Source organism: Mycobacterium sp. NS-7484, assembly GCF_001953975.1.
In the GTDB taxonomy this organism is placed as follows: domain Bacteria; phylum Actinomycetota; class Actinomycetes; order Mycobacteriales; family Mycobacteriaceae; genus Mycobacterium.
This window is the reverse complement of the sequence record NZ_MBEJ01000094.1, coordinates 1-57,671: the sequence shown is the minus strand read 5'-3', so window position 1 is coordinate 57,671 and position 57,671 is coordinate 1. Positions and strand designations below refer to the sequence as shown.

The window sequence follows — 57,671 nt, the reverse complement described above, 5'->3', positions numbered from 1 at the left end:
GGCCTTGCCGTCGAGGCTCTGCGCGGCGCCCTGCGTCATCGGGTCGCCCCAGAAATCCTGGACGTGCTCCACATGGGTGGTGTCGGCTTTCAACTGACGAACCATGTCGTCGTAATAGCCGTGGGCGTCGTCACCAAGGGGTTGTTCGCCCTCCAGGACGATCATTGCGACCGCACCGGAACCGGCTTCGCCGAAGAGCTGGCCCATGCGCTGCATCGCCTCGAACGACGGTGCAGCGGTGGGATCCATCGCCACGGCGTGTTCTTTCTCCACCTGCTCGAGCGACGGAACGGCGACACTCAAGAGCACCGTGATCGCCAGCCAGCCAAGGATGATCGGTACGGACAGCACGCGGACCAGATGCGCGATGACCGGCCGGTGCCTGGCGATCGGCAACGGCTCCGTCACCGGTTCACTGTCGGTGCTCATGCGGCCTTCAGCTGACAGAAGGTGAATGCGCTCACGCCGGACCGGACTTTCTCATCCTTCACCTCGTCGCCGACGAGGATGCGGCACCCGATGGACTCCGTGTTGCCCTGTGCGGTGACGTTTCCCATCGCCGTCGCATCCGAAATCGGGAACTCCACCGACCAGGGCAGCAGCGCGTCCCGGATGAGTTGCGGCTCGGCATCGGCATCGAAGTAGCTGATGGTCGCGACGGTCCCGGGTGGGCCGAACACCTCGTACACCAGATGCTTGGGATCGTGCGGGCGCTTCTCCTCTCGCTCGGTGCTGGTGTATGTAGGACGGCTCTGACTGCCGAAGACATCGTGCAACCGCGACACCGTGAATCCACCTGCGACAGCGACCACCACGAGCACCAGCGGAATCCACAGCCGCTTCAGAATCCTGAAAATCGCGAGTCCTCCGCCTGTCTCCGTGCCCGGCACCACGACGGGCGCACAAATATGCATCTACAGATCGGATGCGAACTCGGCGAGATGCCCAGTCTGGGACGCGGTGACATTCCAAGCTCGACCACGTGCACACCCGCGCGGACGCGAGGTGCGCAATGGTGAGCACGACCCGATCCCGAAGAGTAAAACACGCCGATGCGTCAATAAAGGCGCAAACGACGGACTTGGTCCGAATCGCCTTGACGCCTTGATATTCACCCGGATGCGGTGCGTGCTGGCATACCCGCCACCGCACATGCCGAGTACTGAGGAGGGCCCACGAGCGACGGTGGTGAAACCGGGCAGACGCCGACCAAACATCGGCAGATGGTTGGTGAATTCGGTGAATGGACCACGAATCGGGCCATTGCTGCACACCGGTCGACACCGTGCCGCGATGCACAATGAATCTAACTGACCTTCACAAATGCGGGCCGCACCGTCGTCGACACGTCGCTCGGCGCGTTGCGCGGTGTTTGCCGTCCGCAAGGAGCCCGGCCTGACGTCACTGCACCTCGATATCCGGTGCCACGTCGGACACCGGCTACGGCAGGAACCGGGCGATCTGCGGCGAGGGCAGTCGGTGTGCGGCCCGCGCCTGGCGGAAGCCGGCCACGCCGCCCACCGCGGTCAACAACACCATGCCGCCCAATCCGGGCAGCACGGCGAAGAGAAGATCGGAAGTACTGGCGGTGCGCAGATAATCCGCGTATCCCGGACGGAAGGACTCCGGGACCGCCGGAGCCGTAAGGAACTGGGCGGCAGGGGGTTCCGATCTGGGCGCGGGCGCCATCGGGGCCGGCGGTGTAGCCGCCGGGGGCGCGACGGGTGCGGGTGCGGTGATGACCGGCGCGGGTGGAGCGACCACCGGCGCCGGGGCGGCCGGCGCCGCGGGAACGGCGGGTGACAACGGCGCCGGCGCCTTCGGCGGGGCCGCACGAATGACTATTTTCCGACTGCTCGGCGCGGTGGGCACCGGAGCGAGGTTGGGTGCCCTGCCGATGTTGCCGTTGCGGGGAATCCCGGCGGCCCCGCCCCCACGGGAGGTGAGGACACCTCCCCCGGCCACGCCCGCCGACAGAACCTCACCCACGGACACGACGGCGGTCGGAGCCTGCGCGGAGGTGGCCGCACGAGCCTCCGGCGCAGAGGCTTCGGAGGCACCCACCTTGGCCGACGCTCCCGAAGCCTCGGAAGCCCCGGACGTCCCGGACGTCCCGGACGATGCCGGTGGCCCACCGATACGGCCGTTGCGCTGCGCACCGACCCGGGCCCCGCGATCGGATTTTTTCTTCTTTTGCTTGTGGTCGAAGATGTGCAGCACGTCGAAGTCGATGCCGAACAGATCGGCGGAGGCCACTGCGGTGCCGGCCATTCCAGGCCCGGCCACCATGGCTCCGCACGCGATTGCACAGCCGGCAGCGGTGGTACGCATCCATGACCGGTCCACGACGGGATCCCCCCGGAAGAGATCAGCGGCTCGGCGGCCGCATTCACTAGAACAGGTTCCTATTGTGGCATACGGGTTGCGGCGTACGGGTCGTCGGGTGTTTGCTGGCGGACCCGCTCGGCAGCGTCCGCGCAAATTCGGCCAACCGCGCTGCCTGCGGCGATACGCTTTCATCCGTGGTGGTCGAGGTCCGCCGGTCGGTGTGCATGCCCGAGATGGCGCTGAACAACCGCGTACCGGCCCGCACTCGGCACTACGCCGAGAGCGTGTCGAGCCGACTGCGGGTGTTGAACATCGCGGCCTGGATCGCTGCGGCCGTGTCGGGGGGTTTCGGAATCTTCCAACTTGTGCTCGGCGGGCCGATGTGGCGGTTCGGCTTCGTCAACCTCGCGACCGCCGCGTTGTTCCTGTTGGTGCCACTGCTGTACCGATTCGGCGAATTGATCGCGCCGCTCGCCTTCTTTCTGGTGGCCTTCACGTCGGTGTCGGTCATGTGTTTTGCGGTCGGGACCGGCTCGGGGCTGCAGTTCTACTTCGTCGTCGCCGCATCGCTGGTGGTGCTGGTGTTGGGTATCGAGCGGATCGCGTTGGCGGCGACGCTGGCAGCCGTGGCCGTGGCGGCCACGATCACGTTGGAGATGCTGACGCCGCGCGACCGCGGCCTCGGACCGCCATGGGCCATGACCGCCGGCTTCGTCCTGTCCGCCGTGTCCGCTGCCGTGATGGTGTTTGCCACGGTGTGGGTGGCGATGCGTGAGGTGGCCCGGGCCGAGCATGCGATGGAAGCCGAATATCAACGGTCCGAGCAATTGCTGGCCAACATCCTGCCGACCACGATCGCCCAGCGACTCAAGGACCCGTCGCGCACCATCATCGCCGACAAGTACGACGACGCCTCGATCCTGTTCGCCGACATTGCCGGCTATACCGAGCGGGCCAGCGACATCTCGCCGACCGATCTGGTGCGCTTCCTGGACCGGCTGTACACCGATCTGGATGCGCTGGTGGACCGCCACGGTCTGGAGAAGGTCAAAACGAGCGGTGATTCCTACATGGTGGTGGCCGGGGTGCCCAGACCGCGCGCCGACCACATCGAGGCGCTGGCATGTCTGGCGCTCGATCTGGCCGACGCCGTGGCTGATCTCAAGGATCCCCGGGGAAGGGCGGTGCCGCTGCGGATCGGTCTGGCCGCCGGGCCCGTGGTCGCCGGAGTGGTCGGTGCCCGGAAGTTCTTCTACGACGTGTGGGGTGACGCGGTCAACGTCGCCTCACGCATGGAGACCACCGATATCGCCGGCCGAATCCAGGTGCCCCAGAACGTGTATGACCGCATCAACCACGCGTTCGTGCTCGAAGAACGCGGCGACGTGGAGATCAAGGGCAAGGGGCTCATGCACACCTGGTACCTGGTCGGGCGTCGCGACGACGAGGCGGTACGCGACCGGCTGGAGGCCACTGGCCCGCCACGTACCGCCTCGACCGTGCCACCGGCGACCGGTTAGACCTTGCGGTTCTCCGACTTGATCAGCCACGCCAGCTTCTCCAGTCCGTCGATCAGCTGGTGCAGGATGTCGGCAGTACTGGGGTCGTGCGCATCGACGGGATCGTGTACCTGACGCAGGGTGCCGACAGTCGCATAGATCCGGGTGGCGATGAGATCGACGACCTCATCGGTGCTTCGTTCGTAGCCGGGGAACTGTGGAAGCGTGGTGGTCGCTGCGACGGTGTCTGTGCGTCCGTCGGGAACGGCGTCCAGCGCGCGCATCCGTTCGGCGATGGTGTCCGCACCCTCCCGGGCGAAATCGACGACTTCATCGAGCTGCAGGTGCAGATCGCGGAAGTTGGTGCCGACGACGTTCCAGTGGGCCTGTTTACCCTGGAGACCCAATTCGATCAGGTCGACGAGCACTTGCTGCAGGGCTGCGCTGAGCTCGGGAGCGGCCTGGTAGCCCTGGATATCAGTTTCGGTTCGACGTGTACTCATGCCATGGACAACCCGATATTTTCTGGAATCATTCCAAAATAGACGGGGTCGTGTTCGCGCTCACATCAGAGCGTGCGATGCCCTGGTCCTGCTGGTTGAGCAGACGGGCGTAACCCGCTCCCATGCCCAACAGCGCCAATCCGACCACGATGAATACCGCCACCCGGAACATCCCGTCGAGCGTGCCCAGGTCGAAGAGGAACAACTTGGCCGTCGCGGCCGCGACCAGCGTCATACCGCCACCGATCAACAGCGATCGGTGCGCTTTGGGTTGACGTGCGGCGTATCCGAGTAGTCCGGCCGCTGCCGCGATCCAACAGATGGTTGCCGCCATGTGGCCACCGAAGAACCCGGCCTGAACCCCGCCGATCGCCACACCGGCGGTCACGGTGAACACCGTCACCGCGTACCCCGCCACCACCGCGGCCACCGCCCACACCAGCCGGATGACCTCACGGTCGATCAGCTCGCCACTCGAAAATGCCCATCCGATCGCGGCCGCGGCCGCGATCGCCAGCAGGCTGCTCACCAACACCGAAACCATCACTCCCCCTAGCAATTCGGTGGCGTCGACCAGCATCTCGGGCCCGGCCGAATCCAGGAAGATGGCACCGCCCACAACGGCCATTCCAACAGCAATCCACCGCGTCACACCACCATGGCGCCCGCCGACCGCAATCACCGTTGCCATGGCCAGCACCACCGGGCCCGACACCTCGCCGTCGAAGGCCACCAGCACCGCCACCAGGGCGGCAACCGCGGCCAGGACCGTCCACACCTGCCGAACCGTCGCACTCACGCCGGGCACGCGGTCGCCCAGCGCCACAATGGCCACCAGGGCCGCCGCCAACGCGGCCACCATCAGCGCCGCGATCACCCGGTCCACAGCGGCCGAGACACAGAGCAGTGGCAGTACTCCACCGGCCGTCCACACCGCCGTGGCCGCCGGTCTGGTGGTCCAGCGCAACGTCAGCAGCCCGCTGCCCAACGCGAGCACCGCCGCAACCGCACACGCCAGCGCGAGCATCAGATCGTGGTGACCGCCGATCGTGGTCGCCACCAAGGCGATCAGCAGTGGCCCGGTGGCCGCGACCGTCCGCGCGGCGTACAACCACAGCCAATCCCGGCCCACTTGGACCGGCAGCGCGGCCGCCGACAAGGCCAGCATGAATCCGATGAGCAACAGCGTCACCCCGTCCGTGATGGCGGGAGCCAACGCGATCAGCGGCACCAGCACCAACATGCCGAGATTCTGGGCGTTCCACCGGCGCGCCAGCATCAGGCCCACGCCACCGACCGCCGCGGCCAAGGCCAGCCCGATCGGCGCGGGCGCCCAATGGTAGATCGACGTCACCGCGATGACGTCCATGTAGGCAGCAGCAATCCCCGTGGCAGCCAAGGCGATTGCCCCGGTTCGGCCATCCGGTCGGCGGTGCAGCGCCCATCCGGCTCCCACCAGCACGGCAGCCAGCACCGCGCCTGCGGCCACCCGGAACTCAGGGCGCAGGATGCCCGCCTGAGCGGCCAACACCAGCAACAACACCACACCCGTGAGCGTCACGGTCACGCCGGCCGCCGCGAGCGCCTTGCCGATCCAGCCCTCGGAACGCTCGGGAGGCGGCGCGGGTGTCTGCGATCGCACCGTCGCAGCGCGGACCGGTTTGGGCGGCGGAGCGGGCGGCGGGGTGGGCGCCGGAGCCCGATCGAGCATCCGACCCAACTCCCCCAGATCGGTGGCGACCCGGTTCAGGTATGCCGAGATCGCGGCGAGATCCGACGACATGCGGGCGATCACCACGCGATTTGGTTCGCTCATGCCCTCATCCTGGCAACAGAATCCGTCGCCGTGATGAGTAGGACTACTCGTCGAGTCCGTGTTCGATGGCGTAGCGCGCCAGCTCGACTCGATTGGCGACCTGCAACTTGCGGAACGTCGCCTGGACATGGTTCTCCACCGTGCGGTGGCTCAGCGAAAGCCGGGTGGCGATCTGCTTGGCCGTCAACCCTTTTGCCACATACCGCAGCACCTCGGTTTCACGTTCGGTCAGGCTCGGTGTGGCCGGACCGTCGTCCGGCCGTTGGGCGATGCGTCGGTACTCGCCGAGGACCAGCCCGGCCAGCCCCGGGGTGAACACGGCACGCCCTTCGGCGGTGGCACGTACCGCCGCGGTCAACTCCGCCTTGGACGCACTCTTCACCAGATAGCCGGTGGCCCCGGCCTTGACCGCCTCCAGGACATCGTCGCGCTCGTCGGAGGCCGACAACACCAGAACCCGTGACGACGGTGAGACGGTGAGCACCTCCGCGGTGGCGGTCGCACCGCTGCCGTCGGACAGGCTCATGTCCATCACCACGACATCCGGCCGCACCACCTCGGCTCGCCGGCGCGCGGCGGCCGCGCCCTCGGCGGTGGCGACGACCTCGAATCCGTCGTCGGCCAGATCGCGCGCCACCGCGTCGCGCCAGATCGGATGGTCGTCGACCACCATCACGGTCAGGGCACCTTCGGTCATCACTGTCCCTTCTCGACGACAGCACGATCGGCGGCCGACCGCGGTAGCGTCAGTTCCCATTCCGTACCGCAGCCCGGGGCGGTACTGAGCTGCGCCTGTCCACCCAACCACTCCATCCGGCCGACAATGGATTTCGCGATGCCGACGTGTCCTTCGCGGACCGCCTCGTCCAACCGTCCATCGGCGATGCCGACACCGTCGTCGCGGATGCTCACCGTCACGGAATCACCAAGATCTTCCAGCAGCACGAAGATCCGGGCGTCCGGCCCGGCGTGGGCGACCGCGTTGTCCAGGGCGTTGCCCGCGGCGGCGAACAACTCCTGGGCGACGGCATGGGCGAGCAGCACCGGTTCTGCGGGCAGGCTGACCGCAATCCGATCCGATGCGCGGGACCGCAAGAGCGCCCCGATGTCGGTGGCCGAACCGGATTCGGCGTCTGGGTCGGGCGCACTGACCAGCCGGCGCAGGGCACGTTCCTGCTCGGCGGCCAGCTCGGCCAATTGCGCTGTCTCCCCGCCGATCTCGCGGCCCTTGCGGGCAACGAGCGCGAGCACCTGGATGGCTCCGTCGTGTACCCGCCGCGACAACCGTTCGCGTTCTTCCAACGAGGCGGCCAAGCGTGCCGCGCGCTGTAACTCGGCATGTGCCCGGCGGGCGGTCTGGGCCGCCATCCCGACCGCCAGACCCACCGCCAATTCAATGACGATGGTCGCGTTACGGCCCAGATTGATGCTGATGTAACCCTTCAACGCGGCCGCCGCCGCCATCACAGCCAGTCCGGCCGACATCCCCCCGACCGGGCCGAACTGCAGCGCCGCCGAAATCGTCGCATTGGTGGCCCACAACGTGGTCGGCCAGGACTGGTTGTCGGCGATCCAATGGTCGGCCGCCACCAATTCGGTGGACAGCATGAGCACCAGCGCGACGACGACCTCGGCGATCACCCACGATGCACGTCGGCCGAAGCCCTGCAGGTAAGCCACCGCGCAGGCGATGCTCCACAGGATCAAGACCGCGCACAGCACCCCGGCCAGGATCGGGCGCGCCAGATCGTCGTTGATCGCGATCTGGAATCCGAGGGCGTACAGGCAACTCAACAGCCGAAAGATCTGCGCGGCACGCCACAGCGGCGTGACCGGGTCCGGGCTTCTCGGCATTTGCTCAGGCTAACTCGGTCCCCGCGCCACGGGCCGCTGCGGATTCGACGCCCACTCAGACCACGATCCCGGATACAGCGCCGCGTCGACTCCGGTGGCAGCCAGGGCCGCCACTGCCAGTGCCGCGGTGACGCCTGAGCCGCAGTACGCGCCGACAGCGGCGCTTCCCGTCACGCCCCGATCTGCCAACAGGGCGTGCAGTCGGGCCTCGGGAACAAGCGTGCCGTCCTCGGACAGCAATTGGGTACTGGGCAGGTTGACCGCTCCGGGGATGTGGCCGGCCACCGGGTCGACGGGTTCGAGATCGCCGCGGAACCGTTCCGGTGCGCGCGCATCCAGCAGCACGTCGACATCGGCGGCGACCTGTTGGGCCGTCAGGGTGCCCAGCGCCCCGTCGTACAGGTCGTCATGGCGGACCTCGACGTCACCGGTCTCAGGGGTCACCTCGCCCGCCTGCAGGGTGCCGCCTGCCGCCGTCCACGCCGGCAGGCCGCCGTCGAGGATGCGGACACCGTCGATCCCGGCTGCGGTGAGCACCCACCAGGCCCGGGCCGAGCCGGCACGGTTCCAGTCGTCGTAGACCACGGTGGGCACGCCGGTGCGCACTCCCCAGCGGCGGGCCGCGGCCTGCAGGTCGGCCCCGGATGGCAGCGGATGCCGGCCGCGGCCGGTGACGCGGTAATCGGTGAGGTCGTCGTCGAGGGAGACGTAGACCGCGCCGGGCAGATGACCGTTGAGATACGCCGGTCGTCCGTCCGGCTCGGCGAGGGTCCAGCGGACGTCGAGCAGCGTGACGGGACCGCCTGACTCGAGACGATCACGAAGTTCGTCCGCCGTGACGAAGACGTCGGCGCGCACACGGGTCACGTTCCCGACGCTACATCACCTTCGACAGAAACTCTTTTGTCCGTTCATGTTTGGGGTTGCTCATCACCTCGCGCGGCGAGCCGGACTCCACCACCACGCCGCCGTCCATGAACACCAGTTTGTCGGCGACTTCACGGGCGAAACCCATCTCGTGGGTCACCACCACCATGGTCATCCCCTCACCGGCGAGCTTCTTGATGACTGCCAGCACCTCACCGACGAGCTCGGGATCCAAGGCCGACGTCGGCTCGTCGAACAGCATCAGCTTGGGGTTCATCGCCAGCGCTCTGGCGATGGCGACCCGTTGCTGTTGACCACCCGACAGCTGTGCGGGATAGGCGTCGGCCTTGGCCGCCAACCCCACCTGGTCCAGCAGATCTCTGGCCCGCGCCAGGGCAGCGTCCTTCTTCACCTTCTTGACCTGGATGGGCGCCTCGATGATGTTCTCGAGCGCCGTGCGGTGCGGGAACAGATTGAAGTGCTGGAACACCATGCCAATGTCGCGGCGTTGTCGAGCCGCTTCGCGCGGCGCCATCTCGTGGAGCTTGCCCCCGCGTTCGTGATAGCCGACGAGCTCCCCGTCCACGTACAGCCGGCCGGCGTTGACCTGCTCAAGGTGATTGATGCAGCGCAGGAAGGTCGACTTGCCCGAGCCCGACGGGCCCACCATGCACAACACCTCGCCCCTGCCGACCTCGAGGGTGACCCCTTTGAGGACGTGCAGGGCACCGAAGTTCTTGCACACGCGCTCGGCCCGCACCATCGGTTCGGCGGCGCTCACGGCGTCTCTCCCATCTGCGCCCTGGCCAGGGCTTCCAACTGTTTGGATGTCAACTTGCGCGACGCTCCGCGGGCGTAATACCGCTCGAGGTAGTACTGACCGACCATCAGGACACTGGTGATCGCCAGGTACCAGGTGGACGCCACCAGGAGCAACGGTACCGGCTGAAACAGTGCCACGCCGATATCCTTTGAGCGGCCGTACAACTCGAAGCTGTAGGGAACCGCGGTGACGAGCGACGTGGTCTTGAGCATGCTGATGAACTCATTGCCCGTCGGTGGGATGATCACCCGCATCGCCTGCGGAAGCACCGTGCGCCGCATGGTTTTCCCCCACGACATGCCCAGTGCGACCGAGGCTTCCGTCTGCCCCTCGGGCACCGAATTGATGCCGCCCCGGATGATCTCGGCCATATAGGCCGCCTCGTTGAGGCCCAGGCCGAGCACCGCCAGCCAGAACACGTTCGGATCGGACAGGCTGAACTCGAACAACCGCGGACCGAAGGGCACGCCGAGTTGAATGTTCTGGTAGATCACCGGGACCAGGCCCCAGAGCACCAATTGGACATAGATCGGGGTGCCACGGAAGATCCACAGATACGTCCACGACACGGCCTTGAGCACCGGATTGGGCGACAGCCGCATCACGGCGAGGAGCACGCCGAGGACAAGCGCCAGGACCATCGAATAGATGGTCAATTGCAGTGTGTTCCAGGCAGCTTGCGAGATGCGTTCATCGAACAGGTACTTGACGTAGGTGTCCCACCCGTAGGCCTCGTTGGTGGCCGCACCGTAGACGAAGAGGGCGAGCAGGATCAGGATGACCACTGCCGCCACCCACCGCCACGGATGTCGCAGCGGCACAGCGTCGATGGCAGGTGGCGGCGATCCGTCGGTCATCGACAACTCAGCTGACTGCGCCGTTGACGACCGGTTTGTCGATCATCCCGTTCTCTGCGCCCCAGTTCGCGGCGATCTGTTTGTAGGCGCCACTGTCGATGAGATGCTCAAGAGCCTGCTTGAGGGATTGTGCCAGCGGCGAATTCTTTTGCACTGCCCAGCCATAGGGTGCGGAGTCGAAGATCTCCCCCGCCGCCTCGAGCTTGCCCTCGCTCTGCTTGATCGCAAAGGTGGTCACCGGCGAGTCGGCGGACATGGCGTCCGCCTGGCCCAACATGACCGCGTTGGTGGCCGCGGTCTGATCATCGAACTTGACGACGTTGATCGCGGGCTTACCCGCTTCGGCACACTTCTGGTTGCGGGCCGGCATCTCCTCGGTGTCCTGCACCGTAGCGGTCTGCACCGCGATCTTCTTGCCGCACGCGTCATCCGGGTTGATGCCGGCGCCGACCTTCTGGGCCCACGCCGAACCGGCCTTGAAGTAGGTGACGAAGTCGACCTGCTGTTCGCGTTCCTTGGAATCGGTGAACGAGGACATCCCGACGTTGTAGTTGCCGCCCTGGACGGACGGGATGATCTTGTCGAACAACGAGGCCCGGTACTCCGGAGTGAGTCCCAGTGTCGCGGCGATGGCGTTCATCAGATCGACGTCGAAACCGATGATCTTGCCGCTGGGGTCCTTGTATTCGTTCGGCGGGTACGACGGGTCGGTACCGACGATGAGCTTGCCGCTCGACTTGATCGGCTCGGGCACCGAGCCGGCAATCGAATCGACCTTTTCCACTTTCGCGGCGGTGGTCGCGGTGGCCGGTCCGCTGGAATCGGTGTTGGTGGCACAACCCGACATCGCGAGTGCCCCGCTCGCCGCGAGCACCAACGCAGAACGCCAAATCCTGCTCCGCCGGGGTCGACATCCAACTGTCACGGTTGCCTCTCTTCTCTGTCTGCGGCTGCGGTCCGTCGCTTCCGAATCCGAGACGTTAACGGCCCGCGGCCCGGTGTGCAGCGCCGGTAACGGAACATTAACGACCACGCTTCAGCGCCACAGCCGTACCGTGAAATCCGTGTTCAGGGCCGCACAGTGTGCCACACTTCGGGCATGGAAACCACCGCTGCCCCAAGCCTGTTGCCTCATCTGTGGAAGACGGCATTGGTCACCGGCATCCTCGCCATCATCCTGGGTGTTCTTGTCTTCATCCGCCCGGGAGCGGCAATCTTCGTCACGGCCATATTTTTCGGCGCCTACCTGCTGATCACCGGTATCTCGCAGCTCGTCCTGGCCTTCAGCCTCCGCTCGTCGGTCGGCGGCCGGGTTTTGCTGTTCGTCGGTGGCGCTGCAGCGCTCGTGCTGGCCGTGCTGTGCTTCGTCAACCTGGAGAACTCGGTACAGCTGCTGGCGATCTGGATCGGCGTCGGCTTCATCTTCCGCGGTGTCGCGACGGCGATGTCCGCCATCGGCGACAGCTCCCTGCCGGGACGCATCTGGGAGATCATCGTTGGTGTGGTCAGCGTCATCGCGGGCATCATCATGTTCGTTGCCCCGCTGGAAGGTCTGGTCGCGCTCACCCAGGTCACCGGCATCATCCTGGTCGTCGTGGGTGTGCTGGAGGTGATCTCGGCCTTCGGAATCCGCAGCGACGCCAAGAAGCTCGACGCGGCCGTCTCACCTCAGGCGCCCACCGTGACGTAACACACCGTCGGGGCGAGCGATCGGTGTCCAAATCTCTACTACACTCCGTCGTAGATTGATCTGAGACCTCGAAAGTAGGGCCAGATGGACGCTTTGGACGTGTCACGGTGGCAGTTCGGGATCACCACCGTCTACCACTTCATCTTCGTTCCGCTGACGATCGGGCTGTCGCCACTGATCGCCGTCATGCAGACCGCCTGGATGGTGACCGGAAACGACCACTGGTATCGACTGACCCGGTTCTTCGGCAAGCTCTTCCTGATCAACTTCGCCATCGGTGTGGCGACGGGCATCGTGCAGGAATTCCAGTTCGGGATGAACTGGAGCGAATACTCCCGATTCGTCGGCGACATCTTCGGGGCGCCTTTGGCGTTCGAGGGCCTGGTCGCCTTCTTCGTCGAGTCCACGTTCATCGGCTTGTGGATCTTCGGCTGGACGCGGTTGCCCCGTGCGGTTCATCTGTTCTGCATCTGGATGGTGGCCCTCGCGGTGAACGCGTCGGCCTACTTCATCGTCGCGGCCAACTCGTTCATGCAGCATCCGGTCGGAGCCCGCTACAACCCCGAGTCCGGACGCGCCGAACTGGTCGATTTCGGCGCCCTACTGTCCAACAACACCGCCATCTGGGCGGTGCTGCATGTCATCGGCGGAGCGCTGCTGACCGCGGGCACGTTCGTCGCTGCGGTCAGTGCCTGGCTGATGGTGCGGGACCGGCGCAAGGCGGTCCGGGCCGAGTCCGCGTCCGGGAACGGGTCCGGGTCCGGGTCCGGGTCCGAGGATGCGACGGCGGCCGAGACCGCCAACGACTCCGCCGGGATGTACCGGCCGGCAACGATCCTGGGCAGCCTGGTGGCATTGGCGGCCGTGGTGGTGCTGTTCTTCACCGGCGATGTCCAGGGCAAACTGATGTTTGTCCAGCAGCCGATGAAGATGGCCTCGGCCGAATCGCTGTGTGATACCCAGACCGATCCCAATTTCTCGATCCTGACCGTCGGCACACACAACAACTGTGCAAGCGTGACCCACGTCATCGAGGTTCCCTACGTCCTCCCCTTCCTCGCCGAGGGCAAGTTCAGTGGCGTGACCCTCGCGGGCGTCAACGACCTCCAGCGGGATTTCGAATCGCGCTTCGGCCCAGGCGACTACCGGCCGAACCTGTTCGTCACCTATTGGTCGTTCCGGGCCATGATCGGTCTCATGCTGGTGCCGCTGGCGTTCGCGCTGGTAGCCCTCTGGCTCACCCGGGGGCGCCGGCTCCCCGACCAGAAATGGTTCGGCATCTTCGCCCTGGTCACGTTGCCGACGCCATTTTTGGCGAACTCGGCCGGCTGGGTGTTTACGGAAATGGGACGCCAGCCCTGGGTGGTGGTTCCCAATCCCACCGGTGACCAGATGGTGCGGTTGACCGTGCAACAAGGCGTTTCCGATCACGCCGCCGGCACGGTGTTCTTCTCGCTCGCGGTTTTCACCCTGCTCTACGGCGTGCTCGCGGTCATCTGGTTCTGGTTGATGCGCCGCTACGTGGTCGAAGGTCCGCTGGAACACGACTCCGAGCCGGCGCCGCCCAAACCGCCCGGCGAGGAGGATTCAGCCCCCTTGTCTTTCGCATACTGAGAGGACTGATCGCAGATGGGACTGCAAGAACTTTGGTTCCTGCTCATCGCCGTACTGTTCCTCGGCTTCGTGGTGCTGGAGGGCTTCGACTTCGGCGTTGGCATGCTGATGGCCCCGCTGGCCAGTGCCGGCGACGGTGATCCGGAAAACCGTAGACGCGCCGTGCTGAACACGATCGGACCGGTGTGGGACGCCAACGAGGTGTGGCTGATCACCGCCGGCGCGGCCATGTTCGCGGCCTTCCCCAACTGGTATGCCACCTTGTTCTCGGCGCTGTACCTGCCTCTGCTGGCGATTCTGTTCGGGATGATCCTGCGGATCGTGGGAATCGAGTGGCGCGGCAAGGTCGATGACACCAAGTGGCGTTACTGGGCCGACTTCGGCATCGCCGTCGGATCGTGGCTGCCGGCCATCCTCTGGGGCGTTGCTTTCGCAATCCTGGTGCAGGGCTTGCCGATTGACGCCGAGCATCGCGTTCATACCTCGATCGGCGACGTGCTGAACGCCTATACCTTGCTCGGCGGCCTGGCCACCGCGTCGTTGTTCGCGTTCTACGGTTCGGTTTTCATCGCGCTGAAGACCTCTGGAACCGTACGTGACGACGCCTTCCGGTTCGCGAGGATCCTGACTCTGCCGGTGATCCTGCTGGCCGGCGGCTTCGGGTTGTGGACGCAGCTCGCCCACGGCAAACCATGGACCTGGGCGGCGCTGGGAACCGCCGTCGTCGCGATGCTGATCGCGGTGGCGCTCATGTGGTCGCGATCGCGCGAGGGTTGGGCGTTCGTGGCCACCGTGGTGGTGGTGGCTGCCGTCGTGGTCCTGTTGTTCGGTTCGATGTACCCGCATCTGTTGCCGTCGACGCTGAACCCGGATTGGGGCGTGACCATCTACAACGGTTCGTCGACGCCGTACACCCTCAAGATCATGAGCTGGGCATCGTTGACGCTGCTGCCGTTGGTCCTGGTGTACCAAGGCTGGACGTACTGGGTGTTCCGCAAGCGCATCTCGGCGGATCGGATTCCGGCCTCCATCGGATTGTCACGGCGGTCGGTCTGAACCTCTGGCGAGCACTGGGCATCCGCGGCGCCGCGGGGTCCACTGGCACGTTGCGGCGCTACCTGCTGGCGGCCGTGGCCTGCGGCGTGACCATCAGCGCCAGCACCATCGCGGCGGCCGTGGTGCTGGCCCACATCGTCGCCGGGATCATCGTCGAGCCGGGCTCAGCTACCCACCATGGTGGCGCCCTGGTGGTGCTGTCCGCGCTCTGGATCGTGCGCGCTGTCGCGCACTGGCTCCAAGGGCGACTCTCACAACGCGGCACGACGGCGGTGATCGGCGAGTTGTCCGGTGAGGTGCTGCGATCGGTGACTTCCTCTGCCCCAAGGGAATTGGCATCCCGCCGGGACAGTGCGGCGGCCGTCGTCACCCACGGCCTGGACGGCCTACGCCCCTACTTCACCGGTTATCTGCCCGCCGTGGTGCAGGCCGCGGTGCTCACCCCAGTGGCCGTGCTCGTAATGGCCTGCTACGACCTGCAGGCGGCGCTGATCGTGATCATCGCGCTACCGTTGATCCCGCTGTTCATGGTGTTGATCGGGCTCGTCACAGCTGACCGTTCGGCGGCCGCGCTCACCGCCATGGCCACGATGCAGGGCCGGTTACTCGACCTCGTGGCCGGTATCCCGACGCTTCGCGCGCTCGACCGGGCCGCTGGGTCGGTTCGGCGCATCACCGAACTGGCTGCTGCACATCGACGTTCGGCGATGGCCACCCTTCGCATCGCATTCCTGTCCTCACTCGTGCTGGAACTGCTGGCCACCCTGGGAGTCGCCCTGGTGGCGGTCAGCGTCGGCGTGCGACTGGTCTACGGCGAGGTCACACTGACCGCGGGACTGACCGCCCTACTGCTGGCTCCCGAGGTCTTCTGGCCCCTGCGCCGCGTGGGCGCGGCATTTCACGCCGCACAAGACGGGAAGACAGCCGCCGAACAGGCGTTCCGGCTGTGCGATGCGCACATCCCGGCCGAAGGCGGCGTCCAGCTGTCACCTTCCGCACCGACGCTCGAATTGAGCGCTCAGGGTCCGGCCATCGAACCCGGTCGTGTGACGGTGTTGACCGGACCCAACGGGGCGGGTAAATCCACTGCGCTACAAATGATTCTCGGCTTGACCGAGCGCGGGGCGGACTCCGTGCGGGTCGACGGGGTGGCCGTCGGTGACCTGGACCTGTCGGCGTGGTGGCGCACCGTCGCCTGGCTGCCGCACCGGCCCGTGCTGATCCCGGGTACCGTCCGGGAAAACCTGGAATTGCTCGGCCCCATCGCCGATCTCGAGGGAGCCTGCCGCGACGCTGGTTTCGACAGCGTCATCGCCGATCTTCCCGAAGGGCTCGACACCAGGATCGGCCGGGCCGGCGTCGGTCTGTCCCTCGGGCAGCGACAACGCCTCGGCTTGGCTCGTGCCCTCGGGTCACCGGCGCAGGTGCTGCTGCTCGACGAACCCACGGCACATCTCGACGCGGCCCTCGAGCAGCGGGTCTTACAGGCCGTCGTCGCCCGCGCCCGGGCCGGCGCCACCGTTGTGGTGGTCGGTCACCGGGACCCGGTACTGAACATCGGCGACCAGGTGATCACGATCGGTGGTGCACGTGTTCCGTCGTGATCCGTTGCTGCGCCTGACATTGGACCTGCTGCGGCCCCGTTTGAGCCGACTGATCGTGGCCAGTGTGCTCGGAGTGCTGTCGCTGGGCAGCGCATTGGCGTTGGCCGGCGTCTCGGCATGGTTGATCACCCGGGCCTGGCAGATGCCGCCGATCCTCGACCTTTCGGTGGCCGTGGTCGCGGTGCGGGCCCTGGGCATCTCGCGGGGCGTGCTCGGTTACTGTCAGCGCCTGGCCGCACACGACACCGCGCTGCGGGCAGCGGTGAACGCCCGCACGGGACTGTACCGCCGGCTGGCCGACGGCCCCGACGACCAGGCGATGCGGCTGCCCAGTGGCGAACTGGTGGCCCGGGTCGGCAGTTCCGTCGACGAACTGGCCGACGTCCTGGTGCGCTCCGTACTGCCGATCGTGGTCGCCGGTGTGCTCAGCACCGCGGCCGTCGTCGTCATCGCGATCATCTCGCCGAGCGCCGCCGCGGTACTGGCGCTGTGTCTGCTGGTAGCGGGCGTGGTGGCCCCGGCGATCACCGCACGGGCGGCGACAGCCGCCGAAACCGTTGCCGTGCAACACCGAAGTGACCGCGACGCCGCGGCGATGCTGGCCCTGGAGCACGCGCCCGAACTGCGGGTGAGTGGGCGGCTGGACCAGGTGATCGGCACGTGGGAACGCCACCACAGGAACTGGGGCACGGCCGTCGACCACGCGGCCGCCCCCGCAGCGCTGGCCGCGGCCATGCCCAGCATCGCCATCGGTGCCAGTGTGCTGGGCGCCGTCGTGGCAGGTATGACGCTGGCCACCACCACCGCGCCCACCACCCTGGCCGTCCTGATGTTGTTGCCGTTGTCGGCATTCGAGGCGACTACCGCGCTTCCCGATGCCGCCGTCGGGCTCACCAAGTCACGCATCGCGGCCAGGCGCCTGCTGGAGCTGACTGCGACCGACGACCGGGTACGCCGTCGGCCGGTGGCGCCCGAGGTCGAACTCCCCGCCGGAAGACGGTTGGCCGTGATCGGGCCCAGCGGTTCGGGGAAGACCACGCTGTTGATGTCGATGGCCGAGAAGCTGAACGAGACGCCCGGTCGGGCAGCGTTTTTCGCCGAGGACGCGCACATCTTCGAAACCACGGTCCGGGACAATCTCCTCGTCGTCCGCGGTGACATACCCGACTCCGAGTTGCTGTCCGCGATCGAGAAGGTGGGCCTCGCCGATTGGCTGGCCGGCCTGCCCGGTGGCCTGTCAACCGTGCTCGAGGGCGGCCACGCCGCCCTATCGGCCGGGCAACGACGCCGGCTGCTGCTGGCCCGGGTCTTGATCTCGGATTTCCCGGTCATACTGCTCGACGAGCCCACCGAGAACCTGGATGCGGCTGACGGCCGGCGGATTCTCATCGAAATCCTCACGCCGGGTGCATGGTTCGCGCCCGAGCGGACCGTCGTCGTCGCCACCCACCACCTACCGGCCACGCTCGACTGCCCCGTCGTCCACTGTCCACAACCGCGCACCGCCGCCGGCAGGTAGCCTCGCAGGCATGACCGACGAGCGAGCCACCCCGCCCGGGTCTGACGAGCCACCGCCCAGTGGGCCGGCCCCGACGCCGGCGTACCCGTACGGAGCGCCCCCGGGGCCCTACCCCGCGGGTTATCCGTCCCCGGTCCCATACGGCGCCTATCCGATGCCGCCGGGCCCTCGGAGGCCGGCCAACGGGCTCGGGATTGCCGCACTCATCGTCGCGGTGATCGCCCTGGTGCTGGTGTGGTCGGTCATCGGTGGTCTGATGTTCGGTATCACCGCGGTGATCCTCGGATTCCTCGGTCGCGGCCGCTGCCGGCGCGGAGAAGCCACCAACAGCGGGGTGGCCGTCTCCGGAATCGTTCTCGGCGCCATCGCCTGCGTGCTGTCGCTGGTGTTCGTCGGTATCTGGGTGTACTTCGGGCAACGATGGTTCGACGAGGTCGGAGGTAGCGACTACATCGAGTGCCTCCAGCAGGCCGGTGAGGACACCCAGGCCCAGCAGATGTGCGAAGACGAGTTCGAGCGGCGGGTCGAGGACACCTTCGGCGTCACGCCGACCCCGACCCGCTGAGCCCGCTCATGACGTGGCGGGGCCCGGAAAATACTTGACGATTCCCTCCTGCACCACCGTCGCCAACAGGCGCCCCGACACGTCGAAGAAATGCCCGGTGCTCAGACCGCGAGACTCTGCGGCCACGGGGGAGGTCGTCGAGTACAACACCCATTCGTCGAATTTGATCGGCCGGTGAAACCACACCGAGTGATTCATCGTCACCGCGAAGATCCGGTCGTGTCCCCACGACAACCCGTGGGTGGTGATGATCGGGTCGAGGATCGTGGTGTCCGACGAATACACCAGCGCCGCACCGTGCAGCACCGGATCGCTGGGCATGACGCCTTCGGTCTTGAGCCAGACCCGGTTGTGGTCGAGCTTGCCGCCCTTGTCCCGCATGATCCAGGCGGGATCGTTGGTGTAGCGCCATTCGATCGGCCGCAGCGCCTCGACGAACAGCGGCACGGTCTTCTCGTAGCCGCGCAGCAGCTCGTCGATCTTGGGCAGCGTGTCCGGATGCGGAACCTCGGGCGCCGGGACGCTGTGTTCCAACCCGCGGCCGGCGTTCATGTAGGAGATCATCACGGTGGTCAGCAGGTTGCCGTCCTGCATCACATCCACCCGGCGGTTGGCGAACCGGCGCTCGTCACGCAGCCGCACGATGTGGAATTCCAGATCCTTCTCCGGGTCACCGCCGGCGATGAAATGGGCGTTCAGCGCGCTCGGCGCGAGCTTGTGCTCCAACGTGCGGCCACCGGCGACGAACGCCTGGGCGACCATCTGCCCACCGAAGGTGCGGACCGGGTTCTTGCTCGGATGCGAGCCGATGAACAGATCGTCGTCGATGCGGTTGAGGTCGAGAACAGCCAGCAGCTCCTCGAAATCCGAAGGTGTCACAGGAGCCCTTTCGAGATGTCGGCCGTCGACGGATAAAGACCCCTCCGGACCGCTACACGTCATCCTCGCCGATGCGGTGCACGTGGATCAGATTCGTGGAGCCTACTGTGCCCGGCGGAGCGCCCGCGACGATGACCACGAGTTCACCGCGCTTGTAGCGGCCGAGGTCCAGCAGCGACTTGTCGACCTGCCGGATCATGTCGTCGGTGCCCCTCATCTGGGGCACGATGAACGTCTCGGTGCCCCAGGTCAGGGCCAGCTGGCTGCGCACCTCGGGCAGTGCGGTGAAGGCCAGCACCGGAAGCGGGGTGTGCAACCGGGCCAGGCGGCGCACCGTGTCCCCGGACTGGGTGAACGCCACCAGTGCCTTGGCGTCGAGACGCTCACCGATGTCGCGGGCCGCGTAGGAGATCACGCCGCGCTTCGTACGGGGAGTGTGGGTCAACGGCGGCACACTCACCGAGTTGTCCTCGACCGCCTTGATGATGCGGGCCATCGTCTTGACGGCCTCCAGCGGATACTTGCCGACCGAGGTCTCCCCCGACAGCATCACCGCATCCGCCCCGTCGAGAACGGCGTTGGCGACGTCGGAGGCTTCCGCGCGGGTGGGACGCGAACTGTCGATCATCGACTCCAGCATCTGGGTGGCGACGATGACGGGTTTGGCGTTCTCCCTTGCCATTTGGATGGCACGCTTTTGGACCAGCGGCACTTCCTCCAGCGGCAGCTCGACCCCGAGATCGCCACGGGCCACCATGATCGCATCGAAGGCCAGCACGATCGCCTCGAGATTCTCGACTGCCTCGGGCTTCTCCAGCTTCGCGATCACCGGCACGCGACGGCCCACCCGGTCCATCACCTCGTGCACGAGTTCGATGTCGGCCGGTGACCGCACGAAGGACAACGCGACCAGGTCCACACCGAGACGGAGCGCGAACTCCAGATCCTCGACATCCTTCTCCGACAGCGCCGGTGCCGTCACGTTCATGCCGGGCAGTGACATGCCCTTGTTGTTGCTGACCGGACCGCCCTCGGTGACCGTGCAGACCACGTCGTTGCCGTCGATCTGCTCGACCACCAGGCCGACGTTGCCGTCGTCGACCAGCACCCGGTCCCCGACCCGGGCATCCTCGGCCAGCCGCTTGTAGGTGGTCGATACCCGATCGTGGTTGCCTTCGCACTCGTCGACGGTGATCCGCACGGTTTCACCGGTGGCCCAATACGTCGGCCCCTCGGCAAAGCGACCCAGCCGAATCTTGGGACCCTGCAGATCCGCGAGGACGCCGACGGCGTGGCCGGTGGCATCCGATGCCGCGCGGACGCGCTTGTAGGCGGCCTCGTGGTCGGTGTAGTCGCCATGGCTGAAATTCAGCCTGGCCACGTCCATGCCTGCCTCGACCAGGGCCCGCACGGTGTCATCCGTGCTGGTCGCCGGGCCAAGCGTACAAACGATCTTTCCGCGTCTGCTCACGTCATGTCAGCATAGTCGTTGATCGATTCAGACGACTGACAGAGGCAGTGCGTTGGGCCGAACCGGCGTGGGCAGATCCGACTCGCCCATGAGGTAAGCGTCCACCGCGTGGGCCGCGCTGCGGCCCTCCGCAATGGCCCACACCACCAGCGAGGCGCCACGGTGCGCGTCGCCGCAGACGAAGACTCCCGGCGCGTCGGTCTGCCAGTCCGAACCGCACGACACGGTGCCACGGGGGCTCAGCGTCAGGTTGAGCCCGTCGAGCAGCGCCATGTGCTCGACCCCTTCGAACCCGATGGCCAGCAAAGCCAGGTCGCACGGGATCTGCAGCGATTCGCCCACCGGGGTGATCTCGCGGCGCCCCAGGGCATCGCGGGTCACCCGGACCTCGGCGATCTCGATGGCGTGCACATGACCGCTGTCGTCGCCGATGAACCGTTGCACGGCCACCTCGAATCGGCGAGCCCCGCCCTCGGCGTGCGCCGGCGAGGTACGCAGCACCAGCGGCCACGTCGGCCACGGCGACAGGGTGTCATCGCGGGTCTCCGGCGGCTCGGCGTTGTAGTCCAGCTGGGTCACCGAGGCCGCGCCCTGACGGTGCGCCGTTCCCAAGCAGTCGGCACCGGTGTCACCGCCGCCGATGATGACCACATGCTTGCCCGCTGCCGAGATCGGTGACATCCCGTCGCCCTCGCACTCCCGGTTGGCCGGCACCAAGTGCTCCATGGCCAGATGCACACCGTCGAGTTCCCGCCCGGGCACCGGGTTGTCACGTCCGCGCAGGGCACCGACGGCGAGAACCACCGCCTGGTGGCGCTGACGCAGCTGCTCGACGGTGAGGTCGACCCCCACCTCGCATTCGGTGACAAACCGAGTGCCCTCGGCCCGCATCTGGGCCAGCCGCTGATTGAGGACCGACTTCTCGAGCTTGTACTCGGGGATGCCGTACCGCAGCAGACCGCCGATGCGGTTGTCGCGTTCGTAAACGGTGACCTCGTGGCCGGCCCGGGTGAGTTGTTGTGCCGCAGCCAAACCCGCCGGACCCGAACCGACCACCGCCACACTCTTCCCGGTGGAGATCGCCGCCGGCTGCGGTTCGACGCTGCCGTTCAACCAGGCGTGGTCGGCGATGGTCTGTTCGATGCGCTTGATCGTGACGCTGCCGCCGGTCTGGTCCTCGGCGATGGACAGCACGCAGGCTGCCTCACATGGCGCCGGACACAGCCGTCCGGTGAACTCGGGAAAATTGTTGGTGGCGTGGAGTCGATCGCTGGCGGCATCCCAGCGACCGCGTCGCACGAGATCGTTCCACTCCGGGATCAGGTTGCCCAACGGGCAGCCCGCCTTGCCGGAGTGGCAGAACGGGATACCGCAGTCCATACAGCGACGTGCCTGTTGCGAGACTTCGCCGGCCCGCTCGTTGGGATCTTCACGCTCGTACACCTCGCGCCAGTCCCCCACCCGTTCCTCGACCGGCCGCTTGGCCGCCTCGATCTTGGGCACACGAAGAAATCCGGTCGGATCAGCCACGGCTGGCCTCCATGATCGCGCTGTCCACATCGCGTCCCTCGGCCTTGGCCGTCCGGGTCGCCTGCAACACTCGCTGGTAGTCGGTGGGCATTACTTTGGTGAATTGGGCACTGCGCCTTGGCCAGTCGGCCAGGATGGACGACGCCAGTGTGCTGCCGGTGTGACGGGCGTGGCGGGACACCACATCGTGGAGCCAGGTGAGATCCTCGGCTTCGAGCTGCTGCAGTTGCACCATCTCGGTGTTCACCCGGGCCGGGTCGAGCCCGAGCACGTAGGCGATGCCGCCGGACATTCCGGCAGCCAGGTTGCGACCGGTTTTGCCCAGGATCACCACCCGGCCACCGGTCATGTACTCACACGCGTGATCGCCGACGCCTTCGACGACGGCCAACGCACCCGAGTTGCGGGCGCAGAACCGCTCGCCGACCCGGCCCCGCAGAAACACCTCGCCGGAGGTGGCGCCGTAGAGCAGGGTGTTACCGGCGACGACGTTGTCCTCGGGCAGGAACAGCACATCATCGGGCGGACGCACGATCACCCGGCCACCGGAGAGCCCCTTGCCCACATAGTCGTTGGCGTCACCGACCAGATCGAGCGTGATACCGGGCGGCAGGAAGGCGCCGATGGACTGCCCGGCCGAGCCGGTGAGTGCGACGTGAATGGTGTTGTCGGGCAACCCACCTGCACCGTAGCGCCGGGTCACCTCGGAGCCCAGCAAGGTGCCGACCGTGCGGTTGACGTTGCGGATTGGCAGCTCCAGGCGAACCGGATGGGCGTCCTCGAGCGCACCCTCGGCCAGTTGGATCAGGGTGCGGTCCAGGGCCTGATCCAGCCCGTGGTCCTGGTCGCGGACTCGGCGACGCTGGGTGATGTTGCCGTGGGCGTCGGTCATCACGGCGAAGAGCGGGCTGAGATCCAGACCGCGGCTCTTCCAGTGCGCCACACCAGGTTCGGTGTCGAGCACCTCCGCGTGGCCGACGGCCTCGTCGATGCTGCGGAACCCAAGCTCGGCGAGGTGGCGACGAATGTCCTCGGCGATGAACGTGAAGAAATTCTCCACGAACTCGGGCTTGCCGTTGAACCGCGCACGCAACTCCGGGTTCTGGGTGGCCACCCCGACCGGGCAGGTGTCGAGGTGGCAGACCCGCATCATGATGCAGCCCGACACCACCAACGGTGCGGTGGCGAAACCGAACTCCTCGGCACCGAGCAACGCGGCCACCATGACGTCGCGAGCGGTGCGCAGGCCGCCGTCGCACTGCACAGTGATCCGGTCACGTAACCCGTTGAGCACCAACGTCTGCTGGGTGTCGGCCAAGCCGATCTCCCACGGCGCCCCGGCATGCTTGAGTGAGGTCAACGGCGCGGCACCGGTGCCGCCGTCGTATCCCGAGATCAGCACCACGTCGGCGTGCGCCTTGGACACCCCGGCCGCGACCGTGCCGACCCCGACGCTGCTGACCAACTTGACGTGGATGCGGGCGTCGGCGTTGGCGTTCTTCAGATCGTGGATCAGCTGAGCGAGATCCTCGATCGAGTAGATGTCGTGATGCGGGGGCGGTGAGATCAGGCCCACCCCGGGGGTGGAGTGCCGGGTTTTGGCGATGTTCGGATACACCTTGTAGCCCGGAAGCTGCCCGCCCTCACCAGGTTTGGCTCCTTGCGCCATCTTGATCTGGATATCGGTTGCGTTGACGAGGTAGTCGCTCGTGACGCCGAAGCGGCCTGAGGCCACCTGTTTGACGGCGCTGCGCCGACGCGGGTCGTAGAGCCGGTCGGTGTCCTCTCCCCCTTCGCCGCTGTTGGACCGGCCGCCGAGGTTGTTCATGGCGATGGCCATGGTCTCGTGTGCCTCCGCCGAGATGGAGCCATAGCTCATCGCCCCGGTGTTGAAGCGGGACACGATGGCCTCGACGGGTTCGACCTCCTCCAGCGGTACCGGAGGCCGCAGGCCTTTCTTGAACTCGAAGAGGCCACGCAGCGCGCCACCTTCCCGGGACAGCCTGTCGACCTCCTCGGAGTATTTGGCGAAGATGTCGCGTCGCCCGGTGCGCGTCGAATGCTGAAGCAGGAACACCACTTCCGGGGTGAATAGGTGCAGTTCGCCTTCCCTCCGGAACGCGTACTCGCCACCGACCTCCAAACGGCGGTGTACCCGCTCGGTGGGGTTCTCGGGGTAGGCCCGCCGATGCCGCATCTTGACCTCTTCGGCCAGCGTGTCCAGCCCGACGCCACCGAGTTGGCTGGTGGTGCCCGCGAAATATTCGTCGATCACGTCATGGCTCAGGCCGATGGCCTCGAACGCCTGTGCAGCGGTGTAGGACGCGACCGTGGAGATACCCATCTTGCTCATCACCTTGACCACCCCCTTGCCGAGGGCGTTCACGTAATTGCGTACCGCGGTGGCGGTTTCGATTCCGGTGAGTTCGCCCTCGCGGATCAGATCCTCGATGGACTCGAACGCCAGGTACGGGTTGACCGCGGCGGCACCGAAGCCGATGAGCATCGCGATGTGATGGACCTCGCGGGCATCACCGCTTTCGGCCACCAGCGCGACCTTTGTGCGCTCCTTGGTCCGAACCAGATGGTGGTGCACCGCCGACACGGCCAGCAGCGACGGGATCGGCGCTCGGGTGTGGTCGGAGTCCCGGTCCGAGATCACCAGTGTTCGGGCACCTTTGGCGATCGCCTCGGTGGCACGCAGCCGTAGATCGTCAACCGCTTCGGCCAGCCCTTCCCCACCGCGCTCGACATCGTAGAGGGCCCGCAGCACGGTGGTCCGCAGCCCCGGATGCTCGCCGTCGTCATTGATGTGGACAATCTTGCCCAATTCGTCGTTGTCGAGAACCGGTCGGCGAAGCACGATCTGGCGACACGACGCAGCCGTGGGTTCCAGCAGGTTTTCCTCGGGGCCCATCACCCGGGCCATGGAGGTCACCACCTCCTCGCGGATGGCGTCCAGCGGCGGGTTGGTCACCTGGGCGAACAGTTCGACGAAGTAGTCGTAGAGCAACCGCGAACGTTTGGACAGCACCGCCGCCGGAGTATCGGTACCCATCGAACCGAGCGGCTCGGCGCCCGAGGCGGCCATCGGTGTCAGCAGGATTCGCAGTTCCTCTTCGGTGTAACCGAAGGCGATCTGGCGACGCACCACCGAGTCGTGGTTCGGCTGGAACCGGGTCCGCTCGGGCAGCGTGCCGAGATCCAGCAGGCCGGCGTGCAGCCACTCGCCGTAGGGTTCGGCCGCGGCCAATTGTTCCTTGATCTCGTCATCTCCGACGATGCGGCCGGCGGCGGTATCGACCAGGAACATCTTGCCGGGCTGCAGCCGCCCCTTGGCGACGATGTCGCCGGATGGCACGTCGAGTACACCGCTCTCACTGGCCAGGATGATGCGGTCATCAACCGTGCGCCACCACCGGCCCGGCCGTAAACCGTTGCGGTCCAATACCGCACCGACCACGGTGCCGTCCGTGAAGGTCACGCAGGCGGGTCCGTCCCACGGTTCCATCAACGAGGCGTGGAATTTCCAGAACGCGCGCTCGGCCGCGTCCATGGTGGTGGCGTTCTCCCAAGCCTCGGGGATCATCATCAGCACAGCGTGGGGCAGGCTGCGCCCGCCAAGGTGCAGAAGCTCGAGCACCTCGTCGAACGACGCGGAGTCAGAGGCCCCCGGGGTGCAGATCGGTGACAACCGGCTCAGATCACCGGGGATCTGAGCGCTGGCAAGCAACGCTTCGCGGGCATGCATTCGGTTGCGGTTGCCACGGACCGTGTTGATCTCTCCGTTGTGGGCGACGAACCGGAACGGGTGCGCCAACGGCCAGGACGGGAAAGTGTTGGTGGAAAACCGACTGTGAACGATCGCAATGGCACTCATACAACGCTCGTCGCGCAGATCCGGAAAGTACTGCGGCAGCTGCATTGTCGTGAGCATGCCCTTGTACACGATGGTCCGGCTGGACAACGAGGCGAAGTAGACCGCGTCCGGCCCCGTGGCCTGCTCGCCCCGCTTGCGAAGCGAGTAGACCAAGCGGTCGAGTTCGATGCCGCTCCTTCGGACGCCCTCGACTTCCGGCGACGTGACGAACAGCTGCGCCATGTGCGGCATACAACCCAGCGCAGTCAGACCGACCTGGGCGCCGTCCGCGTCGACAGGGACCGTGCGCCAGCCCAGCACCTCGAGGCCTTCCTCGGTGGCCAACTGCTCAATTCGCGCATAGGCAGCACGGCGTGCGTCCTCATCCTGCGGCAGGAAGCAGATACCCGCGGCGAAGGTGTTGCTGCCATCGACGGCCGGCTCAGGCAACGCAAAATCGACCACCTCCCGCAACAGTCCGACAGGCAGCTGCAGCAAGATGCCGGCGCCGTCACCACTGTTCGGTTCGGCCCCGGCGGCGCCGCGGTGATCGAGATGCGCGAGGGCGGTCAGTCCATCGGTCACGATGGCATGGGAACGGCGACCTTGAATATCGGTGATCATGGCCACACCGCAAGAATCGGCCTCATTGGCGGGGTTATAGAGCCCCTGCGCATCTGGCAATGCCGAAAACAGCATTGGATCGCACCTCCGCACGTCCGGAACATCCTGGTCCCGGGACTGCACCGGCCCGAATTTTCAGTGTATCAGCGCAGGTCGGCTACTACGGAGTGCTCAACGTCGGCACCAACGGGAAGCTCGGCAGGTTTCGCACCACGGTCCAGGCCAGCAGCGCCACCGCGATCGTCACGACCGCCGGCACCGGAAAGAGGGTTTCCCCCCGCCGCCATCGCACCAACAGCCACACCGCCAGCATGGGCAGACCGACCAATGCGAACACGTTGTCGACGACGGCCGCACCAAGGTCGCCGTGCAATACGTCATGCGTCATCCGCAGGCCACCACAAGCCGGACAATCCCAGCCGGTGAGCGCTTTGAACACGCAACCGGGAAACAGAAATCCGGGACGATGCGGGTCGGCGATACCGATGTAGGTCAGTGCACCGACGCCCAATGCACCTCCGGCCCACAGCCCGTACCGGCCGGCCGTTCCGCTAGGACGGCTAGGTTCCATCGCGCAACGGACGCCCGAGTGGATCGCGCACCTTGTCGGTCAGAATCAGGACGGCATCGATGATTCCCCAGATGAACGCACCGATGCCGCAGGTGACCAGCCCCACGATCAACTGGGCGACACCGAACCCGGTCTGGCCGATGTAGATGCGTCCGATGCCGACCAGACCGAACAGACCGAGCAACTGCAACAAGCCGGCAATCACCTTGGACTTGTCGGAGAACGGCTCGCCGGTGATCGGGTGACGACCGTACGGCGCGCTCGGATCCCCGTAGGCGGGCGCATATGGCGGATACCCGGGCGGCGGGAAACCGGGCGGCGACGGATATCCCGGCGGTGGCGGAAAATCTGCCGACGACGGGGTGTCCGACGAGTTCGTGGACTCGGACGGATCAGTCATACAGCCAGGATGCCAGAGACCCGATTCTGACCGACGACGGAATAAAGCTGCGAAGCCGGCGTCTTGCGTCCAGCTTCGGGCGGGTCTCACGTGTGGGGACGCCGCGTTGGCCCGATCCGTTGTGCGCGCGATTCGGTGTGATGAGCGCGTCGGGGCTGAGCCGTAAAGGACTCCTGGCGCCGTACCGACTCATTCAGGTCACATCAGTCACAAATTTCGGGGCAGTAGCCGATGTGCCCGCCTATCAGCGACTTCTCAGCGACAAACGCCACACCAGTGGCAATGCGCCTCATCTAACCCATTGTCGCTCGGCGATTTTGACACTCCTACACCACGTGCCTCATGGACATCATCTGTCCATTGCCCGCATGCTAGCGACACCGTCGCTGGCAGCTGGACAAGTCAGTTTTCGTGACACGTGAGCTTGATGAGGCTTGAGAGGCGCAAGTATTCATTGGACGTGTGACCAACGATGCCTCTGGTGCCTATGCGGCGATTGTCGCTGAAAAGTCGCTTGTAGTCGGGCAAGTCGGCAGGTGTTCTGACGCCACGCGCGCGGGCGGGAAACGCTGCTTTGGGATCCGCTCAGCGGTTCCGACGCAACCAGCGACGAAGACGGCCTTTCCGCTCCGCACCGGAAAGCTGATCGAGCGCTTGCGTCGACGTCGACGGGGCACTGGCAGCATCAGATTCCGACTCGGCTTCGGCGGGATTTTCGTCCTCCGCCGCCTCAGCGCCGCCAACATCGTCCGACTCACCGACCGACTCGGGGGCAGCAGAGTCCCCGTCGGTGGTGTCCTGGGCGGTCGGCTGCTCGGCTTCGTCGTCGTTGTCCGTTGCTACGGCAGGCTCGATGACATTCGCGTCATCATCGGCAACAGACTCGTCAGCAGCGTCGTCGATTACTGTCTGGTCCCCAGCTTCTACGTCCTCGACGGAATCGGCTTCTGCCTCGACCGATTCATCCTCGGAGGGCACTTCAACGTTCTCCGCGGGGTCAGCCTCTGACGTGTCTGACTTGTCCTCGGTGTCCGTTTCAGCCGACCCGTCGGCACCTGCATCGGCAGCGGACGTGGTCTCAGCTTCCGCGTCGGCCTCGGCTTCGGGCTCGCCCGCTTCGTCAGCGGGCTCTCCGCCCTCATCGGCGTTCTGTTCTTCGACGGCCTCTGCGGCTTCGTCCTCTGCCTCGTCTGACTCGTCGCCGGCTTCGGCGTCAGCCGACTCGTCAGCACCTTCGTCGACCGCGTCCTCCCCAGCAGCGGCCGGCTCGTCGGGCTCCCCGGTCTCGGCGGCCTGTTCCTCAGCGGCGTCTACAGACTCAGCCTCCGGCTCGACTGCTTCGTCCTCTGCCTCGTCCGATTCGCCGACGGCTTCGGCGTCAGCCGACTCGTCAGCACCTTCGTCGACCGCGTCCTGGCCAGCAGCGGCCGGCTCGTCCGATTCGCCGACGGCTTCGGCCTCGGCCTCGACCGCTTCGTCAGCGGGCTCATCGACGCCGTCCTGATCGTCGGGCTCCCCGTCCTTCGGGGCGGGCTGTTCCTCAGCGGTCTCGTCTTCGACGGCCTCTGCGGCTTCTTCCTCTGCCTCGTCTGACTCGTCGCCGGCTTCGGCTTCAGTTCCGGGCTCGCCGGCCTCATCAGCAGGCTCTGCGGACTCGTCCTCGTCGGGCTCGGTCGAGATCGCCTTCAGTTCGATCGCGGCGGCGGCTTCGGCCCCGTCGTCTTCACTGGCACCGACCTCGTCAGGATGCATGTGGTCGGCATCCTCGGCGTTCTCGTCGTCATCGTCCTGGCCGGCGACCGTCGCAGCGGCCACGACACCTGTGGTGGCCGCCGCGGCAACGAGCTCCTTGCCGAGCTCATCCACCGCCGCTTCGGCCTCTTCGTCTTCATCACGCTTACCCGCCAAGGTCGCCGGGTCTTCCCGACCCTTGGTGGCAAGCATGATGTAGATGATTGCGCCGATGAAAACGAACGTCGAGGTGAAGGTATTGACCCGGATCCCGGCGAATTCGGTGGCCGGGTCACTGCGCATCAGTTCGACGAGGAAACGGCCCGCACAGTAGCCGGCCACGTAGAGCGCGAACAGCCGTCCGTGGCCGAGATTGAACCTACGGTCAGCCCAGATCAGCAGAGCGAAAACCAGGAGGTTCCACAGCAATTCGTAAAGGAATGTGGGATGGACCACCCGCAGCACCTCACCGGTGGAAACCCCGTTGAGATAGTCGACGTTGCCGGCTGCATTGACGCGCTGATAGATCTCCAGGCCCCACGGCAGCGTGGTGTCTCCGCCGTAGAGCTCCTGGTTGAAGTAGTTGCCGAGCCGGCCGATGGCCTGGGCCAGGATGATACCAGGTGCAATCGCATCGCCGAAGGCAGGCAGCGGGATACCGCGGGTTCGGCAGCCGATCCAGGCTCCGACACCGCCCAACGCGACGGCGCCCCAGATACCCAAACCGCCTTCCCATACCTGGAATGCCGCGCCGAGTCCCTTGCCGCCGGGACCGAAGTAGGTCGGCCAGTCCGTCAGGACGTGATAGAGCCGGCCGCCGACGAGTCCGAAAGGCACCGCCCACAAGGCGATGTCATAGATGACGCCGGCTTCACCGCCCCGCGCTTGCCAACGTCGGTCGCCGATGATCAGCGCGGCGACGATGCCGACGATGATGCACAGCGCGTATGCGCGGATCGGCACCGGGCCCAGATGCCAGACGCCCTGTGACGGGCTGGGCAAATACGCGAGCACGGTAGTGGTCAAGCTGAGATCCTCTGCCTAACGCCGTTGGCCAGTTCCTCGGTGAGGCGACGCACCGCATCCAGTCCGTCGCTGAGGGCCGACACCAGAGCCGACCCGACGATCACGCCGTCGGCGTATGCACCGATCTCGGCTGCCTGCTGTCCCGACCGCACACCGAGTCCAACCCCGACCGGGATGTCGGACACTTCTTTGACGCGGCGCACCAGTTCTGGCGCCGCGTTCGAGACAACGTCACGGGCCCCGGTCACGCCCATGGTGGAGGCGGCGTAGATGAAACCGCGCGACGCCTTCACCGTGGCCGCGAGCCGCTCCGGCGTCGAGGACGGGGCGACGAGGAAGATCCGGTCGAGGCCGTGAGCCTCGGACGCCGCGATCCAATCGTCGGCCTCCTCGGGGATCAGATCGGGTGTGATCAAACCGTAGCCACCGGCCGAGGCCAGATCGCGGGCGAATGCGTCAACACCCTTGCGCAACACCGGGTTCCAGTAGGTCATCACCACCGCGCGACCGCCGGCATTGCTGATCGCCTCGACCGCGGTCAGGGTGTCACGCACCCGTACCCCGCCGGCCAGCGCAGCCTCAGCGGCAGCGGCGATGGTCGGTCCGTCCATCCCGGGGTCCGAGTACGGCACGCCGACTTCCACCAGGTCGCAACCGGATTCGACCATTGCCGTCATCGCGGCGATCGACGTCTGCACATCGGGAAAACCCGTCGGCAAGTAGCCGATCAGTGCGGCGCGGCCTTCGGCCCGGCAGCCGTCGAACAACTCTGCAAGCCGGCTCATTCGGCGCTCCCCTCGTCGAGCAGTCCGAACCACTTGGCCGCCGTCGCGACGTCTTTGTCACCGCGTCCGGACAAGTTGACCACGATGATCGAGCCGCTGCCGAGTTCTTTGCCGAGTTTGAGTGCTCCGGCCACCGCGTGGGCCGATTCGATCGCCGGAATGATTCCCTCGCAGCGACACAGCAGGGAGAAGGCGTCCATGGCCTCGGTGTCGGTGACCGGGCGGTACTCCGCGCGGCCGGTGTCCTTGAGGAAGGCATGTTCCGGGCCGACACCCGGGTAGTCCAATCCTGCTGAGATGGAATGCGATTCGATCGTCTGACCGTCCTCGTCCTGCAGCAGATAGGAGAACGATCCCTGGAAGGCACCCGGCGAGCCACCGGCGAAGGTTGCGGCGTGGCGCCCGGTCTCGACACCGTCACCTGCGGCCTCGAAACCGACCAACCGCACCGCGGGATCGTCGATGAAGGCGTGGAAGACGCCGATGGCATTCGAGCCGCCACCGACACATGCGGTCACCGCGTCCGGGAGCCGGCCGGCCTGGTCGAGAACCTGTGCCCGTGCCTCCATGCCGATGATGCGCTGGAAATCGCGCACCATGAGGGGGAACGGATGCGGGCCCGCCGCCGTCCCGAAGCAGTAATAGGTGTTGTCGGCGTTGGTGACCCAGTCGCGGAACGCCTCGTTGATCGCGTCCTTGAGCGTCTTGGACCCGGCTTCGACCGAGACCACCGTGGACCCGAGCAACCGCATCCGCGCGACGTTGAGCGCCTGGCGGGCGGTGTCCACGGCGCCCATGTAGATGATGCATTCGAGGCCGAGCAGCGCACACGCGGTCGCGGTGGCCACGCCGTGCTGACCGGCGCCGGTCTCGGCGATGACGCGGGTTTTACCCATCTGGCGGGCCAGCAGGGCCTGCCCGAGGACGTTGTTGATCTTGTGCGAACCGGTGTGGTTCAGGTCTTCCCGTTTGAGGAAAAGCCGCGCGCCGCCGGCATGCTCGGACAGCCGGGTCGCCTCGTACAGCGGAGAGGGCCTGCCGCTGTAGTGCCGCTGCAACCGGTCGAGCTCATCGAGGAACGTCTGATCACCACGGGACTTCTCGTATGCCGCAGTGACTTCCTCGATCACCGCCATCAGCGCCTCGGGAACCAATCGGCCACCGTAGGCACCGAAGTGACCCCGAGCGTCGGGATCGTGAACGGTGGGCTCGGCAACGCCTGCGCTGGACCGGGGCAACTCAGGCCCCGAGAGATCCGCCATCAAAATGCCTTTTCGTGCAAGCGGCTCACTGTCTGGTTCAGCGAGCCGGTTTCGGGCAGGACGGGTGTGTGCCGGCGGTAACCAGGTCGGCGACCGCGGTGCGGGGATCGCCGCTGGTGACCAGCCCCTCACCGACCAACACAGCATCAGCACCCGCGCCGGCGTACGCCAGCAGATCAGCGGTTCCACGGACGCCGGACTCCGCGACCCGGATGACATTGCTCGGCAAGCCAGGAGCGATACGGCCGAAGCAGTTGCGGTCGACGTTCAGCGTCTTGAGGTCGCGGGCATTGACGCCGATCACGGTGGCCCCGGCGCTCAGCGCGCGGTCGGCCTCCTCCTCGGTGTGCACCTCAACAAGTGCCGTCATGCCAAGGGATTCCGTGCGCTCCAGCAGTGATTCGAGCACCGATTGCTCCAACGCGGCCACAATCAGCAACAACATGTCGGCGCCGTGCGCTCGCGCCTCGTGGATCTGGTAGGGCTTGACGATAAAGTCCTTGCGCAGCACCGGAATTGACACCGCGGCCCGCACCGCGTCCAGGTCGGCCAGGGAGCCGTTGAACCTGCGCTGCTCGGTGAGCACGCTGATCACCCGCGCGCCGCCGGCCTCGTACGCCTGTGCCAACTCGGCCGGGTCGGCGATATTGGCCAATTCACCCCGCGACGGGCTGGCCCGCTTCACCTCTGCGATGACGGCAATTCCCGGTTCCCGCAACGCCGCCATCACGTTGAGCGGAGGGGGTGCGTCCTGGGCCCGCGCCTTGATGTCAGCCAGGCTGATCACGGCCTCGCGGGCGGCTACGTCGGCGCGGACTCCCTCGATGATGGAGTCGAGCACTGTGGCCGAACTCATCGCCCGTCGGTTCCTTTCTGGTGCCTCCGGGCCGGTCCCGGTTGCCCTCCCTCGAAGGGTAGCCGTCGCCACTCCTTCAGCTTTCACCGGCCCTTATTGTCTCGAATCGCTGCCGTCGCCGGTCGGATCTTGTCCTTCGTCGAGCGCGTCCCACAGCATTCGCTCCGACATCGGCTCGTCACTGTCATCGCGCTTGACCGCATCGCGCCGTGCGGCCGGCGTGGCGTAGCGCCCCGCAACCCCACGCTTGGCGCTGTTGGCGGACCGCATCAGCAACACCGCACCTGCCAGCGCGCACACCGCGGCGACCAGGGTCAGCACCGCGCCGCCATAGGAACGGGTTGTCCCGGTGAGCTCAGCGACCGGGACGAAGGCCAGGTCAGCGGCTCGAACCGCGACATCTTTGACCACCCACAAGCTGATTGCCAGGTACCCCATGCCGGCACTGGCCACGGCGATCAGCAGGGCCAGCAACCGCAGGGGCCAGCCGCGCACGGCCAGCGCGGCGACGGCTGCCGCCAGCACCAGCAACGCCAGCGGAATCAGCGCCGTCGACCACGACGCGCCCGTCAGCGTGGACGTTTTGGGTTGGCCGAGGCCGTCAAACGAGCGCACTTCGACCCAGGTCATCCGAGACGCCACCCACAGCACCACGGCTGACACGACGAAGAGTCCCTGCGCCGCCCGCGTCACGGTTCGGCCAATGTGTCGGCGGCAGCAATGGCGTTGAGCACGGCTTTGGCCTTGTTCGCCGACTCGTTGTACTCGTAGGGACCATTGGAGTCGGCCACGACTCCCCCGCCGGCCTGTACGTAGGCCGTGCCGTTGCGCATCAGCGCGGTGCGGATGGCGATGGCGAAGTCCGCGTTGCCGGCGAAATCGAGGTAGCCGAGCACTCCGCCGTAGAGGCCGCGTCGAGTCTTCTCGACCTCCTCGATCAGCTCCATCGCCCGTACCTTGGGCGCCCCGGACAGGGTGCCCGCCGGGAAGCAGGCGGTAACCGCGTCCAAGGCGGTCTTGTCCGCGGCGAGCTCACCGGTCACGGTCGACACCAGGTGCATCACGTGGCTGTACCGCTCGATGTGGCTGTAGTCCTCGACGCGGACGGTGCCCGGGCGGCATACCCGGCCCAGATCGTTGCGCCCCAGGTCGACCAGCATCAGATGCTCGGCGCGTTCCTTGTCGTCGGCCAGCAGCTCCTTTTCGAGCAGCACGTCTTCTTCCTCGGTGGCACCGCGCCAGCGGGTCCCGGCAATCGGGTGGGTGGTCGCCCGACCGTCTTTCACCGTGACCAACGCCTCGGGACTGGAGCCGACCACCGAGAAATCCAGCCCGCCCTCGGCGTCGGGGACGTTGAGCAGGTACATGTACGGGCTGGGGTTGGTCACCCGCAGCATGCGGTACACGTCCAGCGGATCAGCAGCGGTATCCATCTCGAACCGCTGTGACGGCACCACCTGGAAGGCCTCGCCTGCTTCGATATCGCCGACCAGCTTTTCGACGATTGCGGTGTACTCCTCGACGGTGCGCTGGGCCCGATGCTCGGGGGCCGGCCGGCTGAACGTCGCCACTGCCGACGGCAGCGGCTGCCCCAGCGCTGCGGTCATCACATCGAGGCGTCGCACCGCATCCTCATAGGCCTCGTCGACGCGTTCGTCGGTTCCGTTCCAGTTCACCGCGTTGGCGATCAGGGTGATGGTGCCCTCGTGGTGGTCGACCGCGGCAATGTCGGTGGCCAACAGCAGCACCATGTCCGGCAGGCCAAGATCGTCGACCGCCAACTCCGGCAGCCGTTCCAGCCGACGCACCATGTCGTAGGCGAAGTACCCGACCAAACCGGAGGACAGCGGCGGCAGGTCTGGCACCGCCTCGGTCTGCAGCAGCTCCAGGGTGGCTCGCAAGGCGGCCAACGGCTCCCCTCCGCTGGGCGCGTCTTTGGGGGCGGTACCCAGCCACACGGCTTCGTCGCCACGCACCGTGAGCGCCGAGGGCGAGCCGGCACCGATGAACGACCACCGCGACCACGACCGGCCGTTCTCGGCCGATTCCAGCAGGAACGTGCCCGGGCGGTTGGCGGCAAGCTTGCGATACGCCGACAGCGGTGTCTCACTGTCGGCCAGCACCTTGCGGGTCACCGGGACCACGCGATGCCCGGCGGCCAGCGCCCGGAAATCCTCCCGTGACGTGGTGCGGGTGAGGCTGTCGGGGGTGGTTTGCACAGACCAATCCTCCCAGATGGACCGAGCAACACTGGCATGCAGACGGCGTAGCGTGAGCGACCATGACACAGATCAGGACGGGTGACACCGCTCCCGAGTTCGAACTCCCGGACCAGACCGGCACGATCCGCAGCCTGACGACCCTGCTGGCCGACGGACCGGTCGTGCTGTTCTTCTATCCGGCGGCCATGACTCCCGGATGCACCAAGGAGGCCTGTCACTTCCGCGATCTGGCCGGCGAGTTCGCCGCGGCCGGTGCGAACCGGGTCGGCATCAGCACCGACCCGGTCGCCAAGCAGGCGAAATTCGCCGACATCCAGAACTTCGACTATCCGTTGCTCTCGGATGCCGAGGGCACGGTGGCCGCCCAGTTCGGCGTCAAGCGTGGCCTGCTCGGCAAGCTCATGCCGGTCAAGCGGACCACGTTCGTCATCGACACCGACCGCACGGTCCTGGCGGTGATCTCCAGCGAGATCAGCATGGACACCCACGCCGACAAGGCGCTGGAAGCGCTCAAGGCGCGTTGACCGCCCGCAGGACCGCCGCCATCGACGCCGCGAGTACCGAATCGCTGCGACCGCACGCCCATCCGGTGCGATCTTCCGATCGATACTCCAGATAGCTGACGGCAGTGCTGCCGACGGATTGTTGGGTCAGGCTCAACACCTGCACCGGATGGCCGATCTCGGCCAGTGCCGCGCACAGCGCGTCGACCGGACCGATGCCGCGGTAGCTGCTGGTGGTGGTGCGACCGTCGCAGACCAGGGTCAGGTCGGTCACCGCCGCCGCGCCGTCACCACCGGTGTGCCAGTCCTTGAGTTGCACCGGGCCCGACGGATCCAGGTAGGCCGACTCGAACAGGTCGAACAGTTCTGCGGCGGTCACCTCCGCACCGCTTCCATCCGTGTGGGCCTGGACGTGACGGGCGAAATCGATCTGGAGCCGACGCGGCAGGTCCAGCCCGTACTCGGTGGCCAGCAGATAGGCGATGCCACCCTTGCCCGATTGGGAATTCACCCGGATCACCGCGTCATAGGTGCGGCCGATGTCGGCCGGATCGATCGGCAGATACGGTACCCGCCAATCTATTTCGTTCTCCGGTTGACCGGTGGCGACGGCCCTTGCTCGATGTTCGGCGAAGCCCTTCTTGATCGCATCCTGGTGTGTTCCGGAGAACGCCGTGTGCACCATGTCCCCGACATACGGGTGCCGTTCGTGGATCGGCATGCGGGTGCAATAGCTCACGGTTCGTGCGATCTCGTCGATGTCGGAGAAGTCGATCATCGGATCCACGCCCTGGGCATGCAGATTCAGCGCCAGGGTGGCGATGTCGACGTTGCCGGTGCGTTCGCCGTTGCCGAACACGCACCCCTCCACCCGCTGCGCACCGGCCAGCACCGCGAGTTCTGCGCAGGCGACGCCGGTGCCCCGGTCGTTGTGCGGATGCACCGACAGGATGACGCTGTCGCGTCGAGCCACGTTGCGATGCATGTATTCGATCTGGTCGGCGTAGACGTTGGGGGTGGCGATCTCGACCGTGGCCGGCAAGTTCAGGATGACGGGGTGGTCGGGGCTGGCCTGCCACAGTTCGGTCACCGCGTCGCAGATGTCCAGCACGTAGTCGGGTTCGGTGAGGTTGAACACCTCCGGGGAGAACTCGAATCGAACGTTGGGCATGCCGTCGGTGAATTCGAGGACGTCATGGGCACCGGCATAGATAAGCTGGCTCAGCTCGCCTCTGGTCTTGCCCAGCACGACATCGCGCCACGTCGGTGCGGTGGCGGTGTACATGTGGATGACGACGTCGTTGCCGATGCCGCGTACCGAGTCCACGGTCCGTTCGATCAGGTCGCGGCGCGCCGGGACGAACACCACGATGGTGACGTCCGGCGGGGCGATGTCGGACTCGGCCAGCAGGCGCACGAAATCGAAATCGGTCTGCGAGGCGGACGGGTAGCCCACCTCGATCTCCTTGTAGCCCATGGCCACCAGCAGCTCGAAGAACCGGCGCTTGCGGGCGGGGTCCATCGGCTCGGCCAGCGCCTGGTTGCCGTCGCGCAGGTCCACCGGCACCCACAGGGGTGCGGCTTCGATCCGGGCGGTGGGCCAATGACGTTGAATCAGTGGAACTTCGACGCGCTCGTAGACGCTGGTGTAGCGGTGCGACGGCATTTGCGAATGCCGCTGCCGGTTCCACGTCGGTGCGGTGGCCGGGATGTCCCCCGCCGGGGTGCTGATGGTGGGAAATGCAGAAGTGCTCATGTGAGGGTGCCTTCGGTCGGATTGGAGTTCGACCGGCGCGACACAGCCCCACGGCAGGGGGCCGGTCGATTCAGGCCCCGCCGCGGCGGCTAAGCAGGAGGACGCGCGTCATGGTGGTTAGACTGTACACAACTCCTCAGACAAGTAGACAGGTTTCGATGACCTCGCAAGTTCAGCGTCACCCGCTGGCCGCCCAGACGGCCCAGCTTCTGCTGGCCCGAATTCGACAGGGCGAATGGCCGCTGGGCCATCGGCTTCCCGGCGAGACGACCCTGGCCGCGCAGCTCGGCGTCGGCCGTTCCACCTTGCGCGAAGCCATCCGTGAACTGTCCGGCAAAGGCGTGCTCGAAAGTCGCCAGGGCGCCGGGGTGTTCGTGACGGCGCTGGATGCCGCCGAAGACTGGGACACTGTGCTGCGCCGGGCGACCATCGTCTCGGTGATCGAAGCCCGCATCGCCATCGAGGCCGAGGCTGCCGCGTTGGCCTCGATTCGCCGCACGCCCGCCGATCTGCGCGCGATCCGCCGCACGCTGGCCGCCCGCGGTGTGGTGGGTCAATCGGTCCCCGATCATGTGGATGCGGACATGGCGTTTCACCGCACAGTGATCGCCGCCGCCCATAACGAGGTACTGATCCAGCTGTTCGACGCGTTCCTGCCGCGGCTGCGGCTGGCGATGATCGACATGCTCAAGATCCGGCCGATTGCCTCCGAGCCGTGCGATCACGAGCTCCATCAGCGGTTGGCCGAGGCGATCGTCGACCGCGATCCCGAGGCCGCCGCGGCGGCCAGCAGAACCCATCTGAGCTCGTTGAAGGAGTCTTTCGCATGACCCCGGTCCTCGACATCGCCGATGTGACCTTCCGCCGCGACGGCAAACAGATCATCGACGGCATCTCGCTGACGGTGCAGTCCGGTGAGCACTGGGCCCTGCTTGGCCCCAACGGCGCCGGCAAGAGCACGCTGCTGGGTTTCTGTGCAGCGGTGACGTTTCCGACGTCGGGTACCGTGCACGTGCTCGGCGGCCAGATGGGTCGCACCGATCTGGCGGTGCTGCGCCGCTCGATCGGGCACGTGAATCCCCGGCACCGGCTGCAGTACCCGCTCACCGTCCGCGAGGTGGTGCTCACCGGGATCACCGCCACCATCGACATCGCGGCGCACTGGACGCCGACGGTCGAGCAGGTGCGCCGAGCCCACGACCTGATCGACACCGTGGGCCTGTCCGCGCGGGCCGACGCGATCTGGCCGACGCTGTCCCAGGGCGAACGCGGCCGCACCCTGATCGCGCGGGCGTTGATCGCCGACCCGGAACTGCTCTTGCTGGACGAGCCGACCACCGGCCTCGACGTTGCGGCCCGTGAGCAACTGCTGGAAACCCTTGACACCCTGGATGACTCGCACCCCGACATGGCGTCGATCCTGGTCACCCATCACCTCGAGGAGCTGCCCACGACCACCACGCACGCGCTGTTGATCGCCCACGGCCGCACCGTGGCCAGCGGACCGGCCCGCGATGTCGTCACCACCGACCACGTCAGTGAGGCGTTCGACCATCCCGTGGTGGTGGGCTATCACGACGGGCGGTGGAGCGCGCGGGCCAAGGCCAGCTCGCGGGTCTTGTAGTCGTCGCTCAGGCTTCGGCCGGGGTGTTGCGACGCCGGCGGGCCTCACGGTGCCGGGTCACCGGCGTGGTGTCGATGACGCGGTTGACCATCGTCGCCAGAAAGCGCGACGGCTGCAACTGCGGCGGCACCGTGTCATGGCGGATGGCGATGTCGGGTAGCGCGGCCATCGCTTCGTCGACAGCAGCGGTGGCGACATCCACGATCTCGAAAAGAGCGTCGGGCTCGGCCTTTTCGATGCTGTCCACCTCTTCATCCGCCGCTTCGGCGGGGCCGTCGAGGTCGTAGTCGATCATCACCAGGGCCACGGCGTGATAGGCGTCGTCCTCGGTGCCGAGCTTGCCCAGCAGGTCGATGAGCCATTCGGCCTTGTCCGGTTCGGTACTCAGGATCGTCGAACGCAGGCCGTAGACAAACCCGAGAGCGGCCATCGGGTGACGCAGCCGCAGGTTCTTGGCGTCGCCGTAGCTTTCCTCGACCCGGTTGGCGGCGTTCTTGCCGAAGCTGGAATCCATCCGCTTGGTGCTGATGAGCAATTCCGGACCGGTGTCCCAGTCCGACATCACCACGTCGACCTGCTTCATATAGTGCTTGCCCAGCACGCTGGCACTTGACGCGGCAACGCCTTTCATCGACCGGCGCAGCCGTTGCTCGATCAACTGGCGTTCCTTCTGTGGCAGCGCCTCGAGAAGGTTGGCGATGGCGCTGGGCATGATGCGCGGATCGGTGGCTCGCGGCCAGACCGCGTCCGGGTCGAAACCGGCCCGCCGCAACTCGTAGGCCAGCCACACATCCAACGCCAGTGCCGGAACCCCGGTGGTCGACGGCGCATCGAGATACAACGGCACGCCGAGTAGCTTGCGCAACACCCGAAAGTCGGGAACGAACGTCAGCTCGCCCGCAGTGCGTACCCAGGGATTGGTGTGCGTGCCCTCCGGCGCAGCGTCGGCCACGATGCGGTCGAAGATGGCCCACGCGGTGGCCTTGGTCGAGGGTTCAGCGGGCACGCCGAGACCTTACCGTCCGCCGCGTCGCCAACGAATCGCGCGCCGTCCGAACGGGTTCCAGGGCGACGTGGTGCGCCAGGCTCAACGCGTCATCGACGATGTGGGTCGCCTCGAGCAGTTGGCCGCGCTCCAACAGCACCCCGACGCGCCGGCGTACGGCTCGCAATTCATCGGCGCGAGCGGCCACCAGCTCGGGTGACGGAACCAACCAGCGGTCGGCCTCACGCGGTTCGATCTTGAGAATCCCGCCGCCATAGGAGCGGCCGACGATCTCGGCGTGCAGAACCGTCACCGAATTCAACGCGGCCAATCCCAACAGGTCGCGACCCACGGAGCGCACGTCGTCCTGCAGATACACGCCGTGCACCGAGTTGAGGTGGTGTGCCTTGGCCCGATTGCTGACCAACCGCGGGGTGTCGGCATTCATACACGTCAGCAGCAGGTCGGCCGGCCGTACCAGCGGCACCAGATACCACGGCTGACGCACCCGGCACTTGTAGGCCAGATGCACCCCGGCGGCGTGCCCGGCGTCGATGTAGCGCTGTGCGGGTGCTGATGGGGTGCCGGCCGGCCGGAACAGGTGAATGGAGCGGCCGTCCTCCCCCAGCTTCGTCAGCTGCTCGGTGGTCAGCGTCAGGCCGCGAAGGTGCGCACTGCCCGGCGGGGACAGCGGCAGCAGATCGGTGCGCCGCAGCCCCAGTTCTCGTACGCGATCTGGGGACAGCGCGAAGAAGCTGTTGTTGCCCGTGACCATACCCAGGGTGGTGTCACCCCAGGTCTCCAGCGGTGTGAACTGCCCGCCGTCGTGCAGACCGTGGAGCGCATCCACCGGTGCGTTGCCGATCAGGCCGCTGACCCATTTGTCGGCGGGATCGCGGGGCGACCAACGACGTTGCGCCAGTTCAGATGTCAGGGAGTCAGCATTGCGGGCCCGGTGAATGACGGCGTGACCGGTCGGCCCGCCGCCGTAGCCGTCGGCCAGGAGCAGGACGACGTCGGCCTCGGCCTCGGGGAACACCTGCTCGTCGAACATCACCAACTCGACGCTGGCGAACCGGTCGAAAAGGAACTTCCGCACGGCCGCCGCATAGTTGACGCTCAGCAGTTCGGCCGGCAGTACGAGCGCCAAACGCCCGCCCGGCTTGAGAAACAGTGCGGCGTGCACGGTGAACGCGGCCCAGCTCGAGGCCAGGCCCGACAATGTCACCCCGGCCTTGAGCGCTGCTCGCCGCGACTGTGCTCTGGTGGCACCCCGGAAATCCTGGTAGCGGATGTAGGGCGGATTGCCGATCACCGCGGTGTATTCGGCACGGGGCTCGACATCGAAGAAGTCGGCGGTCCTGATGTGCGCCCGTCCCCCGGCCTCGGTGACCCGGCGACGCGCGGTGGTGGCACTGGAGCGGTGGATCTCGATACCGTCGAGCTCGGGCTGGTCGACGCCGAGCTGCTGCAGCCGGCGGGTGGCGGCAACGAGAAACGCCGCGTCACCGGCCGAAGGCTCCAGGACCTGCTCATCGGCGGACCGCACGGCCCATTGCGCGAGGTACGCGGTGATCGGGGCCGGAGTGAAGAACGCACCGCGCGCCTTACGAGTCGCAGCGGTGTCGGTCATCCCGTCATTGTTGCCGACGGCACCGACAACTCCGGACACCGCAACGCGCGAACGCGGTTAATACAACGGGCTGCCCTCAGAACGGCGGCTCGTCTGGGCCAGGGTCCGGCGGAGGGGGAGGTCGCCAATCCTCGGGTAGATTCTCGGGTTCGGGCGGCTCGTTGATCCACCTGGCAAACGGGCTGGAACTGAGGTCATCACCTTTGAACAAGGTCAGGGTGGCGCGCATACGGTTGCGTTCCCGGCGGCGCTCCATCTCCCGGCGTCGAACCCGCCTAACCCGGCGATCCTCGGCATTGATCGGACGCAGTTGCGCGTTCTTCGCCCTGCGCTCCGCGACCCGTACCGATCGAGGTTTCGCCTTCGCCAGCGACGGCGCCCGCCGGGGCCGCCCCTCGGGTTCGAAGATCTCGGATGCACCCGGACTCGTTCGATGCACGTGCCCATTTGGTGCCGTCCAGACCACAGTCCCGTCCGGCAGCTGCTCATCCTGCCATCCATCATGGAACGTTTTCAGCCGATGATGTTGACGACAAAGACATTTCAGATTCCACGGTACGGTCAGCCCGCCCTTTTCGGGATGGCGGTGATCGAACGGCACCGTATGGTCGATGTCACATCTCTCGGCCGGCCGGTCACACCCAGGGAACCGGCAGGTGATGTCCCGGCACCGGATCCACCGCTCCAGGGCAGCCGACGGCCGATACCGCAAGGCATCACCGGTCGGCACATCCGGGGCCTGCACGATCCGCATCGCGGCTTCCTTCGCTAAATCGCGAAGCTGCTCTGCATCGATCACGCCATAACCGGCGATATACGCCGGAGCCGACCCACCGAGTAGCGCAGACTGCGGCGCAATCACATTGAATACGGTCCGCACCGGAGACGGCCCCGCCGGCTTGGTCTGCGGACAGTCGGGACGCCCGCAATGGCACAGCAGGGCCCGGCCCTCCACCAGCGCCGCCACCGCGTCTGCTCGGCGCTGGGACAGGGTGCGAGGATCCTCAGCGCACACCCCCTCCGCCAATTCGGTCAGCCGCTTGTCGAAAATGGCACCCGCCCACGCGCCAACTATCCCGTCCAGTCGCATGGTTCCGTCCCCGCTGGGGCGCACCCGGACAAACCGGCGACGCTCGGCACGCTCCCGCTCCGAGACTGCGTCGGGATCCATCTCCCGCACCAGGGCATCCACGGCGTCGGTCACCCGGCGACGTGACCACGACGACCACCCCGTGATCCGCTCGGCCAACACCGCGTCCAGCCGCGCCAGGATCCCGAGGTCGGAGACCGACTCGGTATGAGCGATGATCACCGCAACCGAATCCCAGTCGATTTTTCCAAGCCTCAACACCGCCGCCACCTGCGGCAACCGATTGGTCAACGATTCTGCTTGCGACACCACTCGCGACGCCGCCGACGGCGAAAGATGCATCGCCGCTCCCACTTCAGCGACTGTGCGGGCAAAACCGGTCAAGAGCATGTGACCGGGATCGTCATCCTCCAACCCGACCTCGTCGATGCGCCGGTTGAGCAATTCACCGATCATCGCCATCCGAGATGCCATCAACATGGCCTCCTCCGACACCGAGTCGCTGATGCAGAGCACCAGCTCCCAGGAGGCGTCGGCTTCGAACATACATTCGATTCTCCGCCTAAAGCGGCGCGTTGGCAAGCACTTTTTACGACGTAGTCCGGATTTCGCCAGCTGCAATGCGCTCAGCGTGTCCGATCGGCAAATCGCCGGGCATCAGCCGTCGGACAGCAACACGTCCGCGTCGAAGCAGGTGTGCGCCCCGGTGTGGCAGGCGGCACCGGTCTGGTCGACCTCCAGCAATACCGTGTCACCGTCGCAGTCCAGCCGGACCGAGTGCACGTATTGCGTGTGCCCGGACGTCAGGCCCTTGACCCACTGCTCGCCGCGGGAGCGTGAAAAGTATGTGGCCTCACGGGTTTCCAACGTGCGGGCCAGCGCGTCGTCGTCCATCCAGGCGACCATCAGCACTTGGCCGGTGGACCGCTCCTGCGCCACGGCGCTGAACAGTCCGTCGGCGTTGCGCTTCAACCGCGCCGCAATCGCCGGGTCGAGAGCGCTCATCGGACCGTGATCCCTTCCGCCGCCATCGCCGCCTTCACCTGGCCGATGGTCAGCTCCCGGAAATGAAACACACTGGCGGCCAGCACCGCATCCGCACCTGCCTGCACGGCGGGCGCGAAATCGGCCACCGCTCCGGCACCACCGCTGGCGATCACCGGAACCCCCACGGCTGCGCGGACCGCCCGCAACATCGGCAGGTCGAAACCGGCCTTGGTGCCGTCCCGGTCCATCGAGTTGAGCAGGATCTCCCCGACGCCGAGTTCAGCGCCGCGGATGGCCCATTCGATCGCATCCAGCCCGGTTCCGCGGCGACCACCGTGGGTGGTCACCTCCCACCCCGACGGGGTGGGCGCATCACCGGCCGGCACGGTTCGCGCGTCGACACTGAGCACGATGCACTGTGAACCGAACTGCCGGGCCAGCTCGGCCAACAGTTCCGGGCGCGCGATCGCGGCGGTGTTGACCGACACCTTGTCGGCGCCGGCGCGCAACAGCATGTCGACGTCGTCGACGGAACGCACCCCACCACCGACGGTCAGCGGGATGAACACCTGCTCGGCGGTGCGCTTGACCACCTCGAGCATCGTGGACCGGCCCGACGAGGATGCGGTGACGTCGAGGAAGGTCAGCTCGTCGGCGCCTTCGGCGTCGTAAGCGGCCGCCAGCTCGACGGGATCACCCGCGTCGCGCAGGTTCTCGAAGTTGACCCCCTTGACCACCCGGCCGGCGTCGACGTCGAGGCACGGGATCACCCTCGTCGCAACGTCACTGATGGTGCTCACTGATAGTCCTCCGGATTGCCTGCGGATTTCACGATTTCCAGCATGCGTTCGTGCACACCGGGCGCAGCGGCCAAGGCTGACTTGGATTCGGCCGTCCACGGGTCACCGGCCAGATCGGTCACGATGCCCCCGGCGGCGCGCACCAGCGCCACGCCGGCGGCGTGGTCCCAGATGTGATGGCCGAAACTGATCGCCCCGCCCAAGATTCCGGCGGCCACGTAGGCCAGGTCGACGCCGGTGGCCCCGTGCATCCGCACCCGTGAGCAGACTCGGCTGAGATTCGACAGCACCTCGACCCGGTACCGACCCGGGAACCGCCCCCGCGAGTCGATGTTGAACGTCTGGATACCGACGATCGAGTCGGTCAACGTGGGCGAACCCAACGCCGGCAGCGCGGAACCGTTGTCGCGCACCGGTCCCCCGGCCAGCGCCGAATACCGCTGACCGGTGAACGGCAGCCACGTCAGGCCGGCCACGGGTTCGCCGTCGGCCAGCAGACCGAGCAGGATGGCGGCCATCGGTGAGCCGGCCGCGTAGTTGAAGGTGCCGTCGATCGGATCGAGCACCCACACCAGCGGCGAATCGATCGGCTCGCCGCCGAATTCCTCACCGTGGACGCCGATCCCGGTAGCCTCGGTCAGCGCTCGTACGACCTGCCGCTCGATCGCGAGATCGACTTCGGTGGCGAAGTCGTTGCCCTGCTTGGCGACCGCGGAATCGGCCCGGTGCCCGGCAATGAACGGCACCGACGCGGCGTCGAGAATCTCAGTCGCCGCATCGACCAGCGCGGCCAGCTTCGACGGGTCCAGGGCGCCCACCTCGCTTATCCGCTGACCGCAGCCAGTGCCTGCGGCAGAGTGAATCGTCCGGCATACAGCGCTTTTCCGACGATCGCACCTTCCACGCCGTGCCCGGTCAGGGTGGCGATCGCCTGAAGATCGTCGAGGCTCGACACTCCGCCCGAGGCGATCACCGGGGCGTTGGTGCGGTCGGCGACCGCTGCCAGAAGTTCCAGGTTTGGCCCGGTGAGGGTGCCGTCCTTGGTGACGTCGGTGACGACGTAACGCGAACACCCTTCGCGGTCAAGGCGATCCAAGACTTCCCACAGATCACCGCCATCGGTTTCCCACCCACGGCCCCGCAAGCGCCAGCTGCCGTTCTCGAACTGCACGTCGAGACCGACGGCCACGCGGTCGCCGTATTCGGCGATGGCACCCCGGCACCACTCGGGGCTCTCCAGCGCGGCCGTGCCGATGTTGACCCGGGCGCAGCCGGTGTCCATGGCGGCCTTCAGCGAGTCGTCGTCGCGGATGCCGCCGGACAACTCCACCTTCACATCGAGTTTGCCGACCACCTCGGCCAACAACTCCCGATTGGAGCCGCGACCGAACGCGGCGTCCAGATCGACCAGGTGGACCCACTCGGCGCCGTCACGCTGCCACGTCTGCGCTGCTTCCAGCGCCGAGCCGTAATCGGTCTCGCTGCCGGCCTTGCCCTGCACCAGGCGCACCGCCTTGCCGTCCACCACGTCGACGGCCGGCAAAAGAATCAAACTCACAGTCCCTCAACCCAATTCGCGAGAAGCGTCGCACCGGCGTCGCCACTCTTCTCCGGATGAAATTGCGTGGCCGACAACGCGCCGTCTTCGACGGCAGCGATGAACGGCACGTGGTGCGTCGCCCAGGTCACCAGCGCGTCCGGATTACCGGACCACTCCTGCGCGGCGTACGAGTGCACGAAATAAAAGCGGGTGTCGGCGTCGAGGCCCTTGAACAGCGTGCTGCCGTTCGGTGCCTCGACGACGTTCCAGCCCATGTGCGGGATCACCGGGGCGTCGAGTCGGGTCACCGATCCGGGCCATTGCCCACAACCGGTGGACTCCACGCCGAACTCCACCCCGCGGGCGAACAGGATCTGCATCCCGACACAGACGCCCAGCACCGGCCGCTCGTGCTGCAATCGGCTGGCGATGATCTTCTCGCCGCCGATCGCCCGCAGCCCCGTCATGCATGCCTCGAACGCTCCGACGCCCGGCACCACCAGTCCGTCGGCGTCGGCAGCCGCCGCCGGATCTGCGGTCACCTCCACATCGGCGCCGGTACGTTCCAGCGCGCGCTGGGCCGAGCGCAAATTCCCCGATCCATAGTCCAATACGACGACTTTCTTGGTCACAACGTCCCTTTGGTCGACGGGACTCCGGTGACGCGAGCGTCGTATTCCACGGCCTGGCGCAACGCGCGGGCCACTGCTTTGTACTGCGCCTCGGTGATGTGGTGCGGGTCGCGGCCGTACAGCGTCCGTACGTGTAATGCGATGCGGGCGTTGAACGCCAGCGATTCGAACACATGGCGGTTGATCACGGTGTGATACGGCGCGCTGGAACCGGCAATGGTGAATTCCACCATGAATTCGGGCTCGCCGGTGTGCACGAAGTACGGCCGGCCGGATACGTCGACCGCCGCATGCGCCAGCGACTCGTCCATCGGGATGAACGCATCACCGAAGCGGCGGATGCCCTTCTTGTCGCCGAGTGCCTCGCCGAGCGCCTGGCCCAGCACGATCGCGGTGTCCTCGATCGTGTGATGGCCCTCGATCTCGATGTCGCCCTTGGCGTGCACCGTGAGATCGAAGCTGGCGTGGGTGCCCAGCGCGGTCAGCATGTGGTCGAAGAACGGGACGCCGGTGTCGATGTCGACGACACCGGTGCCGTCGAGGTCGATCTCGACGGTGATGTCGGATTCCCTGGTCTTTCGTTCGACTTTCGCGCGACGGGTCACGATGCTCCTACCGGGCTGTTGGCGGGCTGAAGTTCGGTCGCGGCCAGATCGGCGCTGGCGGCCAAGAATGCGTCGTTCTCCTCGGCCAGCCCGATCGTGGTGCGCAGGAAGCCGGGGATGCCGACGTCGCGGATCAGGATTCCCTTATCCAGGTAGCGTTGCCACGTCGCGGGTGCATCGGTGAACTCGCCGAACAGCACGAAATTCGCGTCGCTGGGGATCACTCGGTAGCCGAGGCGGTTCAGCTCGGCGCTCACCCGGTCGCGTTCGGCGGCCAGCGTGGCGACGCTGGCCAGCGTGTCGTCGGCGTGCCGCAGCGCCGCGCACGCGGCAGCCTGGGTGAGCACTGACAGGTGGTACGGCAGGCGCACCAGCAGCAGCGCATCGATCACCGCGGGCGCGGCGGCCAGATAACCGAGCCGTCCGCCTGCGAAGGCGAACGCCTTGCTCATCGTGCGGGTGACAATCAGCTTGGCCGGGAACTCGTCGATCAAAGTCACCGCGCTGGGCTGCGACGAGAACTCGCCGTAGGCCTCGTCGACGATCAGGATGCCGCCTGGCATGGCTTGCAACAGCCGGCGCAGGTCCTCGATCGAGACACTCTGGCCCGACGGATTGTTGGGGCTGGCGACGAACACCACGTCGGGGCTGCGCTCCGTCACGGCGGCCACAGCCACGTTCATGTCAAGCCCGAAATCCGCAGCGCGAGCCGCCTGCAGCCACTCGGTCTGGGTGCCATCGGAGATGATCGGGTGCATCGAGTACGACGGCACGAAACCGATCGCGGTGCGTCCCGGTCCGCCGAAGGCCTGCAGAAGCTGCTGCAGAATCTCATTGGAACCGTTTGCCGCCCAGAGGTTGTCGACGGTGAGTGGCACGCCGGTGGCCGCCGTGAGATAGGCGGCCAGATCGGTGCGCAACTGAATCGAATCCCGGTCGGGATAACGGTGAAGCTCGGCCGCGGCGTCGCGGACCGATGCGGCGACGTCGTCGACGAGGGCCTGGGTGGGCGGGTGCGGGTTCTCGTTGGTATTGAGCCGCACCGGAACCACCAATTGCGGTGCTCCGTAAGGAGACTTCCCGCGCAGGTTTTCGCGCAGCGGCAGATCGGCCAGCGTCACATCCTGTGCGCCCATTACCGCTCGAACCTCCGTCGTACCGCCTCGCCGTGCGAGGGCAGGTTTTCCGCCTTGGACAAGGTGATGACATGCCCGGAAACATCTTTGAGTGCGGCCTCGTCGTACTCGACGACGTGGATGCCGCGCAGGAATGTCTGCACGGACAGGCCGCTGGAGTGCCGTGCGCAACCGGCGGTCGGCAGCACGTGGTTGGAGCCGGCGCAGTAGTCGCCGAGGCTGACCGGCGACCAGGCACCCACGAAAATGGCTCCGGCAGAACGGATCCGGCCAGCTACCGCGGGTGCGTCCTTGGTCTGGATCTCCAGGTGCTCGGCGGCGTAGGCGTTGACCACGCGCACGCCGGCCTCGATGTCGTCGACGAGCACGATCGCGGACTGCTTGCCCGAGAGCGCTGCGCGGACTCGGTCGACATGCACCGTGGTCTCCAGCTGGCGAGTGAGCTCGCGGTCGGTGGCCTCGGCGAGCGCCTCACTGTCGGTGACCAGCACGCTGGCCGCCATCTCGTCGTGCTCGGCCTGGCTGATCAGATCCGCGGCGACGTGCACCGGATCGGCCGTGTCGTCGGCCAGGATCGCGATCTCGGTGGGCCCGGCCTCGGCGTCGATACCGACCTGCGAGCGGCAGATGCGCTTGGCGGCGGTCACGTAGATGTTGCCGGGGCCGGTGATCATGTCGACCGGGGCCAGCTCCGCGCCATCGGTGTCCGTACCGCCGTAGGCCAGCAGCGCCACCGCCTGGGCGCCACCGACGGCCCAGACCTCGTCGACGCCGAGCAGCGCTGCGGCAGCCAGGATGGTCGGGTGGGGCAGCCCATCAAACTCCGCCTGCGGCGGGCTCGCGATCACCAGTGAATCGACACCGGCAGTCTGAGCCGGCACCACGTTCATCACCACGCTCGACGGGTAGACGGCGTTGCCGCCCGGTACATAGAGCCCGACCCGCTCGACGGGCACCCAACGTTCGGTGACGGTGGCGCCGGGCGCCAGCGTGGTGGTCGTGTCGATCCGCCGTTGATCGGCGTGCACCGCGCGAGCCCGGTCGATGGAGACCTGCAGCGCGGTACGCACGTCGGGATCGAGTTCGGCCAGGGCCGCGGCGAGCCGCGCCCCAGGCACCCGCACGGTGTCGGGACGAATACCGTCGAACGAATGGCCGTAGTCGAGGGCAGCCTTCGCGCCGTGCTCGGCGACGGCCTCCACGATCGGGCGGACCTTGGGCACCACTGCGTCCACGTCGACCCCGCCGCGAGGCAGCGCAGTTCGCAACTGCGCAGCGTTCAACACGCGGTTACGCAGGTCGATACGGGACATCTGAAACTCGGCCATCGGTTCAATTGTCCCTGATCAGTCCAGTTGATAAAAATCCGTCGTCGGTTGCCGCCGGCACGACCCGCCGTAAGGTGGTTCCAGCCTGCCGAATGGAGCCCCAGATGTCCGCAAACGACCACCCGAACAACGCCCCCGGCGTACCGATGCTCGTGCCGCCGGCGCTCGAGCGGTTCCAGATCAAATACATCAACCCGCTGGTGAAACCCTTCTCGAAGCGACTGCCGGGATTCACCGTGATCAAGCATCGGGGTCGTACCTCCGGTACGCCGTACGAGACGATCGTGACCAGCTACCGCAAGGGCAACGTTTTCGCGGTGACACTTCTGCACGGCAAGACGAACTGGGTCAAGAACGTGCTCGCCGCCGGTGAGGCGGACGTGCACCTGTTCCGTGACGACATCAAGATCACCAATCCGCGGGTGCTGCCGGCGGGCACCGACGATCCAACGCTCCCCCGGATCCCCCGCAACGCGGCCCGCCGGATGGGCGTCTTCGTCGCAGATATCGTTTGACACGGTCGCCAGACTGCACCTATGACCTGGCAGATCTGGCTCGCGTTTCTCGGCGCGTCGATCGTCATCAGCTTGTCCCCCGGCGCCGGGGCGATTCAGTCGATGGCTACCGGCCTGACCCATGGCGTACGCCGTGGGTCATGGAGCGTGCTCGGACTCCAGTTCGGGCTACTCGCACAACTGCTGCTGGTCGCCGTCGGCCTGGGAGCCGTGGTCGCGAAGTCGATGCTGGCCTTCCACATCGTCAAGTGGATCGGTGTGGCGTACCTGATCTACCTGGCGATCCAGCAGTGGCGCAGCGCCTCGCAGGATCTGCGCGACCGGATGGGCGGCACGGGTGAACGCGGCCGACTGTCCCTAGTAATGCGCGGATTCCTGGTCAACACCACCAACCCGAAAGGCTTGGTGTTCCTCGTCGCGGTCCTGCCGCAGTTCGTGGTGCCGACCGCGCCACTGCTGCCGCAGTACCTGGCGATCGGAGCGACCATGGTGGTCGTCGACGTGGTCGTGATGAGTCTCTACACCGGCCTGGCGGCCCGGTTGCTCAATTGGCTGCAGACACCGCGTCAGCAGACGATGCTCGGCCGGGTGTTCTCCGGGCTGTTCGCCACCGCTGCGGTGGTGTTGTCGTTGGTCCGCCGCGGCGCGACCGCCTAGCCACCGTCGTAGCCTCCAGCGCCCTCTGGATGATCGGTGCTGCCGTTTCCATCGCAGTCTGCAGCGGACGTGCTCCGGCCGCGCCGCAGCGGATTAAGTGTCCAGGCCGATATCGAGCACTCGTACCGAATGGGTGAGCGCCCCGATCGCCAGGTAATCCACCCCGGTGCCGGCGTAGTCGGCCGCGCTGTCCAGCGACAGGCCGCCCGAGGATTCCAGCAGCGTCTTGGGTGAACGGGTATCGCGGCGCTGCACCGCGATCTGCGTCTGCCACACCGGGAAGTTGTCCAGCAGCACCAGTTCCACGTCGGCCCCGAGCACCTCGTCGAGTTGTTCGAGGGAGTCCACCTCGACCTCGCAGGGCAGATCGGGCGCCTCGGCCCGGACCGCCTTGAGCGCGGCGAGCACCGACCCTGCGGCAGCCACGTGGTTGTCCTTGATCAAGGCGGCGTCACCGAGTCCCATCCGATGGTTGACGCCACCGCCGACGCGCACCGCGTACTTCTGTAAGGCGCGCAGACCCGGAAGCGTCTTGCGGGTGTCGCGGATCTTGGCGTGGGTGCCGGACACCGCATCCACCCAGGCGGCGGTCGCGGTGGCAATTCCCGACAGGTGACACATCAGGTTGAGCAGGGTGCGTTCGGCGGTGAGTAGACCTCGCGTCGGGGCCTCGACAGACAGGATCGTCGAACGGGCGTCCAACCGGGCACCGTCCTGGACGCGGTCGATCACGCGGTATCCGTCGGCGCCGAGCACCTCGTCGAGCACCAGCAACGCGATGTCCACCCCGGCGATCACGCCGGGGTCCCGGTTGACCACTGCGGCGGTGGTCATCGCCGCGGCGTCTACGGTGGCGATCGTCGTCACGTCGGGGCCGTACCGCAGGTCTTCCTCGACTGCGCGGGCGATAGTGGCCCGAGCCTCGGCCAGTTCGGTTTCGGAAAGCGCCATCAGCACACCGCCGTCGGGGTGTCGAGGGCAAGACGGCCGGCTACGGCACGAACTGTCACGGGATGCTCCTGAGCGGGGTCGGTTTCGGGGTGGTCGCCGCGATGGTGGCAGCCACGACTTTCGGTGCGGGCCTGGGCTGCGACGGCGATGGCGCCTGCGGTCGCGGTCAGTGCGGCGTCCTCGAACTCCTGGCGACCCGCAGGCCGCACGAGTCGCGCCTCGGCGAGGATGTCACCGAGCCGGCGCAGACCGTCACCATGACGAACCACCGAGGCGTGCGTGGACATCGAGCGCTGCAAGACATTTCGATCGAGTGCACCGCGCCGATGCTCCTGCGGCGTCTGGGCCCGGACGGTACCGGCCACACGGGCATGCTCAGCTGCCTCGACACCGGCTCGACCGCCGACAACCAGCCCTTCCAGCAGACTGTTGGAGGCCAACCGGTTGGCCCCGTGCATGCCCGTGCGGGCCACTTCTCCCGCGGCGAACAGCCCGGACAGTTCGGTGCGTCCGTGCACGTCGGTGACCACTCCACCGCAGCTGTAGTGCGCGCCGGGAACCACCGGGATAGGTTGCCGGGTGGGGTCGACCCCGGCCGCCGCGCAGGCCGCTGCCACGGTGGGAAACCGGTCGGCGAACCGGTTGACCGCACGCGCGTCCAGATATACGCACCGGTCGCCGGTTGCACTCAATCGGGCGTTGATGGCCGCCGCGACCACATCGCGTGGGGCCAAGTCACCCATCGGGTGCACGCCGTCGGTCACCGAATCACCGTGTGCATCAACGAGTATCGCGCCTTCACCGCGAAGCGCTTCGGTGATGAGCGGGCGTCGCCCGGCACCGCCCTCGGCATACAGCATGGTCGGATGGAACTGGACGAACTCGATGTCACGGACCGGCACACCGGCCCACAACGCCAAAGCAATGCCGTCCCCGGTCGATCCGCCGGGATTGGTGGTGGCCGCATAGGCATGACCGAGGCCGCCGGTGGCGAGGATCACCGACGGTGCGTGCACGATGCCCAGGCCGTCCTCATTGCGGACCAGGACCCCGTTCACCGCTGAATCATCACGCAGGATCTGCAGGGCCACATGGTTGCGGCGGATGTCGAGGGTGGCGGTGGCAACGTCGAGAGCGCGCTGCACCTCCGCGCCGGTGGCATCCCCGCCGGCATGAATGATGCGGCGCCGGCTGTGCCCACCCTCGCGGGTCAACGCCCACCGGCCGGGGGCGGCCTCGTCGAACCTGGCGCCATCGGCAACCAGATCGGCCACCGCGTCGTAGCCGGCCGCAACGATCGACCGCACGGCGTCGGGATCGCACAGCCCACCGCCGGCGGCGATCGTGTCGGCAACGTGTGCGTCCACGGAATCGTCGGTGTCGGGCAGCACCACGGCGATCCCACCCTGGGCGTGAAACGTGGCCGTCTCACGTGCCTTGCTCAGCACCACCACACGGCGGCCACGCCGCTGCGCCGCCAACGCGGCGACCAGACCGGCCACCCCGGTTCCGACGACGACGACGTCAGCCGGCTGTTGCCACAGCGTCGAACCGCCGCACGCGAAGATGGTCACTCCCCGCCGCCGGGCTGACCAATCGCAATCATGCGCTGCACGCTGGCACGACCCAGGCGGGCGGTCTCGGGATCGACATGCACCTCGTCGGCACCTTCGATCAGACTGCGCAACAGCGCAGCCGGGGTGATCATCTTCATGAACGTGCACGAGGCCCGGTCATTGACCGCCAGGAAGTCGACTTCGGGTGCGGCCCGGCGCAATTGGTGCAGCATGCCGACCTCGGTCGCAACCAGAACCTGCCGGGCCCGGGTCTCGCGGGCCGCGTCGAGCATGCCTCCGGTGGACAGAATCTTCACCCGCTCCTCGGGCACGGCGCCCTCGCCGGCCAGATACAGCGCAGAGGTGGCACACCCGCATTCCGGGTGCACGAACAGTTCGGCGTCGGGATGTGACCGCGCCTGGTCGGCCAGCTCGTCGCCGTTGATGCCGGCGTGCACGTGGCACTCCCCTGCCCACACGTGCAGGTTCTTGCGGCCGGTGACGCGCCGGACATGTGCGCCGAGGAACTGGTCCGGGCAGAACAGGACCTCGCGGTCCTCGGGTATCGAGGCCACCACCTCGACGGCGTTCGACGAGGTGCAGCAGATGTCGGTCAGCGCCTTCACCGCGGCGGTGGTGTTGACGTAGGAAACGACGACCGCACCGGGGTGCTCATCCTTCCAGGCCTGCAGCTCGTCGGCGGTGATCGAGTCGGCCAACGAGCAACCGGCGCGCTGATCCGGGATCAGCACCGTCTTGTCCGGGCTGAGGATCTTGGCCGTCTCGGCCATGAAGTGCACGCCACAGAACACGATCGTGTCCTCGGGCGCCTCCGCGGCGATGCGCGAGAGCGCCAGCGAATCGCCGACGTGGTCGGCGACGTCCTGGATCGCCGGCAGCTGATAGTTGTGCGCCAGCAGCGTCGCCCCGCGCAGGTCGACCAGTCGACGAATCTCAGCGGCCCACTTCTCGTCGCCGTCGACACCGGAATAACCGTCGGGACCATCGACGATCTGACCCGCCAGGCCCCCCGCGAGGGTGTCATCGATAGCGGTCACGTCGACCTCCTCCACTCCGTCAGGTTTTCGACTTATAATCGAAAACATGCCACATGGTAACACCGCGCACGAAGTCCTTGCCGCCGTGTTCCAGGTTCGCGACGTAGACTCCCGCCACCCCAGCCTCAACGTGCTGCTCTGGCAACGCGCCCTCGATCCCGAACAGGGAAAATGGTCCCTGCCGGGTGGACGACTGGACGATGACGAGGACTTGACGACCTCGGTTCGGCGACAGCTGGCCGAAAAGGTCGATCTCCGTGAGTTGGCCCACCTCGAACAACTGGCGGTGTTCTCCGACCCGCGGCGGGTTCCGGGCACACGAACCATCGCGTCGACCTTCCTGGGGCTCGTGCCCTCCCCCGCCACCCCGGCACTGCCCTCGGACACCCGATGGCACCCTGTCAACGACCTGCCGGAAATGGCCTTCGACCACGCCCCGATGGTCGAACACGCGCGCAACCGACTGGTCGCCAAACTCTCCTATACCAACATCGGATTCGCCTTGGCACCAAAGGAATTCGCCATCTCCACCCTTCGGGACATCTACAGCGCCGCGCTCGACTACCAAGTCGACGCGACCAACCTGCAGCGGGTCCTGGAACGCCGCAAGGTCATCACCCGCACCGGCACCACAGCGCGATCCGGCCGCAGCGGCGGCCGGCCCGCGGCGCTGTACCGCTTCACCGACTCCCGTTACCGCGTCACCGACGAGTTCGCCGCGTTGCGGCCGCCCGGGTGAGTCGACTGGATTCTTAGACCCTTCTTAAGTAAGAATGCCGGGATGGACTTGGGCAGTGCGGCCAGCATCTCCGCCGCCGAATGGATCGGTCGAGCACCACACGAGGAACTCGACCGCACGGCACGACCCGACCTGCCCCACGACGACGACTTCTACGTACCGCCCGCGGGCTTCCAGCACGCCGAGCCAGGCACCTTGCTGCGCAGCCGCGACGTCGAACTGGCCTTCCTGGGGCTGATCCCGCAACGCCTCCACGCCACGCAACTGCTGTACCGCACCACTGACCGCAACGGCATTCCAGAGGCCGCCGTCACCACGGTGATCGTCCCGCCCGACGCCGTACCGGATTGTCCGGTCGTGTCCTACCAGTGCGCCATCGACGCCATCACCGGCCGCTGCTTCCCTTCCTATGCGCTTCGCCGTCACGCCAAGGCCACCGGCTCCCTGGCCCAGCTGGAACTTCTGCTGATCTCCGCCGCGCTGGCGGAGGGCTGGGCGGTGTCCGTGCCTGATCATGAAGGCATCAACGGTATGTGGGGCGCGCCGTACGAACCCGGCTATCGGGTACTCGACGGTTTACGGGCGGCGCTCAACACCGAGCGGTTGGCGTTGTCGCGCTCCGCCCGCATCGGGCTCTGGGGCTACTCGGGCGGCGGACTGGCCAGCGCCTGGGCCGCCGAGATGGCCGGCAGTTACGCCCCGGAACTCAATATCGTCGGCGCCGTCCTTGGCTCGCCCGTCGGTGACCTCGGGAACACCTTCCGCCGTCTCAACGGCACCATCTTCTCGGGACTGCCGGCCCTGGTCGTGGCCGCCCTCGCCGACATCTATCCCAACCTCAACCAGGTGGTCACCGACCATGCCACCGCCGAGGGCCGCAAACTCTTGGACCGGTTGCACCGGATGACCACGGTGCAAGCCCTGGTGCGGATGTTCCGGACCGACATGGGTGACCTCGTCGACATGCCCCTGGACGAGATCCTCGACACCCCCGAGGTCAGCGAGGTCTTCCATGACACCAAACTCGGCGTGGCGACCCCGGTTCCGCCGGTGCTGATCGTGCAGGCCGTACACGACGAGATCATCTCCGTCGACGACATCGACACCCTCGCCGATACCTACCTGGCCGGCGGCGCCGACGTGACGTACCACCGCGACATGTTCAGCGAACACCTGTTGCTGCACCCGATGTCGGCTCCCATGGCGCTGCGCTGGCTGACCGACCGGTTCGCCGACCGTCCACTCACCGCAAACCTCGTGCGGTCCAAATGGCCGACGCTGCTCAACCCGATGACCTACATGGGCATGGCGCGCCTGGCCGGAATCACCGCGAAGGTCGCTATGGGCCGGAGGATCGGACGGCGTCCGCTCTGACCGGCGGCGGCAAACGCGTTTCCTGCGGCGGCCAGCCGCCCAGATCATCACGCACCGTCGATACCGCGATCAGCGCATAGACCATCGCCGCCATCGCCGCCGGAAAAAGGAAGGTGCCGGCGGCCTGCAGCGGCGAATCGCCGAAGAAAACCGACGCGGCCTCGACCACATAGTGGACGCGGTGCTCGGGACTGACCGGTGCCCCGGCGATGTCCAACGAGCCGAACCGCACATGGGCCAGCGCGGTGCCGACCGCGGCTGCCACTCCGGTGGCCAACGCACACCCGACGGTCAACGCGCCCACCAGCAGTGGACCGCGCTGCGCGGCCCACTGCCACACCACCACCGCCGCCACGACTGCCAGCACGACGAGCAGACCGACGAACATGAA

At 66.8% G+C, this 57,671-nt stretch carries 53 protein-coding genes (1 of these 53 running past the window's edge); 14 read left to right on the top strand and 39 right to left on the bottom strand.

The window, feature by feature from the left end:
• From A5733_RS17390 to A5733_RS17380, 3 genes are all read right to left on the bottom strand, one after another.
• Positions 1-429: the start of an RND family transporter gene (locus A5733_RS17390; RefSeq protein WP_076241001.1), read on the bottom strand. Its footprint begins 2,472 nt before the window's first position; only the first 429 of its 2,901 coding nucleotides appear in the window; its start codon is at positions 427-429; its stop codon lies off the left edge, out of view.
• The gene (locus A5733_RS17385; RefSeq protein ID WP_083666270.1) at positions 426-836 is read right to left on the bottom strand and encodes an MmpS family transport accessory protein; all 411 of its coding nucleotides are present in this window, start codon (positions 834-836) and stop codon (positions 426-428) included. Before A5733_RS17385 ends, A5733_RS17390 begins: the two co-directional genes overlap by 4 nt.
• Positions 837-1,440: 604 nt before the next feature.
• Positions 1,441-2,271, bottom strand: coding sequence for a hypothetical protein (locus A5733_RS17380; RefSeq protein ID WP_233152716.1), 831 nt, complete (start codon positions 2,269-2,271; stop codon positions 1,441-1,443).
• A 281-nt stretch (positions 2,272-2,552) separates the two neighbouring features.
• On the opposite strand from A5733_RS17380, the gene A5733_RS17375 reads away from it, so the two are divergent.
• Complete coding sequence (locus A5733_RS17375) at positions 2,553-3,848, top strand: adenylate/guanylate cyclase domain-containing protein (protein WP_076241022.1); 1,296 nt, start codon at positions 2,553-2,555, stop codon at positions 3,846-3,848.
• Here A5733_RS17375 and A5733_RS17370 read toward each other — a convergent pair.
• Genes A5733_RS17370 through A5733_RS17335 form a run of 8 tightly spaced genes read right to left on the bottom strand, consistent with a single transcriptional unit; the run spans position 3,845 to position 11,439 of the window.
• Positions 3,845-4,330 carry a Dps family protein gene (locus A5733_RS17370; RefSeq protein ID WP_076240999.1) on the bottom strand — a complete coding sequence of 162 codons (486 nt, stop codon included), beginning with the start codon at positions 4,328-4,330 and terminating at the stop codon, positions 3,845-3,847. The two genes, A5733_RS17375 and A5733_RS17370, sit on opposite strands and share 4 nt — an antisense overlap.
• 28 nt (positions 4,331-4,358) lie before the next feature.
• On the bottom strand, positions 4,359-6,146 hold the full coding sequence (locus tag A5733_RS17365) for a DUF2339 domain-containing protein (protein WP_076240998.1): 1,788 nt from the start codon (positions 6,144-6,146) through the stop codon (positions 4,359-4,361).
• 43 nt (positions 6,147-6,189) lie between these two features.
• Positions 6,190-6,843, bottom strand: coding sequence for a response regulator transcription factor (locus tag A5733_RS17360; RefSeq protein WP_076240997.1), 654 nt, complete (start codon positions 6,841-6,843; stop codon positions 6,190-6,192).
• On the bottom strand, positions 6,843-8,000 hold the full coding sequence (gene macS, locus A5733_RS17355) for a MacS family sensor histidine kinase (RefSeq protein WP_076240996.1): 1,158 nt from the start codon (positions 7,998-8,000) through the stop codon (positions 6,843-6,845). The genes A5733_RS17360 and macS overlap by 1 nt, the downstream gene beginning before the upstream one ends.
• Positions 8,001-8,009: 9 nt before the next feature.
• Complete coding sequence (locus A5733_RS17350; RefSeq protein WP_076240995.1) at positions 8,010-8,867, bottom strand: sulfurtransferase; 858 nt, start codon at positions 8,865-8,867, stop codon at positions 8,010-8,012.
• Between the two features lie 10 nt (positions 8,868-8,877).
• Positions 8,878-9,630, bottom strand: coding sequence for an amino acid ABC transporter ATP-binding protein (locus A5733_RS17345; RefSeq protein WP_076241020.1), 753 nt, complete (start codon positions 9,628-9,630; stop codon positions 8,878-8,880).
• Between the two features lie 14 nt (positions 9,631-9,644).
• A complete protein-coding gene (locus A5733_RS17340; protein ID WP_076241021.1) occupies positions 9,645-10,547 on the bottom strand; it encodes an amino acid ABC transporter permease in 903 nt (300 codons plus the stop codon).
• A gap of 7 nt (positions 10,548-10,554) precedes the next feature.
• The gene (locus A5733_RS17335; RefSeq protein WP_083666266.1) at positions 10,555-11,439 is read right to left on the bottom strand and encodes an ABC transporter substrate-binding protein; all 885 of its coding nucleotides are present in this window, start codon (positions 11,437-11,439) and stop codon (positions 10,555-10,557) included.
• A 207-nt stretch (positions 11,440-11,646) separates the two neighbouring features.
• Here A5733_RS17335 and A5733_RS17330 point away from each other — a divergent pair, with 207 nt between their 5' ends.
• From A5733_RS17330 to A5733_RS17305, 6 genes are all read left to right on the top strand, one after another.
• Entirely contained in the window at positions 11,647-12,237 is a 591-nt protein-coding gene (locus A5733_RS17330) for an HdeD family acid-resistance protein (protein WP_076240993.1), read from the top strand.
• Positions 12,238-12,321: 84 nt separating this feature from the next.
• A complete protein-coding gene (locus tag A5733_RS17325) occupies positions 12,322-13,851 on the top strand; it encodes a cytochrome ubiquinol oxidase subunit I (protein ID WP_076240992.1) in 1,530 nt (509 codons plus the stop codon).
• 15 nt (positions 13,852-13,866) lie between these two features.
• A complete protein-coding gene (cydB, locus tag A5733_RS17320; RefSeq protein ID WP_076240991.1) occupies positions 13,867-14,907 on the top strand; it encodes a cytochrome d ubiquinol oxidase subunit II in 1,041 nt (346 codons plus the stop codon).
• A gap of 50 nt (positions 14,908-14,957) precedes the next feature.
• On the top strand, positions 14,958-16,511 hold the full coding sequence (cydD, locus tag A5733_RS17315; RefSeq protein ID WP_076240990.1) for a thiol reductant ABC exporter subunit CydD: 1,554 nt from the start codon (positions 14,958-14,960) through the stop codon (positions 16,509-16,511).
• Complete coding sequence (locus A5733_RS17310; RefSeq protein ID WP_076241019.1) at positions 16,498-18,030, top strand: ATP-binding cassette domain-containing protein; 1,533 nt, start codon at positions 16,498-16,500, stop codon at positions 18,028-18,030. The genes cydD and A5733_RS17310 overlap by 14 nt, the downstream gene beginning before the upstream one ends.
• A 10-nt stretch (positions 18,031-18,040) precedes the next feature.
• Positions 18,041-18,595, top strand: a complete 555-nt coding sequence (locus tag A5733_RS17305; protein ID WP_076240989.1) for a DUF4190 domain-containing protein — start codon at positions 18,041-18,043, stop codon at positions 18,593-18,595.
• Between the two features lie 6 nt (positions 18,596-18,601).
• Here the strand turns inward: A5733_RS17305 and A5733_RS17300 are convergent, their stop codons facing one another.
• The 12 genes from A5733_RS17300 to A5733_RS17245 all read right to left on the bottom strand — a co-directional run bounded on the left by A5733_RS17300 (position 18,602) and on the right by A5733_RS17245 (position 35,808).
• Positions 18,602-19,474 carry an acyl-CoA thioesterase II gene (locus tag A5733_RS17300; RefSeq protein ID WP_067770812.1) on the bottom strand — a complete coding sequence of 291 codons (873 nt, stop codon included), beginning with the start codon at positions 19,472-19,474 and terminating at the stop codon, positions 18,602-18,604.
• Positions 19,475-19,526: 52 nt separating this feature from the next.
• Complete coding sequence (gene pyk / locus A5733_RS17295) at positions 19,527-20,945, bottom strand: pyruvate kinase (protein WP_067770813.1); 1,419 nt, start codon at positions 20,943-20,945, stop codon at positions 19,527-19,529.
• A gap of 27 nt (positions 20,946-20,972) precedes the next feature.
• A complete protein-coding gene (locus A5733_RS17290; protein WP_076240988.1) occupies positions 20,973-22,475 on the bottom strand; it encodes a glutamate synthase subunit beta in 1,503 nt (500 codons plus the stop codon).
• Entirely contained in the window at positions 22,468-27,033 is a 4,566-nt protein-coding gene (gene gltB, locus A5733_RS17285; protein ID WP_076240987.1) for a glutamate synthase large subunit, read from the bottom strand. The genes A5733_RS17290 and gltB overlap by 8 nt, the downstream gene beginning before the upstream one ends.
• An 85-nt stretch (positions 27,034-27,118) precedes the next feature.
• Positions 27,119-27,529 carry a DUF2752 domain-containing protein gene (locus A5733_RS17280; RefSeq protein ID WP_076240986.1) on the bottom strand — a complete coding sequence of 137 codons (411 nt, stop codon included), beginning with the start codon at positions 27,527-27,529 and terminating at the stop codon, positions 27,119-27,121.
• Complete coding sequence (locus tag A5733_RS17275; protein ID WP_067770819.1) at positions 27,519-27,929, bottom strand: NINE protein; 411 nt, start codon at positions 27,927-27,929, stop codon at positions 27,519-27,521. Before A5733_RS17275 ends, A5733_RS17280 begins: the two co-directional genes overlap by 11 nt.
• Positions 27,930-28,514: 585 nt before the next feature.
• A complete protein-coding gene (gene lgt / locus A5733_RS17270; RefSeq protein ID WP_076240985.1) occupies positions 28,515-30,686 on the bottom strand; it encodes a prolipoprotein diacylglyceryl transferase in 2,172 nt (723 codons plus the stop codon).
• A complete protein-coding gene (gene trpA, locus A5733_RS17265) occupies positions 30,683-31,471 on the bottom strand; it encodes a tryptophan synthase subunit alpha (protein ID WP_067776630.1) in 789 nt (262 codons plus the stop codon). Before trpA ends, lgt begins: the two co-directional genes overlap by 4 nt.
• The gene (gene trpB / locus A5733_RS17260; RefSeq protein ID WP_076240984.1) at positions 31,468-32,733 is read right to left on the bottom strand and encodes a tryptophan synthase subunit beta; all 1,266 of its coding nucleotides are present in this window, start codon (positions 32,731-32,733) and stop codon (positions 31,468-31,470) included. The genes trpA and trpB overlap by 4 nt, the downstream gene beginning before the upstream one ends.
• Positions 32,734-32,770: 37 nt before the next feature.
• A complete protein-coding gene (gene trpC / locus A5733_RS17255) occupies positions 32,771-33,589 on the bottom strand; it encodes an indole-3-glycerol phosphate synthase TrpC (RefSeq protein ID WP_067776624.1) in 819 nt (272 codons plus the stop codon).
• Between the two features lie 93 nt (positions 33,590-33,682).
• The gene (locus A5733_RS17250; RefSeq protein ID WP_076240983.1) at positions 33,683-34,282 is read right to left on the bottom strand and encodes a TIGR02234 family membrane protein; all 600 of its coding nucleotides are present in this window, start codon (positions 34,280-34,282) and stop codon (positions 33,683-33,685) included.
• Positions 34,279-35,808 carry an anthranilate synthase component I gene (locus A5733_RS17245; RefSeq protein WP_067776618.1) on the bottom strand — a complete coding sequence of 510 codons (1,530 nt, stop codon included), beginning with the start codon at positions 35,806-35,808 and terminating at the stop codon, positions 34,279-34,281. Before A5733_RS17245 ends, A5733_RS17250 begins: the two co-directional genes overlap by 4 nt.
• 71 nt (positions 35,809-35,879) lie before the next feature.
• Between A5733_RS17245 and A5733_RS17240 the strand changes: the two genes are divergently transcribed.
• On the top strand, positions 35,880-36,335 hold the full coding sequence (locus A5733_RS17240; RefSeq protein ID WP_198938841.1) for a peroxiredoxin: 456 nt from the start codon (positions 35,880-35,882) through the stop codon (positions 36,333-36,335).
• Here A5733_RS17240 and A5733_RS17235 read toward each other — a convergent pair.
• Complete coding sequence (locus tag A5733_RS17235; RefSeq protein ID WP_083666258.1) at positions 36,322-38,070, bottom strand: 2-isopropylmalate synthase; 1,749 nt, start codon at positions 38,068-38,070, stop codon at positions 36,322-36,324. The two genes, A5733_RS17240 and A5733_RS17235, sit on opposite strands and share 14 nt — an antisense overlap.
• A 158-nt stretch (positions 38,071-38,228) precedes the next feature.
• Here A5733_RS17235 and A5733_RS17230 point away from each other — a divergent pair, with 158 nt between their 5' ends.
• Positions 38,229-38,900, top strand: a complete 672-nt coding sequence (locus tag A5733_RS17230) for a FadR/GntR family transcriptional regulator (RefSeq protein ID WP_076240981.1) — start codon at positions 38,229-38,231, stop codon at positions 38,898-38,900.
• A complete protein-coding gene (locus A5733_RS17225; RefSeq protein ID WP_076240980.1) occupies positions 38,897-39,694 on the top strand; it encodes an ABC transporter ATP-binding protein in 798 nt (265 codons plus the stop codon). The genes A5733_RS17230 and A5733_RS17225 overlap by 4 nt, the downstream gene beginning before the upstream one ends.
• A 7-nt stretch (positions 39,695-39,701) precedes the next feature.
• Here A5733_RS17225 and A5733_RS17220 read toward each other — a convergent pair whose 3' ends face one another.
• The 11 genes from A5733_RS17220 to hisD form a co-directional block, all read right to left on the bottom strand.
• Entirely contained in the window at positions 39,702-40,700 is a 999-nt protein-coding gene (locus tag A5733_RS17220; RefSeq protein WP_076240979.1) for a hypothetical protein, read from the bottom strand.
• Positions 40,690-42,312, bottom strand: a complete 1,623-nt coding sequence (locus tag A5733_RS17215) for an N-6 DNA methylase (protein WP_076241017.1) — start codon at positions 42,310-42,312, stop codon at positions 40,690-40,692. Before A5733_RS17215 ends, A5733_RS17220 begins: the two co-directional genes overlap by 11 nt.
• A gap of 76 nt (positions 42,313-42,388) precedes the next feature.
• Positions 42,389-43,948: an HNH endonuclease signature motif containing protein gene (locus tag A5733_RS17210; RefSeq protein ID WP_076240978.1), complete on the bottom strand. Its 1,560-nt coding sequence runs from the start codon at positions 43,946-43,948 to the stop codon at positions 42,389-42,391.
• A gap of 111 nt (positions 43,949-44,059) precedes the next feature.
• Positions 44,060-44,407: a phosphoribosyl-AMP cyclohydrolase gene (gene hisI, locus A5733_RS17205; RefSeq protein WP_076240977.1), complete on the bottom strand. Its 348-nt coding sequence runs from the start codon at positions 44,405-44,407 to the stop codon at positions 44,060-44,062.
• Positions 44,404-45,189 (bottom strand): imidazole glycerol phosphate synthase subunit HisF, encoded by a 786-nt coding sequence (gene hisF / locus A5733_RS17200; protein ID WP_076240976.1) that lies wholly within the window; start codon positions 45,187-45,189, stop codon positions 44,404-44,406. Before hisF ends, hisI begins: the two co-directional genes overlap by 4 nt.
• Positions 45,186-46,016: an inositol monophosphatase gene (locus A5733_RS17195; protein ID WP_076241016.1), complete on the bottom strand. Its 831-nt coding sequence runs from the start codon at positions 46,014-46,016 to the stop codon at positions 45,186-45,188. The genes hisF and A5733_RS17195 overlap by 4 nt, the downstream gene beginning before the upstream one ends.
• Positions 46,013-46,747 carry a bifunctional 1-(5-phosphoribosyl)-5-((5-phosphoribosylamino)methylideneamino)imidazole-4-carboxamide isomerase/phosphoribosylanthranilate isomerase PriA gene (priA, locus tag A5733_RS17190; protein WP_067776593.1) on the bottom strand — a complete coding sequence of 245 codons (735 nt, stop codon included), beginning with the start codon at positions 46,745-46,747 and terminating at the stop codon, positions 46,013-46,015. Before priA ends, A5733_RS17195 begins: the two co-directional genes overlap by 4 nt.
• Positions 46,744-47,361 (bottom strand): imidazole glycerol phosphate synthase subunit HisH, encoded by a 618-nt coding sequence (hisH, locus tag A5733_RS17185; RefSeq protein WP_076240975.1) that lies wholly within the window; start codon positions 47,359-47,361, stop codon positions 46,744-46,746. The genes priA and hisH overlap by 4 nt, the downstream gene beginning before the upstream one ends.
• Complete coding sequence (hisB, locus tag A5733_RS17180; RefSeq protein ID WP_064958646.1) at positions 47,358-47,966, bottom strand: imidazoleglycerol-phosphate dehydratase HisB; 609 nt, start codon at positions 47,964-47,966, stop codon at positions 47,358-47,360. The genes hisH and hisB overlap by 4 nt, the downstream gene beginning before the upstream one ends.
• Complete coding sequence (locus tag A5733_RS17175) at positions 47,963-49,102, bottom strand: histidinol-phosphate transaminase (protein WP_076240974.1); 1,140 nt, start codon at positions 49,100-49,102, stop codon at positions 47,963-47,965. Before A5733_RS17175 ends, hisB begins: the two co-directional genes overlap by 4 nt.
• Positions 49,102-50,430, bottom strand: a complete 1,329-nt coding sequence (gene hisD, locus A5733_RS17170) for a histidinol dehydrogenase (protein ID WP_076240973.1) — start codon at positions 50,428-50,430, stop codon at positions 49,102-49,104. The genes A5733_RS17175 and hisD overlap by 1 nt, the downstream gene beginning before the upstream one ends.
• A 104-nt stretch (positions 50,431-50,534) precedes the next feature.
• Here hisD and A5733_RS17165 point away from each other — a divergent pair, with 104 nt between their 5' ends.
• Together A5733_RS17165 and rhtB are read left to right on the top strand one after the other, a co-directional pair.
• A complete protein-coding gene (locus tag A5733_RS17165; RefSeq protein WP_067776671.1) occupies positions 50,535-50,945 on the top strand; it encodes a nitroreductase family deazaflavin-dependent oxidoreductase in 411 nt (136 codons plus the stop codon).
• Positions 50,946-50,966: 21 nt separating this feature from the next.
• Positions 50,967-51,602 carry a homoserine/homoserine lactone efflux protein gene (gene rhtB / locus A5733_RS17160; protein ID WP_067776584.1) on the top strand — a complete coding sequence of 212 codons (636 nt, stop codon included), beginning with the start codon at positions 50,967-50,969 and terminating at the stop codon, positions 51,600-51,602.
• Between the two features lie 93 nt (positions 51,603-51,695).
• On the opposite strand, the gene nadC is transcribed toward rhtB, so the two are convergent.
• Genes nadC through nadA form a run of 3 tightly spaced genes read right to left on the bottom strand, consistent with a single transcriptional unit; the run spans position 51,696 to position 55,215 of the window.
• The gene (nadC, locus tag A5733_RS17155) at positions 51,696-52,553 is read right to left on the bottom strand and encodes a carboxylating nicotinate-nucleotide diphosphorylase (RefSeq protein WP_076241015.1); all 858 of its coding nucleotides are present in this window, start codon (positions 52,551-52,553) and stop codon (positions 51,696-51,698) included.
• Positions 52,553-54,121 carry an L-aspartate oxidase gene (locus A5733_RS17150; RefSeq protein ID WP_142254051.1) on the bottom strand — a complete coding sequence of 523 codons (1,569 nt, stop codon included), beginning with the start codon at positions 54,119-54,121 and terminating at the stop codon, positions 52,553-52,555. The genes nadC and A5733_RS17150 overlap by 1 nt, the downstream gene beginning before the upstream one ends.
• Positions 54,122-54,123: 2 nt before the next feature.
• Entirely contained in the window at positions 54,124-55,215 is a 1,092-nt protein-coding gene (gene nadA / locus A5733_RS17145) for a quinolinate synthase NadA (protein ID WP_369830950.1), read from the bottom strand.
• Between nadA and A5733_RS17140 the strand changes: the two genes are divergently transcribed.
• Complete coding sequence (locus A5733_RS17140; RefSeq protein ID WP_067776575.1) at positions 55,214-55,906, top strand: NUDIX domain-containing protein; 693 nt, start codon at positions 55,214-55,216, stop codon at positions 55,904-55,906. The genes nadA and A5733_RS17140 overlap by 2 nt on opposite strands.
• Positions 55,907-55,948: 42 nt before the next feature.
• Positions 55,949-57,280, top strand: coding sequence for a lipase family protein (locus A5733_RS17135; protein WP_076240971.1), 1,332 nt, complete (start codon positions 55,949-55,951; stop codon positions 57,278-57,280).
• Here the strand turns inward: A5733_RS17135 and A5733_RS17130 are convergent.
• The coding region (locus tag A5733_RS17130; protein ID WP_142254047.1) for a DUF2567 domain-containing protein at positions 57,246-57,671 on the bottom strand (426 nt) is incomplete at its 5' end. The two genes, A5733_RS17135 and A5733_RS17130, sit on opposite strands and share 35 nt — an antisense overlap.

Bases quoted from the DNA above. Each gene is read 5' to 3' on its own strand.
- rhtB (WP_067776584.1), top strand. From the start codon at position 50,967: ATGACCTGGCAGATCTGGCTCGCGTTTCTCGGCGCGTCGATCGTCATC.
- hisD (WP_076240973.1), bottom strand. From the start codon at position 50,430: ATGGCCGAGTTTCAGATGTCCCGTATCGACCTGCGTAACCGCGTGTTG.
- A5733_RS17175 (WP_076240974.1), bottom strand. From the start codon at position 49,102: ATGGGCGCACAGGATGTGACGCTGGCCGATCTGCCGCTGCGCGAAAAC.
- gltB (WP_076240987.1), bottom strand. From the start codon at position 27,033: ATGCTGTTTTCGGCATTGCCAGATGCGCAGGGGCTCTATAACCCCGCC.
- trpB (WP_076240984.1), bottom strand. From the start codon at position 32,733: ATGGCGGATCTCTCGGGGCCTGAGTTGCCCCGGTCCAGCGCAGGCGTT.
- A5733_RS17225 (WP_076240980.1), top strand. From the start codon at position 38,897: ATGACCCCGGTCCTCGACATCGCCGATGTGACCTTCCGCCGCGACGGC.
- A5733_RS17360 (WP_076240997.1), bottom strand. From the start codon at position 6,843: ATGACCGAAGGTGCCCTGACCGTGATGGTGGTCGACGACCATCCGATC.
- A5733_RS17230 (WP_076240981.1), top strand. From the start codon at position 38,229: ATGACCTCGCAAGTTCAGCGTCACCCGCTGGCCGCCCAGACGGCCCAG.
- A5733_RS17380 (WP_233152716.1), bottom strand. From the start codon at position 2,271: ATGGCCGGCACCGCAGTGGCCTCCGCCGATCTGTTCGGCATCGACTTC.
- A5733_RS17275 (WP_067770819.1), bottom strand. From the start codon at position 27,929: ATGACTGATCCGTCCGAGTCCACGAACTCGTCGGACACCCCGTCGTCG.
- A5733_RS17330 (WP_076240993.1), top strand. From the start codon at position 11,647: ATGGAAACCACCGCTGCCCCAAGCCTGTTGCCTCATCTGTGGAAGACG.
- A5733_RS17140 (WP_067776575.1), top strand. From the start codon at position 55,214: ATGCCACATGGTAACACCGCGCACGAAGTCCTTGCCGCCGTGTTCCAG.
- A5733_RS17340 (WP_076241021.1), bottom strand. From the start codon at position 10,547: ATGACCGACGGATCGCCGCCACCTGCCATCGACGCTGTGCCGCTGCGA.
- trpA (WP_067776630.1), bottom strand. From the start codon at position 31,471: ATGAGCCGGCTTGCAGAGTTGTTCGACGGCTGCCGGGCCGAAGGCCGC.
- A5733_RS17325 (WP_076240992.1), top strand. From the start codon at position 12,322: ATGGACGCTTTGGACGTGTCACGGTGGCAGTTCGGGATCACCACCGTC.
- A5733_RS17165 (WP_067776671.1), top strand. From the start codon at position 50,535: ATGTCCGCAAACGACCACCCGAACAACGCCCCCGGCGTACCGATGCTC.
- trpC (WP_067776624.1), bottom strand. From the start codon at position 33,589: ATGAGTTCGGCCACAGTGCTCGACTCCATCATCGAGGGAGTCCGCGCC.
- nadC (WP_076241015.1), bottom strand. From the start codon at position 52,553: ATGGCGCTTTCCGAAACCGAACTGGCCGAGGCTCGGGCCACTATCGCC.
- A5733_RS17365 (WP_076240998.1), bottom strand. From the start codon at position 6,146: ATGAGCGAACCAAATCGCGTGGTGATCGCCCGCATGTCGTCGGATCTC.
- A5733_RS17345 (WP_076241020.1), bottom strand. From the start codon at position 9,630: ATGGTGCGGGCCGAGCGCGTGTGCAAGAACTTCGGTGCCCTGCACGTC.
- A5733_RS17235 (WP_083666258.1), bottom strand. From the start codon at position 38,070: ATGAGCACTTCTGCATTTCCCACCATCAGCACCCCGGCGGGGGACATC.
- cydB (WP_076240991.1), top strand. From the start codon at position 13,867: ATGGGACTGCAAGAACTTTGGTTCCTGCTCATCGCCGTACTGTTCCTC.
- A5733_RS17210 (WP_076240978.1), bottom strand. From the start codon at position 43,948: ATGTTCGAAGCCGACGCCTCCTGGGAGCTGGTGCTCTGCATCAGCGAC.
- hisI (WP_076240977.1), bottom strand. From the start codon at position 44,407: ATGAGCGCTCTCGACCCGGCGATTGCGGCGCGGTTGAAGCGCAACGCC.
- A5733_RS17370 (WP_076240999.1), bottom strand. From the start codon at position 4,330: ATGAGTACACGTCGAACCGAAACTGATATCCAGGGCTACCAGGCCGCT.
- macS (WP_076240996.1), bottom strand. From the start codon at position 8,000: ATGCCGAGAAGCCCGGACCCGGTCACGCCGCTGTGGCGTGCCGCGCAG.
- A5733_RS17305 (WP_076240989.1), top strand. From the start codon at position 18,041: ATGACCGACGAGCGAGCCACCCCGCCCGGGTCTGACGAGCCACCGCCC.
- A5733_RS17135 (WP_076240971.1), top strand. From the start codon at position 55,949: ATGGACTTGGGCAGTGCGGCCAGCATCTCCGCCGCCGAATGGATCGGT.
- A5733_RS17375 (WP_076241022.1), top strand. From the start codon at position 2,553: ATGCCCGAGATGGCGCTGAACAACCGCGTACCGGCCCGCACTCGGCAC.
- nadA (WP_369830950.1), bottom strand. From the start codon at position 55,215: ATGTTTTCGATTATAAGTCGAAAACCTGACGGAGTGGAGGAGGTCGAC.
- A5733_RS17280 (WP_076240986.1), bottom strand. From the start codon at position 27,529: ATGGAACCTAGCCGTCCTAGCGGAACGGCCGGCCGGTACGGGCTGTGG.
- A5733_RS17215 (WP_076241017.1), bottom strand. From the start codon at position 42,312: ATGACCGACACCGCTGCGACTCGTAAGGCGCGCGGTGCGTTCTTCACT.